General features: G+C 69.8%; 54 protein-coding genes and 2 pseudogenes (2 of these 56 cut by a window edge). 14 read left to right on the top strand and 42 right to left on the bottom strand.

Annotated elements, in window-relative coordinates; translation table 11 throughout:
* The 13 genes in view from ACWGDB_RS18885 to ACWGDB_RS18825 are tightly spaced (at most 15 nt apart) and all read right to left on the bottom strand, a layout consistent with a single transcriptional unit that may run on beyond the window.
* Positions 1-1,092 carry the 5' portion of an NADH-quinone oxidoreductase subunit M gene (locus ACWGDB_RS18885; RefSeq protein ID WP_453823452.1) on the bottom strand. 480 nt of this gene lie to the left of the window's left edge, so the window shows 1,092 of its 1,572 coding nt (coding positions 1-1,092); it begins with the start codon at positions 1,090-1,092; its stop codon lies off the left edge, out of view.
* Between the two features lie 5 nt (positions 1,093-1,097).
* Entirely contained in the window at positions 1,098-3,011 is a 1,914-nt protein-coding gene (nuoL, locus tag ACWGDB_RS18880; RefSeq protein ID WP_369272784.1) for an NADH-quinone oxidoreductase subunit L, read from the bottom strand.
* Between the two features lie 15 nt (positions 3,012-3,026).
* Complete coding sequence (gene nuoK, locus ACWGDB_RS18875; RefSeq protein ID WP_003998919.1) at positions 3,027-3,326, bottom strand: NADH-quinone oxidoreductase subunit NuoK; 300 nt, start codon at positions 3,324-3,326, stop codon at positions 3,027-3,029.
* Positions 3,323-4,165, bottom strand: coding sequence for an NADH-quinone oxidoreductase subunit J (locus ACWGDB_RS18870; protein WP_453823451.1), 843 nt, complete (start codon positions 4,163-4,165; stop codon positions 3,323-3,325). The genes nuoK and ACWGDB_RS18870 overlap by 4 nt, the downstream gene beginning before the upstream one ends.
* Positions 4,162-4,803 (bottom strand): NADH-quinone oxidoreductase subunit NuoI, encoded by a 642-nt coding sequence (gene nuoI / locus ACWGDB_RS18865; protein ID WP_370262708.1) that lies wholly within the window; start codon positions 4,801-4,803, stop codon positions 4,162-4,164. The genes ACWGDB_RS18870 and nuoI overlap by 4 nt, the downstream gene beginning before the upstream one ends.
* Entirely contained in the window at positions 4,796-6,160 is a 1,365-nt protein-coding gene (gene nuoH, locus ACWGDB_RS18860) for an NADH-quinone oxidoreductase subunit NuoH (protein ID WP_453823450.1), read from the bottom strand. The genes nuoI and nuoH overlap by 8 nt, the downstream gene beginning before the upstream one ends.
* On the bottom strand, positions 6,157-8,661 hold the full coding sequence (locus ACWGDB_RS18855; RefSeq protein ID WP_453823449.1) for an NADH-quinone oxidoreductase subunit G: 2,505 nt from the start codon (positions 8,659-8,661) through the stop codon (positions 6,157-6,159). The genes nuoH and ACWGDB_RS18855 overlap by 4 nt, the downstream gene beginning before the upstream one ends.
* Positions 8,658-10,007 (bottom strand): NADH-quinone oxidoreductase subunit NuoF, encoded by a 1,350-nt coding sequence (gene nuoF / locus ACWGDB_RS18850; protein ID WP_453823448.1) that lies wholly within the window; start codon positions 10,005-10,007, stop codon positions 8,658-8,660. Before nuoF ends, ACWGDB_RS18855 begins: the two co-directional genes overlap by 4 nt.
* The gene (gene nuoE, locus ACWGDB_RS18845; RefSeq protein WP_383610149.1) at positions 10,007-10,879 is read right to left on the bottom strand and encodes an NADH-quinone oxidoreductase subunit NuoE; all 873 of its coding nucleotides are present in this window, start codon (positions 10,877-10,879) and stop codon (positions 10,007-10,009) included. Before nuoE ends, nuoF begins: the two co-directional genes overlap by 1 nt.
* Positions 10,876-12,198, bottom strand: coding sequence for an NADH-quinone oxidoreductase subunit D (locus ACWGDB_RS18840; RefSeq protein WP_383610152.1), 1,323 nt, complete (start codon positions 12,196-12,198; stop codon positions 10,876-10,878). The genes nuoE and ACWGDB_RS18840 overlap by 4 nt, the downstream gene beginning before the upstream one ends.
* Positions 12,195-12,956 (bottom strand): NADH-quinone oxidoreductase subunit C, encoded by a 762-nt coding sequence (locus tag ACWGDB_RS18835; RefSeq protein WP_427840440.1) that lies wholly within the window; start codon positions 12,954-12,956, stop codon positions 12,195-12,197. Before ACWGDB_RS18835 ends, ACWGDB_RS18840 begins: the two co-directional genes overlap by 4 nt.
* Positions 12,953-13,507, bottom strand: coding sequence for a NuoB/complex I 20 kDa subunit family protein (locus ACWGDB_RS18830; protein ID WP_010041554.1), 555 nt, complete (start codon positions 13,505-13,507; stop codon positions 12,953-12,955). The genes ACWGDB_RS18835 and ACWGDB_RS18830 overlap by 4 nt, the downstream gene beginning before the upstream one ends.
* A gap of 15 nt (positions 13,508-13,522) precedes the next feature.
* Entirely contained in the window at positions 13,523-13,882 is a 360-nt protein-coding gene (locus ACWGDB_RS18825; RefSeq protein WP_030950624.1) for an NADH-quinone oxidoreductase subunit A, read from the bottom strand.
* Positions 13,883-14,595: 713 nt separating this feature from the next.
* On the opposite strand from ACWGDB_RS18825, the gene ACWGDB_RS18820 reads away from it, so the two are divergent.
* Positions 14,596-15,429, top strand: a complete 834-nt coding sequence (locus ACWGDB_RS18820) for a C40 family peptidase (protein WP_328880000.1) — start codon at positions 14,596-14,598, stop codon at positions 15,427-15,429.
* 77 nt (positions 15,430-15,506) lie between these two features.
* Here ACWGDB_RS18820 and ACWGDB_RS18815 read toward each other — a convergent pair whose 3' ends face one another.
* Positions 15,507-17,333, bottom strand: a complete 1,827-nt coding sequence (locus ACWGDB_RS18815; RefSeq protein ID WP_453823447.1) for a hydroxysqualene dehydroxylase — start codon at positions 17,331-17,333, stop codon at positions 15,507-15,509.
* Positions 17,334-17,449: 116 nt separating this feature from the next.
* Here ACWGDB_RS18815 and def point away from each other — a divergent pair, with 116 nt between their 5' ends.
* The gene (def, locus tag ACWGDB_RS18810; RefSeq protein ID WP_453823446.1) at positions 17,450-18,079 is read left to right on the top strand and encodes a peptide deformylase; all 630 of its coding nucleotides are present in this window, start codon (positions 17,450-17,452) and stop codon (positions 18,077-18,079) included.
* Between the two features lie 4 nt (positions 18,080-18,083).
* On the opposite strand, the gene ACWGDB_RS18805 is transcribed toward def, so the two are convergent.
* Positions 18,084-19,391: a geranylgeranyl reductase family protein gene (locus ACWGDB_RS18805; RefSeq protein WP_453823445.1), complete on the bottom strand. Its 1,308-nt coding sequence runs from the start codon at positions 19,389-19,391 to the stop codon at positions 18,084-18,086.
* 98 nt (positions 19,392-19,489) lie between these two features.
* Between ACWGDB_RS18805 and ACWGDB_RS18800 the strand changes: the two genes are divergently transcribed.
* Together ACWGDB_RS18800 and ACWGDB_RS18795 are read left to right on the top strand one after the other, a co-directional pair.
* Entirely contained in the window at positions 19,490-19,996 is a 507-nt protein-coding gene (locus tag ACWGDB_RS18800; protein ID WP_453823444.1) for a GNAT family N-acetyltransferase, read from the top strand.
* 185 nt (positions 19,997-20,181) lie between these two features.
* Positions 20,182-20,493 (top strand): PASTA domain-containing protein, encoded by a 312-nt coding sequence (locus ACWGDB_RS18795; RefSeq protein ID WP_365063776.1) that lies wholly within the window; start codon positions 20,182-20,184, stop codon positions 20,491-20,493.
* 24 nt (positions 20,494-20,517) lie between these two features.
* Here the strand turns inward: ACWGDB_RS18795 and ACWGDB_RS18790 are convergent, their stop codons facing one another.
* The 4 genes from ACWGDB_RS18790 to ACWGDB_RS18775 are packed head-to-tail and all read right to left on the bottom strand — an operon-like array spanning position 20,518 to position 25,148.
* The gene (locus tag ACWGDB_RS18790; protein ID WP_453823443.1) at positions 20,518-21,213 is read right to left on the bottom strand and encodes a demethylmenaquinone methyltransferase; all 696 of its coding nucleotides are present in this window, start codon (positions 21,211-21,213) and stop codon (positions 20,518-20,520) included.
* Between the two features lie 48 nt (positions 21,214-21,261).
* A complete protein-coding gene (locus tag ACWGDB_RS18785) occupies positions 21,262-22,383 on the bottom strand; it encodes an acyltransferase family protein (protein WP_453823442.1) in 1,122 nt (373 codons plus the stop codon).
* 1 nt (position 22,384) lies between these two features.
* Positions 22,385-24,703: a bifunctional polysaccharide deacetylase/glycosyltransferase family 2 protein gene (locus ACWGDB_RS18780; RefSeq protein ID WP_453823441.1), complete on the bottom strand. Its 2,319-nt coding sequence runs from the start codon at positions 24,701-24,703 to the stop codon at positions 22,385-22,387.
* A gap of 19 nt (positions 24,704-24,722) precedes the next feature.
* The gene (locus ACWGDB_RS18775; RefSeq protein WP_453823440.1) at positions 24,723-25,148 is read right to left on the bottom strand and encodes a hypothetical protein; all 426 of its coding nucleotides are present in this window, start codon (positions 25,146-25,148) and stop codon (positions 24,723-24,725) included.
* A 132-nt stretch (positions 25,149-25,280) separates the two neighbouring features.
* On the opposite strand from ACWGDB_RS18775, the gene ACWGDB_RS18770 reads away from it, so the two are divergent.
* The gene (locus ACWGDB_RS18770; RefSeq protein ID WP_453823439.1) at positions 25,281-26,330 is read left to right on the top strand and encodes a chitinase; all 1,050 of its coding nucleotides are present in this window, start codon (positions 25,281-25,283) and stop codon (positions 26,328-26,330) included.
* Here ACWGDB_RS18770 and ACWGDB_RS18765 read toward each other — a convergent pair whose 3' ends face one another.
* From ACWGDB_RS18765 to ACWGDB_RS18745, 5 genes are all read right to left on the bottom strand, one after another.
* Positions 26,331-26,777 carry an imidazolonepropionase-like domain-containing protein gene (locus ACWGDB_RS18765; protein WP_453823438.1) on the bottom strand — a complete coding sequence of 149 codons (447 nt, stop codon included), beginning with the start codon at positions 26,775-26,777 and terminating at the stop codon, positions 26,331-26,333.
* 17 nt (positions 26,778-26,794) lie between these two features.
* Positions 26,795-27,994 carry a cyclic dehypoxanthinyl futalosine synthase gene (mqnC, locus tag ACWGDB_RS18760; RefSeq protein WP_453823437.1) on the bottom strand — a complete coding sequence of 400 codons (1,200 nt, stop codon included), beginning with the start codon at positions 27,992-27,994 and terminating at the stop codon, positions 26,795-26,797.
* 102 nt (positions 27,995-28,096) lie between these two features.
* Positions 28,097-28,828, bottom strand: a complete 732-nt coding sequence (locus ACWGDB_RS18755) for a prepilin peptidase (protein ID WP_453823436.1) — start codon at positions 28,826-28,828, stop codon at positions 28,097-28,099.
* Positions 28,829-28,838: 10 nt separating this feature from the next.
* Positions 28,839-30,527, bottom strand: a complete 1,689-nt coding sequence (locus ACWGDB_RS18750) for a serine/threonine-protein kinase (RefSeq protein ID WP_453823435.1) — start codon at positions 30,525-30,527, stop codon at positions 28,839-28,841.
* A 77-nt stretch (positions 30,528-30,604) separates the two neighbouring features.
* A complete protein-coding gene (locus ACWGDB_RS18745) occupies positions 30,605-31,453 on the bottom strand; it encodes a menaquinone biosynthetic enzyme MqnA/MqnD family protein (RefSeq protein ID WP_453823434.1) in 849 nt (282 codons plus the stop codon).
* A gap of 322 nt (positions 31,454-31,775) precedes the next feature.
* On the opposite strand from ACWGDB_RS18745, the gene ACWGDB_RS18740 reads away from it, so the two are divergent.
* Entirely contained in the window at positions 31,776-31,979 is a 204-nt protein-coding gene (locus ACWGDB_RS18740) for a cold-shock protein (protein WP_003992177.1), read from the top strand.
* Positions 31,980-32,105: 126 nt separating this feature from the next.
* Here ACWGDB_RS18740 and ACWGDB_RS18735 read toward each other — a convergent pair whose 3' ends face one another.
* Positions 32,106-32,654, bottom strand: a complete 549-nt coding sequence (locus ACWGDB_RS18735) for a helix-turn-helix domain-containing protein (RefSeq protein WP_453823433.1) — start codon at positions 32,652-32,654, stop codon at positions 32,106-32,108.
* Between the two features lie 132 nt (positions 32,655-32,786).
* Here ACWGDB_RS18735 and ACWGDB_RS18730 point away from each other — a divergent pair, with 132 nt between their 5' ends.
* From ACWGDB_RS18730 to ACWGDB_RS18715, 4 genes are read left to right on the top strand one after another with little or no spacing between them, the layout of a single operon-like run.
* Positions 32,787-33,452 carry an AzlC family ABC transporter permease gene (locus ACWGDB_RS18730; RefSeq protein WP_453823432.1) on the top strand — a complete coding sequence of 222 codons (666 nt, stop codon included), beginning with the start codon at positions 32,787-32,789 and terminating at the stop codon, positions 33,450-33,452.
* Positions 33,449-33,772: an AzlD domain-containing protein gene (locus ACWGDB_RS18725; protein ID WP_383630810.1), complete on the top strand. Its 324-nt coding sequence runs from the start codon at positions 33,449-33,451 to the stop codon at positions 33,770-33,772. The genes ACWGDB_RS18730 and ACWGDB_RS18725 overlap by 4 nt, the downstream gene beginning before the upstream one ends.
* A gap of 25 nt (positions 33,773-33,797) precedes the next feature.
* A complete protein-coding gene (locus tag ACWGDB_RS18720; RefSeq protein WP_453823431.1) occupies positions 33,798-34,040 on the top strand; it encodes a hypothetical protein in 243 nt (80 codons plus the stop codon).
* A gap of 27 nt (positions 34,041-34,067) precedes the next feature.
* The gene (locus ACWGDB_RS18715; protein WP_453823430.1) at positions 34,068-34,718 is read left to right on the top strand and encodes a class I SAM-dependent DNA methyltransferase; all 651 of its coding nucleotides are present in this window, start codon (positions 34,068-34,070) and stop codon (positions 34,716-34,718) included.
* Here the strand turns inward: ACWGDB_RS18715 and kstD are convergent.
* Entirely contained in the window at positions 34,715-36,487 is a 1,773-nt protein-coding gene (gene kstD, locus ACWGDB_RS18710; RefSeq protein ID WP_453823429.1) for a 3-oxosteroid 1-dehydrogenase, read from the bottom strand. The two genes, ACWGDB_RS18715 and kstD, sit on opposite strands and share 4 nt — an antisense overlap.
* A gap of 281 nt (positions 36,488-36,768) precedes the next feature.
* Here kstD and ACWGDB_RS18705 point away from each other — a divergent pair, with 281 nt between their 5' ends.
* Positions 36,769-37,668, top strand: coding sequence for a LysR family transcriptional regulator (locus tag ACWGDB_RS18705; protein WP_453823428.1), 900 nt, complete (start codon positions 36,769-36,771; stop codon positions 37,666-37,668).
* A gap of 26 nt (positions 37,669-37,694) precedes the next feature.
* Here ACWGDB_RS18705 and ACWGDB_RS18700 read toward each other — a convergent pair whose 3' ends face one another.
* The 3 genes from ACWGDB_RS18700 to ACWGDB_RS18690 form a co-directional block, all read right to left on the bottom strand.
* Complete coding sequence (locus tag ACWGDB_RS18700; protein ID WP_453823427.1) at positions 37,695-38,810, bottom strand: sugar ABC transporter substrate-binding protein; 1,116 nt, start codon at positions 38,808-38,810, stop codon at positions 37,695-37,697.
* Positions 38,811-38,979: 169 nt separating this feature from the next.
* Positions 38,980-40,908 carry an AMP-dependent synthetase/ligase gene (locus ACWGDB_RS18695; RefSeq protein ID WP_453823426.1) on the bottom strand — a complete coding sequence of 643 codons (1,929 nt, stop codon included), beginning with the start codon at positions 40,906-40,908 and terminating at the stop codon, positions 38,980-38,982.
* 235 nt (positions 40,909-41,143) lie between these two features.
* Positions 41,144-42,430: an acetyl-CoA C-acetyltransferase gene (locus tag ACWGDB_RS18690; protein WP_453823425.1), complete on the bottom strand. Its 1,287-nt coding sequence runs from the start codon at positions 42,428-42,430 to the stop codon at positions 41,144-41,146.
* Positions 42,431-42,515: 85 nt separating this feature from the next.
* Here ACWGDB_RS18690 and ACWGDB_RS18685 point away from each other — a divergent pair, with 85 nt between their 5' ends.
* Together ACWGDB_RS18685 and ACWGDB_RS18680 are read left to right on the top strand one after the other, a co-directional pair.
* Positions 42,516-43,850, top strand: a complete 1,335-nt coding sequence (locus ACWGDB_RS18685; protein ID WP_453823424.1) for a 3-oxoacyl-ACP reductase — start codon at positions 42,516-42,518, stop codon at positions 43,848-43,850.
* On the top strand, positions 43,850-44,701 hold the full coding sequence (locus ACWGDB_RS18680) for a MaoC family dehydratase (protein WP_453823423.1): 852 nt from the start codon (positions 43,850-43,852) through the stop codon (positions 44,699-44,701). The genes ACWGDB_RS18685 and ACWGDB_RS18680 overlap by 1 nt, the downstream gene beginning before the upstream one ends.
* Here ACWGDB_RS18680 and ACWGDB_RS18675 read toward each other — a convergent pair.
* The 10 genes and pseudogenes from ACWGDB_RS18675 to ACWGDB_RS18630 form a co-directional block, all read right to left on the bottom strand.
* Positions 44,683-45,345 (bottom strand): TetR/AcrR family transcriptional regulator, encoded by a 663-nt coding sequence (locus ACWGDB_RS18675; protein WP_453823422.1) that lies wholly within the window; start codon positions 45,343-45,345, stop codon positions 44,683-44,685. The genes ACWGDB_RS18680 and ACWGDB_RS18675 overlap by 19 nt on opposite strands.
* A gap of 58 nt (positions 45,346-45,403) precedes the next feature.
* Positions 45,404-46,747, bottom strand: a complete 1,344-nt coding sequence (locus tag ACWGDB_RS18670) for an SPFH domain-containing protein (protein ID WP_453823421.1) — start codon at positions 46,745-46,747, stop codon at positions 45,404-45,406.
* Positions 46,744-48,408 (bottom strand): SPFH domain-containing protein, encoded by a 1,665-nt coding sequence (locus ACWGDB_RS18665; protein WP_453823420.1) that lies wholly within the window; start codon positions 48,406-48,408, stop codon positions 46,744-46,746. Before ACWGDB_RS18665 ends, ACWGDB_RS18670 begins: the two co-directional genes overlap by 4 nt.
* Positions 48,409-48,551: 143 nt before the next feature.
* Positions 48,552-48,854, bottom strand: a complete 303-nt coding sequence (locus tag ACWGDB_RS18660; RefSeq protein WP_453823419.1) for a DUF4229 domain-containing protein — start codon at positions 48,852-48,854, stop codon at positions 48,552-48,554.
* A gap of 88 nt (positions 48,855-48,942) precedes the next feature.
* Positions 48,943-49,467 carry an N-acetyltransferase family protein gene (locus ACWGDB_RS18655; protein ID WP_453823511.1) on the bottom strand — a complete coding sequence of 175 codons (525 nt, stop codon included), beginning with the start codon at positions 49,465-49,467 and terminating at the stop codon, positions 48,943-48,945.
* A gap of 40 nt (positions 49,468-49,507) precedes the next feature.
* A complete protein-coding gene (locus tag ACWGDB_RS18650; RefSeq protein ID WP_453823516.1) occupies positions 49,508-49,672 on the bottom strand; it encodes a hypothetical protein in 165 nt (54 codons plus the stop codon).
* Positions 49,666-49,911: pseudogene (locus ACWGDB_RS18645) on the bottom strand (uracil-DNA glycosylase family protein); the annotation flags it as partial. The pseudogene ACWGDB_RS18645 and the gene ACWGDB_RS18650, both read right to left, overlap by 7 nt.
* Positions 49,853-51,016, bottom strand: coding sequence for an aminofutalosine synthase MqnE (gene mqnE, locus ACWGDB_RS18640; protein WP_383610249.1), 1,164 nt, complete (start codon positions 51,014-51,016; stop codon positions 49,853-49,855). The pseudogene ACWGDB_RS18645 and the gene mqnE, both read right to left, overlap by 59 nt.
* A gap of 74 nt (positions 51,017-51,090) precedes the next feature.
* Complete coding sequence (locus ACWGDB_RS18635) at positions 51,091-51,552, bottom strand: Lrp/AsnC family transcriptional regulator (RefSeq protein WP_328880032.1); 462 nt, start codon at positions 51,550-51,552, stop codon at positions 51,091-51,093.
* Positions 51,553-51,620: 68 nt separating this feature from the next.
* Positions 51,621-52,304, bottom strand: a complete 684-nt coding sequence (locus ACWGDB_RS18630) for a UbiX family flavin prenyltransferase (RefSeq protein WP_383610252.1) — start codon at positions 52,302-52,304, stop codon at positions 51,621-51,623.
* A 108-nt stretch (positions 52,305-52,412) separates the two neighbouring features.
* On the opposite strand from ACWGDB_RS18630, the gene ACWGDB_RS18625 reads away from it, so the two are divergent.
* Positions 52,413-53,027 (top strand): rhomboid family intramembrane serine protease, encoded by a 615-nt coding sequence (locus ACWGDB_RS18625; protein WP_453823418.1) that lies wholly within the window; start codon positions 52,413-52,415, stop codon positions 53,025-53,027.
* A 228-nt stretch (positions 53,028-53,255) separates the two neighbouring features.
* Here ACWGDB_RS18625 and ACWGDB_RS18620 read toward each other — a convergent pair.
* The 3 genes and pseudogenes from ACWGDB_RS18620 to ACWGDB_RS18610 all read right to left on the bottom strand — a co-directional run.
* Positions 53,256-53,474 (bottom strand): annotated as a pseudogene (locus ACWGDB_RS18620) (Uma2 family endonuclease); the annotation flags it as partial.
* 146 nt (positions 53,475-53,620) lie between these two features.
* The gene (mqnP, locus tag ACWGDB_RS18615; RefSeq protein ID WP_453823417.1) at positions 53,621-54,523 is read right to left on the bottom strand and encodes a menaquinone biosynthesis prenyltransferase MqnP; all 903 of its coding nucleotides are present in this window, start codon (positions 54,521-54,523) and stop codon (positions 53,621-53,623) included.
* Positions 54,520-55,899 carry the 3' portion of a menaquinone biosynthesis decarboxylase gene (locus tag ACWGDB_RS18610; RefSeq protein WP_453823416.1) on the bottom strand. Its footprint extends 78 nt past the window's final position, so only the last 1,380 of its 1,458 coding nucleotides appear in the window; its start codon lies off the right edge, out of view; it ends in the stop codon at positions 54,520-54,522. The genes mqnP and ACWGDB_RS18610 overlap by 4 nt, the downstream gene beginning before the upstream one ends.

Here is a 55,899-nt window from a genome sequence, read left to right as displayed (position 1 = left end):
CGTCGAGATGCCGTGATTGACCATGTAGAGCGTCGCGCCGGACTGGCCCTGGCTGGTCATCGCGAAGATGCCCATGATGATGAAGCCGAAGTGGGAGATCGACGCGTACGCCACCAGGCGCTTGATGTCCCGCTGTCCGACCGCGAGCAGGGCGCCGTAGATGATGCTGATCAGCGCCAGTACGAGGATCGCGGGCGTCGCCCACTTGCTCGCCTCCGGGAACAGCTGGAGGCAGAAGCGGAGCATCGCGAAGGTGCCCACCTTGTCGACGACCGCGGTGATGAGGACGGCGACCGGTGCGGTGGCCTCCCCCATCGCGTTGGGCAGCCAGGTGTGCAGCGGCCACAGCGGCGCCTTCACCGCGAAGGCGAAGAAGAAGCCGAGGAACAGCCAGCGTTCGGTGTTCGTCGCCATGTCGAGCGTGCCGTTGGCGCGGGCCTCGGCGATCTCCTGAAGGCTGAAGTTCCCGGCGACCACATACAGGCCGATCACCGCGGCCAGCATGATCAGACCGCCGACCAGGTTGTAGAGCAGGAACTTCACTGCGGCGTACGACCGTTGCGTGGACGCCACCTTCTCGCCGTGCTCGTGGGCACGGTCCCCGAAGCCGCCGATGAGGAAGTACATCGGGATGAGCATGGCTTCGAAGAAGATGTAGAAGAGGAAGACGTCGGTGGCCTCGAAGGAGAGGATCACCATCGCCTCGACGGCCAGGATCAGGGCGAAGAAACCCTGCGTCGGCCGCCAGCGCCTGCTGCCGGTCTCCAGCGGGTCGGCGTCGTGCCAGCCCGCGAGGATGATGAACGGCATCAGCAACGCCGTCAGCGCGATCAGCGCCACCGCGATGCCGTCGACGCCGAGTTCGTAGCGGACCCCGAACTCCGCGATCCAGGCGTGGGATTCAGTGAGTTGGTAGCGGTCGCCGTTCGGGTCGAAGCGGACCAGGACGGTGATCGCGAGGGCGAGCGTGGCGAGCGAGAAGAGCAGCGCCAGCCACTTGGCGGCGGTGCGCCGGGCGGCCGGTACGGCGGCCGTGACGATCGCCCCGATCGCCGGGAGCGCCGCCGTAGCTGTCAGCAGAGGAAAGGACATCGGTATCAGACCGCCCTCATCAGCAGGGTCGCGGCGATGAGGACCGCCGCACCCCCGAACATCGAGACCGCGTACGACCGTGCGAAGCCGTTCTGGAGCTTGCGCATCCGTCCCGACAGACCGCCGACCGACGCCGCCGTGCCGTTGACGACGCCGTCGACCAGGGTGTGGTCGACGTACACCAGGGAGCGCGTGAGGTGTTCGCCGCCGCGCACGAGGACGACGTGGTTGAAGTCGTCCTGGAGCAGGTCGCGCCGGGCGGCCCGGGTGAGCAGCGACCCGCGCGGGGCGACGACCGGGACCGGCCGGCGGCCGTACTGGCCGTAGGCGATGGCGACGCCGATGACCATGCAGGCGACGGTCGCGCCGGTGACGACTCCCGCGCTGATCGGCGGGTGGCCGTGTTCGAACCCGGTGATGGGCTCCAGCCAGTGCACGAAGCGTTCGCCGATGCTGAAGAACCCACCTGCGGCGACCGACCCGACGGCCAGCACGATCATCGGGATCGTCATGACCTTGGGCGACTCGTGCGGGTGCGGCTCGTTGCCCTTCTCGTCGGGCTGCCAGCGCTTCTCGCCGAAGAACGTCATCAGCATCACGCGCGTCATGTAGTACGCCGTGATGGCCGCGCCCAGCAGCGCGCAGCCGCCGAGGATCCAGCCCTCGGTGCCGCCCTTGGCGAACGCCGCCTCGATGATCTTGTCCTTGGAGAAGAAGCCGGACAGGCCCGGGAAACCGATGATGGCGAGATATCCGAGGCCGAAGGTGACGAAAGTGACCGGCATGTACTTGCGCAGGGCGCCGTACTTGCGCATGTCGACCTCGTCGTTCATGCCGTGCATGACCGAACCGGCGCCGAGGAACAGCCCGGCCTTGAAGAAGCCGTGCGTCACCAGGTGCATGATCGCGAAGACGTAGCCGATGGGGCCGAGACCCGCGGCGAGGACCATGTAGCCGATCTGCGACATGGTCGAGCCGGCCAGCGCCTTCTTGATGTCGTCCTTCGCGCAACCGACGATCGCACCGAAGAGGAGCGTGACGGCACCGACGATGGTGACGACCAGCTGCGCGTCCGGCGCCGCGTTGAAGATCGCGCCGGAGCGGACGATCAGGTAGACGCCCGCGGTCACCATCGTCGCGGCGTGGATGAGGGCCGAGACCGGTGTCGGGCCCTCCATCGCGTCCCCGAGCCAGGACTGCAGCGGCACCTGGGCGGACTTGCCGCACGCGGCGAGCAGCAGCATCAGGCCGATGGCCGTGAGCCTGCCCTCGCTCGTGTCGGCGACGAGTCCGGCCTCCTCGTGGGAGCCGAGCACCGGCCCGAAGGCGAAGCTGCCGAACCAGAGGAACATCAGCATGATCGCGATCGACAGGCCCATGTCGCCGACGCGGTTGACCAGGAAGGCCTTCTTCGCGGCCGTGGCGGCGCTGGGCTTGTGCTGCCAGAAGCCGATCAGCAGGTAGGAGGCGAGACCGACGCCCTCCCAGCCGACGTACAGCAGCAGGTAGTTGTCGGCGAGGACGAGCAGCAGCATCGCCGCGAGGAACAGGTTCAGATAGCCGAAGAAGCGGCGGCGCCGCTCGTCGTGCTCCATGTACCCGACCGAGTACAGGTGGATCAGCGAGCCGACGCCGGTGATCAGCAGCACGAACGTGATCGACAGCTGATCGAGGCGGAAGGCGACGTCCGCCTGGAAGCCCTCGACCGGGATCCAGCTGTACAGGTGCTGGGTGAGGGTCCGGCTCTCGGCGTCCTTGCCCAGCAGGTCGGCGAAGAGGATCACGCCGAAGACGAAGGAGACGAAGGACAGGAGCGTGCCGATCCACTGGCCGACGGCGTCGAGACGCCGGCCGCCGCACAACAGGAGGGCCGCTCCGAGCAATGGCGCCGCGATCAGCAGCGCAATCAGGTTCTCCACGATTCTTCCGACCCCTTAGAGCTTCATCAGGCTGGCGTCGTCGACCGAGGCCGAGTGGCGGGAACGGAACAGCGACACGATGATCGCGAGCCCGACGACGACCTCCGCGGCGGCGACGACCATCGTGAAGAAGGCGATGATCTGGCCGTCGAGATTGCCGTGCATCCGTGAGAAGGCCACGAGCGTGAGGTTGCACGCGTTGAGCATGAGCTCGATGCACATGAAGACGACGATCGCGTTGCGCCTGATCAGCACGCCGGTGGCGCCGATCGTGAACAACAGGGCGGCGAGGTAGAGGTAGTTGACCGGGTTCACTTCGACGCCTCCTCGGGCCGCTTGAAGGTCGACGGCTCGATAGCGGTCCGCTCCAGCCGTTCCTCCGCGCGCTGTTCCAGGGCCCGCAGGTCGTTCAGCGCCTCGGTGGACACGTCACGGATCTGGCCGCGCTCGCGCAGCGTCTTGCTGACGGTGAGGTCGGACGGGGTGCCGTCGGGCAGGAGGCCCGCGATGTCGACCGCGTTGTGACGGGCGTACACGCCCGGGGCCGGCAGCGGCGGGACGTGCTTGCCTTCGCGGACGCGCTCCTCGGACATCTCGCGCTGGGTCTTGGCACGCTCGGTGCGCTCGCGGTGCGTGAGCACCATGGCGCCGATCGCGGCCGTGATCAGCAGGGCGCCGGTGATCTCGAAGGCGAAGACGTACTTGGTGAAGATGAGGGTGGCCAGGCCCTCCACGTTGCCGTTCGCGTTCGCCTGGGCGAGACCGTTGAACTCCGTGATCGAGGCGTTGCCGATACCACCGATCAGCAGGGTGCCGAAGCCCAGGCCACAGAGAAGGGCCAGCCAGCGCTGGCCCTTGATGGTCTCCTTCAGGGAGTCAGCGGCCGTGACGCCGACGAGCATCACCACGAACAGGAACAGCATCATGATCGCGCCGGTGTAGACGACGATCTGCACGATGCCCAGGAAGTAGGCGCCGTTGGCGAGGTAGAAGACCGCCAGGATGATCATGGTCCCGGCGAGACAGAGCGCGCTGTGCACGGCCTTCTTCATGAAGACGGTGCACAGGGCGCCGATCACGGCGACGGTGCCGAGGACCCAGAACTGGAAGGCCTCTCCGGTGGAGGTGGAGTAGGCGGCGAGTTGCCCGGTCATCGGCCGATCACCTTCCCGGACGCCGGTTCGTCCTCACCGAAGGTCGAGTCCGCCTCCTGCGGGACCTCGCCCTTGGAGAGCGCGACCTGCTGGGTCGTGCCCGGCGCGGCCTCCGTCACCAGACCCCGGTAGTAGTCCTGCTCGTCCGTGCCCGGGTAGATGGCATGGGGGCTGTCGACCATGCCGTCCTCGAGACCGGCGAGCAGCTGCTCCTTGGTGTAGATGAGGTTGGCGCGGCTGGAGTCCGCGAGCTCGAACTCGTTGGTCATCGTGAGCGCACGCGTGGGGCACGCCTCGATGCACAGGCCGCACAGGATGCAGCGGGCGTAGTTGATCTGGTACACGCGGCCGTACCGCTCGCCCGGCGAGTAGCGCTCCTCGTCGGTGTTGTCGGCGCCCTCCACATAGATGGCGTCGGCGGGGCAGGCCCAGGCGCACAGCTCGCAGCCGACGCACTTCTCCAGGCCGTCCGGATGGCGGTTGAGCTGGTGCCGTCCGTGGAAGCGCGGAGCGGTGGTCTTCTGCTGCTCCGGGTACTGCTCGGTCAGCCGCTTCTTGAACATGGCCTTGAAGGTCACGCCGAAGCCGGCCACGGGGTTCTGGAAACCGGGCTTGGTCTCCTTGGGCTCCTCAGCCATCGGACGCCTCCTTTCCATCCAGAGATCCGTCACTCTGAGTATCGAGCCCACCACTGACAATCAGCTCCCGCTCACGGCGCGGGCGACGTCGAGGCACTGGCGGAAGTTCCTGTCCGGGCAGTGGCGGCACGGGGAATCCGCCCGCCATCGCGTCGAAGCCGGCGGGTTCCTCCGCGGTCTGCTCGGCCGTCTTCGCCCGGTCGCGGAACATGTCCACGACGAAGGAGAGCAGGAGCAGCGCGAGGACGCCGCCGCCGACGTAGAGGGCGATGTCGGCGAAGTCGTAGTTCTCGTTGCGCAGGGTCCGCACGGTCGCGACGAGCATCAACCAGACCACGGAGACCGGGATGAGGACCTTCCAGCCGAGCTTCATCAGCTGGTCGTAGCGGACGCGGGGCAGCGTGCCGCGCAGCCAGATGAAGAAGAACAGCAGCAACTGGACCTTGATCACGAACCAGAGCAGCGGCCACCAGCCGTGGTTCGCGCCCTCCCAGAAGGTGCTGACCGGATACGGGGCCCGCCAGCCGCCCAGGAAGAGCGTCACGGACACCGCCGAGACCGTCACCATGTTCACGTACTCGGCGAGCATGAACATCGCGAACTTGATCGACGAGTACTCGGTGTTGAAGCCGCCGACCAGGTCGCCCTCGGACTCCGGCATGTCGAAGGGGGCGCGGTTGGTCTCGCCGACCATCGTCACGATGTAGATCAGGAAGGAGACCGGCAGCAGCACGATGTACCAGCGGTCCTGCTGCGCCTCGACGATCGCCGAGGTCGACATCGACCCGGAGTAGAGGAACACCGAGGCGAAGGCCGCGCCCATCGCGATCTCGTACGAGATCATCTGCGCGCAGGAACGCAGGCCACCCAGCAGCGGGTAGGTGGATCCGGAACTCCAACCCGCAAGGACGATGCCGTAGATGCCGACCGAGGCGACCGCGAGGATGTAGAGCATCGCGATCGGCAGGTCGGTGAGCTGCATCGTGGTGCGCTGGCCGAAGATCGAGATCTCGTTGCCGGCCGGGCCGAAGGGGATCACCGCGATCGCCATGAAGGCCGGGATGGCCGCGACGATCGGCGCGAGCACGTAGACGACCTTGTCCGCGCGTTTGACGATGACGTCTTCCTTGAGCATCAGCTTGATGCCGTCGGCGAGCGACTGGAGCATGCCCCAGGGGCCGTGCCGGTTGGGGCCGATGCGCAGCTGCATCCACGCGACGACCTTGCGCTCCCAGACGATGGAGAACAGCACGGTCACCATCAGGAAGGCGAAGCAGAACACCGCCTTGATGACGACCAGCCACCAGGGGTCGCGGCCGAACATCGACAGGTCTTCAGCGGCGAGGAAAGGGCTCATGCCTCCACCTCCTCGGGGGCCTCGGACGCGAGGGTCGCCGGGCCGATGCGGACGAGTGAGCCGGGCAGCGCCCCGGTGTCGGAGGCGACGCCGGCGCCCACGGAGTTCAGCGGGAGCCACACGACCCGGTCGGGCATCTCCGTGATCTGCAGGGGCAGTTCGGCGACTCCGGCGGGGCCGGTCACGGCGAGGACGTCGCCTTCCTTCACGCCGGCCTCGGCGGCCGTGGCGGCCGACACCCGCGCGTGGGCGGCGTGCCGGGTGCCGGCGAGCGCTTCGTCGCCCTGCTGGAGAAGACCCTGGTCGAGCAGCAGCCGGTGCCCGGCGAGGACCGCCTCACCGGCGGCCGGCCGCGGCAACTGGGCGGCGACCGTCAGGGGTTCGGTGGCCCTGGGTCCGTCCCAGGCGCCGAGCCGGTCGATCTCCGCGCGCGTGGTGCGCAGATCCGGCAGGCCCAGGTGTACGTCCATGGCGTCGGCCAGCATCTGCAGCACGCGCGCGTCGGTCGGGGCCAGGCGGCGGGTCATCTGGTCGGGCTTGAGCGCGGCCTCGAAGAAGCGCACCCTGCCCTCCCAGTTGAGGAAGGTGCCGGCCTTCTCGGCGACCGCCGCGACCGGCAGGACCACATCGGCGAGCTCGGTGACCTCGCCGGGCCGCAGCTCCAGCGACACCACGAAGCCGACCTCGCCGAGCGCCTCACGCGCGCGTGCCGGGTCGGGCAGGTCGGCGACCTCGACGCCCGCGACCAGCAGGGCCTGGAGTTCACCGGTCGCGGCGGCCTCGACGATCTGGCCGGTGTCGCGGCCGTAGCGATGCGGGAGTTCGGCGACTCCCCAGACGGCGGCGACCTCCTCACGCGCGCGCGGGTCGGTCGCGGGACGTCCGCCCGGCAGCAGCGACGGCAGCGCGCCCACCTCCACGGCAGCGCGCTCCCCCGCCCGGCGCGGGATCCACACCAGCTGGGCACCGGTCGCGGACGCGGCCCGTACGGCGGCGGTGAGTCCGCCCGCCACGCCGGCCAGCCGCTCGCCGACGACGATCACCGCTCCCTCGGTGCGCAGCGCCTCGGACGCCTTCGCTCCGGCCTCGTCCAGGCCGACCCCGCCGGCGAGCGCGTCCAGCCACTCGGTCTCGGTGCCGGGGGCGGCGGGCAGCAGGGTGCCGCCGGCCTTCTCCAGTCCGCGCGTGGCGTGCGTGGCGAGCGAGAAGACCTTCTGGCCGTGCTTGCGCCAGGCCTTGCGCAGCCGCAGGAAGATGCCGGGCGCCTCCTCCTCGGCCTCGAACCCGGCCAGCAGGACGGCCGGCGCCTTCTCCACGGCGGTGTAGGTGACACCCGTACCGTCGAGGTCGCGGCCGTGACCTGCGACCCGCGCGGCGAGGAAGTCGGCCTCCTCGCTGCTGTGCAAGCGCGCGCGGAAGTCGATGTCGTTGGTGTCGAGCGCCACGCGCGCGAACTTGCTGTACGCGTAGGCGTCCTCGACGGTGAGACGGCCGCCGGTCAGCACGCCGGTCCGGCCGCGTGAGGCGAGCAGCCCCTGGGCCGCGATCTGCAGCGCCTCCGGCCAGGAAGCCGGCTCGAGGTCACCCTCGGCGTTGCGCACCAGAGGCGTCTGGAGCCGGTCGCGCTGCTGCGCGTACCGGAACCCGAACCGCCCCTTGTCGCAGATCCACTCCTCGTTGACCTCGGGGTCGTTGGCGGCCAGCCGCCGCATGACCTTGCCGCGCCGGTGGTCGGTGCGGGTGGCGCAGCCACTGGAGCAGTGCTCGCAGACGCTCGGCGAGGACACCAGGTCGAAGGGGCGGGAGCGGAATCGGTACGCCGCCGAGGTCAGCGCGCCGACCGGGCAGATCTGAATGGTGTTGCCGGAGAAGTACGACTCGAAGGGGTCGCCCTCACCGGTGCCGACCTGCTGGAGCGCGCCCCGCTCGATCAGCTCGATCATCGGGTCGCCCGCGACCTGGTTGGAGAACCGGGTGCAGCGGGCGCACAGCACGCACCGCTCGCGGTCGAGCAGCACCTGCGTGGAGATCGGCACGGGCTTCTCGTACGTCCGCTTCCGGCCCTCGAAGCGGGACTCGGCGTGTCCGTGCGACATGGCCTGGTTCTGCAGCGGGCACTCGCCGCCCTTGTCGCAGACCGGGCAGTCCAGCGGGTGATTGATGAGCAGGAGCTCCATCACACCCTTCTGGGCCTTCTCGGCGGCCTGCGAGGTCAGGTGCGTCTTCACGACCATGCCGTCCGTGCACGTGATCGTGCAGGACGCCATCGGCTTGCGCTGGCCCTCGACCTCGACGATGCACTGGCGGCAGGCGCCGGCCGGGTCGAGCAGGGGATGGTCGCAGAAGCGGGGGATCTCGATGCCGAGCTGCTCGGCGGCCCGGATGACCAGGGTGCCCTTCGGCACGCTGATCTCGGCGCCGTCGATCGTCAGCGACACGAGATCTTCCGGCGGGACCGCCGCCTCTCCCCCTCCGGAGGGAGCGCTGGTGGTCACAGTCATGCGTTCACCTCCGTGCGGTGGTCGGCCCAGGCCGTCGACTTGGCCGGGTCGAAGGGGCAGCCGCGGCCCGTGATGTGCTGCTCGTACTCCTCACGGAAGTACTTCAGCGAGGAGAAGATCGGCGAGGCGGCACCGTCGCCGAGGGCGCAGAAGGACTTGCCGTTGATGTTGTCGGCGATGTCGTTCAGCTTGTCGAGGTCGGACATGACGCCCTTGCCGGCCTCGATGTCACGCAGCAACTGCACGAGCCAGTAGGTGCCTTCGCGGCAGGGCGTGCACTTGCCGCAGGACTCGTGGGCGTAGAACTCGGTCCAGCGGGTGACGGCGCGTACGACGCAGGTCGTCTCGTCGAAGCACTGAAGCGCCTTCGTGCCGAGCATGGAGCCCGCGGCGCCCACTCCCTCGTAGTCAAGGGGGACGTCGAGGTGCTCGTCGGTGAACATCGGCGTCGAGGAGCCGCCCGGGGTCCAGAACTTCAGGCGATGCCCGGGCCGCATCCCGCCGCTCATCTCCAGCAGCTGGCGGAGCGTGATGCCGAGCGGGGCCTCGTACTGGCCGGGATTGGTGACATGGCCGCTGAGCGAGTAGAGCGTGAAGCCCGGGGACTTCTCGCTGCCCATCGACCTGAACCAGTCCTTGCCCCGATGCACGATCGCGGGAACTGACGCAATCGACTCGACGTTATTCACAACAGTCGGGCAGGCGTAGAGACCTGCCACCGCAGGGAAGGGGGGACGGAGCCGCGGTTGACCACGGCGGCCTTCGAGCGAGTCGAGCAGTGCGGTCTCCTCACCGCAGATGTACGCGCCCGCGCCCGCGTGCACGGTGAGTTCGAGATCGAGGCCGCTGCCGAGGATGTTCTCTCCGAGGTAGCCGGCCGCGTAGGCCTCGCTCACGGCCGAGTGCAACCGCCGCAGCACAGGGACGACTTCACCGCGCAGATAGATGAAGGCATGCGACGACCTGATGGCATAACACGCGATGATCATGCCCTCGATGAGGCTATGCGGGTTCGCGAAGAGGAGCGGAATGTCCTTGCAGGTTCCGGGCTCCGATTCGTCGGCGTTGACAACTAGATAGTGCGGTTTTCCATCGCCCTGGGGGATGAACTGCCATTTCATTCCCGTCGGGAATCCCGCGCCGCCGCGCCCGCGCAGACCGGAGTCCTTGACGTACGCGATCAGGTCGTCCGGCGTCATGGCGAGCGCCTTGCGAAGACCCTCGTACCCTTCGTGCCTTCGGTAGACGTCCAGCGTCCAGGACCTGTCCTCGTCCCAGAAGGCCGACAGCACGGGTGCGAGCAGCTTCTCGGGGCTGTTTTCCTTCAGCTCGGGTGCCAATGTCATCACTCCCCCTCCTCGGCGACAGGCCCTGCCGGGTGGGCCGGGTCGGACGCGGACGAATCCTGCGGCGCGTCGTGCGAGCTGAGGTGTTCAGCCGGCGACGGTTCGTGCACTGCCCTGTCCTGCGGCCCCTCGTGCGGGCCGCCGTTCCGCGGATGGACCACGCGCGCGGGTGCGGCCTCTCCCCTGGCCAGGCGGAGGCCCACCAGCGACGCCGGTCCCGCACTGCCGCTCTCCTCGACGGCCCCGGGCCGCTCGTCGGGGAAGCCGGCCAGGATCCGCGCGGTCTCCTTGAAGGTGCACAGCCGAGCACCACGCGTGGGCTCGACGGGCCGTCCCGCCCGGAGGTCGTCGACCAGGCTCTTGGCGCTGGCGGGGTTCTGGTTGTCGAAGAACTCCCAGTTGACCATCACGACCGGCGCGAAGTCGCAGGCCGCGTTGCACTCGATGTGCTCCAGCGTGACCTTGCCGTCGTCGGTGGTCTCGCCGTTGCCGACGCCCAGGTGCTCCTGGAGCTCCTCGAAGATCGCGTCACCGCCCATCACCGCACACAAGGTGTTGGTGCACACGCCCACCTGGTAGTCGCCGGAGGGCTTGCGGCGGTACATCGTGTAGAAGGTGGCGACCGCGGTCACCTCGGCCGTGGTCAGGCCGAGCACGTCCGCACAGAACTGCATCCCGGTGCGGGTGACGTGGCCCTCCTCCGACTGCACGAGGTGCAGCAACGGCAGGAGGGCGGACCGGGAGTCCGGGTAGCGGGCGATGATCTCGCGCGCGTCGGTCTCGAGCCGGGCTCGAACGTCGTCCGGGTAGCCGGGCGCGGGCAGTTCGGGCATGCCCAGGCTGACGCCCCGCTCCGAAGAAGAGGTGGTCACCGGTCGACGCCTCCCATCACGGGGTCGATGGACGCGACAGCGACGATGACGTCGGCGACCTGGCCGCCCTCGCACATCGCCGCCATGGCCTGCAGGTTGGTGAAGGACGGGTCACGGAAGTGGACCCGGAAGGGGCGGGTGCCGCCGTCGGAGACGACATGCACCCCGAGCTCGCCCTTGGGCGACTCGACGGCCGCGTACGCCTGTCCCGGCGGGACGCGGAAGCCTTCGGTGACCAGCTTGAAGTGGTGGATCAGGGCCTCCATGGAGGTGCCCATGATCTTCTTGATGTGGTCGAGGGAGTTGCCGAGCCCGTCGGGTCCCAGGGCGAGCTGGGCGGGCCAGGCGATCTTCTTGTCGGCGACCATGACGGGGCCGGGCTGGAGCCGGTCCAGGCACTGCTCGACGATCCCGAGCGACTGGCGCATCTCTTCCAGGCGGATCAGGAAACGCCCGTAGGAGTCGCAGGTGTCGGCGGTCGGGATCTCGAAGTCGTACGTCTCGTAGTCGCAGTACGGCTGCGACTTGCGCAGGTCGTGCGGCAGGCCGGTGGAGCGCAGGATCGGGCCGGTGGCGCCGAGGGCCATGCAGCCGGCCAGGTCGAGATAGCCGATGTCCTGCATGCGGGCCTTGAAGATGGGGTTCCCGGTGGCGAGCTTGTCGTACTCCGGGAGGTTCTTCTTCATCTTCTTCACGAACTCGCGGATGTGGTCCACCGCGCCGGGCGGCAGGTCCTGGGCGAGTCCGCCGGGGCGGATGTACGCGTGGTTCATCCGCAGGCCCGTGATGAGCTCGTAGATGTCGAGAATCATTTCACGATCACGGAATCCGTAGATCATGATCGTGGTGGCGCCGAGCTCCATGCCTCCGGTGGCGATGCACACCAGGTGGGAGGAGAGCCGGTTCAGCTCCATCAGGAGCACCCGGATGATCTTGGCGCGTTCGGTGATCTGGTCCTCGATGCCGAGGAGCTTCTCGACGGCGAGACAGTAGGCCGTCTCGTTGAAGAAGGACGTCAGGTAGTCCATGCGCGTCACGAACGTGGTGCCCTGCGTCCAGGTCCGGTACTCGAGGTTCTTCTCGATGCCGGTGTGGAGATAGCCGATGCCGCAGCGGGCCTCGGTGACCGTCTCGCCGTCGATCTCCAGGATCAGGCGGAGCACCCCGTGGGTGGAGGGGTGCTGCGGGCCCATGTTGAGGACGATGCGCTCGTCGTCGGCGCGGGCCGCGGCCTGGACGACCTCGTCCCAGTCGCCACCGGTGACCGTATATACGGTGCCCTCGGTGGTCTCACGGGCGGATGCTGACTGCGTGCTCACGAGTACGACCTCCGCTGGTCCGGAGCCGGGATCTGGGCGCCCTTGTACTCGACGGGGATGCCGCCGAGGGGGTAGTCCTTGCGCTGCGGGTGGCCCTGCCAGTCGTCCGGCATCATGATCCGCGTCAGGGCGGGGTGACCGTCGAAGACGATCCCGAAGAAGTCGTACGTCTCGCGCTCGTGCCAGTCGTTCGTCGGATACACGGAGACGAGCGACGGGATGTGCGGGTCGCTGTCGGGGGCGCTGACTTCGAGGCGGATCAGCCGGTTGTGGGTGATCGAGCGCAGGTGGTAGACGGCGTGCAGCTCGCGGCCGGTGTCGCCGAGGTAGTGGACGCCGCTCACGCCGGTGCACAGTTCGAAGCGCAGGGCCGGGTCGTCGCGCAGGGTGCGGGCGACGCGGACCAGGTGCTCGCGTTCGATGTGGAAGGTGAGTTCGCCGCGGTCGACGATCGTCTTCTCGATGGCGTTGTCGGGGAGGAGTCCCTGTTCCTCCAGTGCGCCCTCGAGTTCGTCGGCGACCTCGTCGAACCAGCCTCCGTAGGGGCGGCTCGCCGGCCCCGGGAGCCGGACCGAGCGGACGAGACCGCCGTAGCCGGATGTGTCGCCGCCGCTGTTGGCGCCGAACATGCCGCGCTGGACGCGGATCTCCTCGCCGCCCTGGCCGCGCTGGCCGGGGAGGTTGGAGGCGGAGAGGTCCTTCTCGGGGTTGACCCCGTTCGACCCGTTCGCGCCGTTGGTGCCGTTCGCGTCGCTCACCGCAGCAGCCCCTTCATCTCGATCGTGGGCAGGGCCTTGAGCGCCGCCTCCTCCGCCTCGCGGGCCGCTTCCTCGGCGTTCACGCCGAGCTTGGAGGTCTGGATCTTCTGGTGGAGCTTGAGGATGGCGTCCATCAACATCTCGGGCCGCGGCGGGCAGCCGGGGAGATAGATGTCGACCGGGACGATGTGGTCGACGCCCTGGACGATCGCGTAGTTGTTGAACATGCCGCCCGAGGAGGCGCAGACCCCCATGGAGATCACCCACTTGGGGTTCGGCATCTGGTCATAGACCTGCCTGAGCACCGGCGCCATCTTCTGGCTGACCCGGCCGGCGACGATCATCAGGTCGGCCTGGCGCGGCGAGCCGCGGAAGACCTCCATGCCGAAGCGCGCCAGGTCGTAGCGGCCGGCGCCGGTGGTCATCATCTCGATGGCACAGCAGGCGAGGCCGAAGGTGGCCGGGAAGACGGACGATTTACGCACCCAGCCCGCGGCCTGCTCGACGGTGGTCAGCAGGAATCCGCTCGGCAGCTTTTCTTCGAGTCCCATGTCGTTAAAGGCCCCTCAGTCCCATTCCAGGCCGCCGCGCCGCCATACGTACGCGTACGCGACGAAGACGGTGAGCACGAAGAGCAGCATCTCCACGAGCCCGAAAATCCCCAGGGAGTCGAAGGTGACGGCCCAGGGGTAGAGGAAGACGATCTCGATATCGAAGATGATGAAGAGCATCGCCGTCAGGTAGTACTTGATCGGGAAGCGCCCGCCGCCGGCCGGCGTGGGGGTCGGCTCGATTCCGCACTCGTAGGCCTCGAGCTTGGCCCGGTTGTACCGCTTCGGACCGATCAGCGTGGCCATGACCACGGAGAAGATCGCAAAGCCTGCCCCGAGGGCTCCCAGTACGAGGATGGGCGCATAGGCGTTCACCGCTCCTCGCTCCTCTCAGTCGGCACTGACTGCTGGCGGTTGCACTGGGCTCACATCCGCCTCACCGGTCCCACAAGCCCCGCTCGTCCCGGCGAAGATCGAGAACATGTGAAGCAGGTCACAAGCCCAACTGCCTCGCATCCTATGCCTGCCGCTCTGTGATCTGCGACACGGGGTATTACACAAGCTTTGTGATCTCCACCACCTGACGAAGGATCATGAAGCCGGATGAGCGGTGATCTTCGCACGAGAAGCGTCCGAGTGATCACCAGAGGTGACATTTTCGCTCATCACCGCAGCTCGGAAGGGTCGTCTCAATATCAAGAGACTTCTCTTGCATGCAAATTGGTGATGGACGGGATGTCTTGATAGGGGAGCGCGTTCACACTTCAGAGGGAGCCGCGGAGGGGGATGTGGACGCGTGCACGCGTTCACGAGCGTCGGCGGGCGCGATCCGGGCACAGGACGCGCACGAGGCTGTGACCGTTGCGTGACCTCTGCCACATGATGAGAGAGCCCTGAGAACCGGGCTTGGCCACCGGTCTCAACAAGTGGTAAGCGATGGGCAATTCGGACTTAATGATGAAAGACCGTGATCACGGGCTGAGTGATACGCGTCCGCAATGTCCGTTACGGCGTCAATAAAGGGCGTCACGCCGGGAATTTGGGGCCGCCATTGAGTAACTGTGGCGCAGCACACGTTTCTTGTAGGTATGGAGGAGCCCCTGATACCGGTTGTTCTCATGTCCCACACCGCTCACATACGCAGCCACCGGAAGCCCCGCCGCAGCGCGACGACGACCATCGCAATGCGCGCCGGAGTTACCGGTGGCGTCCTCAGCATGGCAGCGGCTGGCGCTGCGGCTACGGCGAACGCCGCCGAGCCGGTGACGCAGACCATCGAACTGCCCGCCCTCACGGGCGACCTGGCGAACCAGCTCGCCCAGTCCGCGGACGCCACTCAGCTGGCGGCGGCGAACTACGAGCTCGACGCCGAGCGTGACGCGGCCGCGGCCGCGGCGGCCAAGGAAGCCAAGAAGGACCTCGCGGAGGCCAAGAAGAAGGCCGAGGCGAAGAAGAAGGCCGAGGAGGCCCGCCGGGCCGCCGCAGAGGCCGCCGCGTCGCGCAGCGCCGAGCGGACCACCCTGTCCGCCTCCGCTTCCACGAGCACCGACGTGTCCGCTCCCGCCAGCGGCAGCGTCGGGACGGTCGTCTCCTTCCTCAAGGCCCAGCTGGGCGACGCGTATGTCATGGGCGCCACCGGCCCCAGCGCGTGGGACTGCTCCAGCCTGGTCCAGGCCGCGTTCAAGCAGGTCGGCGTCGACCTGCCGCGGGTCTCGCAGGACCAGTCGATGGTCGGCACCGACGTGTCGCTGTCCAACCTGCAGGTCGGCGACATCCTGTACTGGGGCGGCAAGGGCTCCGCGTACCACGTGGGCGTCTACATCGGGGACGGCCAGTACCTGGATGCGGCCAACCCGTCCAAGGGCGTCGTCATCCAGGACCTGTCCGGGTACCCGGCGTCGGGTGCGGTGCGCGTCCTCTGAGTCGCGTCCGAGTCGCATCCGGCTCGCAGAGATCAACGTAAGGGCCGCAGCCGCTCGGGGGCAGCGGCCCTTGCGCCTCATCCGAGGTCGAAGGTGTTGGGCAGACCCAGCCTGTAGCGCACCTCGTCGACCCGTTTCAGCGGCTCCAGCTCCGGGGGCCGGTAGAGCCCCCAGGTCCGGCAGCGTTCGGCGTCCGAATCGTCCGCTTTCAGGAGGGCGTTGACGGCGAGGCGGGCCGATTCGTTGGCGCCCTCCATCGACGCCAGGTCGACGTCGGTGCGGACGTAGTCGCCCGCGAGGAAGAAGTTCGGGACCTTTGTGCGGGCCGTGGGGCGGTTGTAGAGGGTTCCCGTGGGGTGGATGAGGAGCTGTTCGCGGTTCTGCGGGTTCGGGCCGCCCAGGCCGGTCACCGCCGGGTCCATGAACCAGCCCAGGCGGTCCTCGTCCCGGAGCGTGGTCTTGCCCGCGTCGTTGAGGCCGTCCTTGAGCTGAGCCCAGAGTTCGGCGACGACCTCCTCCTTGGTGCACTCCTTGGCCGTCTTGCCGTACAGGATGCCCGGCTTGTCCCACTCCGAGATGATCGCGGAGAGGCAGTCGTGGGCGCGCCCGTCGCCGTAGTCGCGGGAGAAGTCCCGGCCGGCCCAGAACTGCGCCTGGCCGACGCCGGTGACGGCCCACGGTGAGTCGAGGCAGTTGATGTGGCCGTGCACGACGGGGGTGGGCGTGCGCAGGTAGAACATCACGCCGGTCATCCAGTCCGTCTGCAGCGCGTCGCACCGGGCGAGCTGGGGGTCGGCCGCGCGCAGGGCCGGGCCCCACGTCCCGCGGGCGTGCTCGACGGGCAGGGCGGAGATGTAGTGGTCGGCGGTGACGGTGCGTTCGTCGCCGCCATCGCGGGCCGAGACGCGGACGCCGGTCACCCGGCCGCCGTCGTAGTGGACCTCGCGCACCTGGGTGCCGAGGGCGAAGCCGACGCCCAGGGAGCGCAGGTGGGTCTCCCAGGGGTCGATCCAGGCCTCGCTGGTGGGTGCGTTGAGGACGCGGTCGATGTCGGCGTCGCCGTCCATGCCGCGGCCGAGCAGGCCCCACAGGAGCAGGGCCTCGATGATGACGCGGCCGACGGTTCGGGTGGACGCCACCTCCGCGCGCGTGGCGACGAGGTTGCGGGTCTGGCCGATGCCGAGGAGCGTCCGGTACTCCTCGCTCATCTCCTCGGCGCGGATGAAGTCCCACCACGCGACCTTCTCCCACACCTCCTCGCGGCGGGCGTCGCAACTGGTGAGGTGAACCAGAAGGCGGTCGGCGAAGTAGGCCACCTCGTGGGCGGGGAGGCGGGTGCCGAGGTCCAGGACCGACAGGAGCTGGTCGCGGATCCAGCCGAGGGTGAGGTCACCGGGGCGGGGCGGGGTGGTGCCGCGGCGAAGCGGGAAGTGCAGGTCGGGGCGGCCGTCGGCGCGGGCGAACAGGGCCTCGGTGCCGCTGACGAGGTTGTCGTGGACGCCGTGCGCGTTGCCGGGGACGGGGATGCGGCGCATGGTGTCCGGTAGGTTCCGGTAAAAGCCCGGGAAGAAGCGGAAACCGTGCTCGGCGGGGAGGTCCGCGCGGCCGCCGGTCGCCGTGCCCGGGACGGGCATCGAGCGGGCCTTGCCGCCGAGGGTGTCGTAGTACTCGTAGACGGTGACGGCGTAGCCGCGTTCGGCGAGTTCGTGGGCGGCGCTCAGGCCGGAGACTCCGCCGCCCAGGACGGCGACGCGTCCACCGGAAGCGGCGTTCGCGGTTCCGGCGGGCCATAAGGCGAGGGCGCCGGCCACTCCCCCGGCACCGGCCAGAAAGCGTCTGCGGGTGTGGCCGGATCGTGTGTGACCTGTCTGCTCCTGGGGCTCCTGCGTGTGTTCTGTTGTCATGAATCCCGGAGGGTAGGGAGGGTCCGCGGAGGCCGGAAGCCTGATTCCCGGCCGACCACAGCATTCTCACAACCCGTGACAGCACAAGGACAGAAGCCCGGAAAGGGAGAAAAGCGATGCCCAGCGTTTTTGTGCAAGGCAGGCCCGTCGACTCGTATCCGCCGCTCGCGCCCGAGGCCCGGCAGGGGGCGGTGCGCAGGATCACCGAGATGGGTGAGGAGGTGTTGCACAAGCCGTGCCGGGACGTGACCGAGTTCGGGCCGGATCTCGCCGCGCTCATCGACGACATGTTCCTGACGATGTACATCGCCGACGGGGCCGGCCTGGCGGCGAACCAAGTCGGTGTCGATCTGCGGCTGTTCGTGTACGACTGCCCGGACGACGACGGGGTCCGGCACGTCGGGCACATCGTCAACCCGGTGCTGGAACCGCTCGACGCGGCGCACAGGAGGCTCCTCGACGCCGGCGAGGGGTGTCTGTCGGTGCCGGGCGCGGTGATGGACGTACCGCGTCCGGACCGGGCCGTGGTGCGCGGCCTCGACAGGGACGGCGAGCCGGTCGCGATCGAGGGCACGGGCTACTTCGCCCGTTGCCTCGCGCACGAGACCGATCACTGCAACGGGCAGATCTATGTGGACCGGCTCTCCAAGCGGGAGCGGAACGAGGCGCTGCGGCAGGTGGCGGACCGGCGGGACGAGGTGTTCGCGCGCCGGGCCGCCAACATCGAGGCCCTCAGCAGGACCTAGGAGCTCAGGCCTTCGGTGCCACCTTGCTGAGGCCGTTGATGATGCGGTCCATCGCGTCGCCGCCGGTCGGGTCCGTGAGGTTCGCGAGCAGCTTCAGCGTGAACTTCATCAGCATGGGGTGCGTCAGGCCGCGCTGGGCCGCGATCTTCATGACCTTCGGATTGCCGATGAGCTTCACGAAGGCGCGGCCCAGTGTGTAGTAGCCGCCGTAGGTGTCCTTCAGGACACGCGGATAGCGCTGGAGGGCCATTTCACGCCCCGCGGGGGTCGAGCGGGCGTGGGCCTGGACGATGACGTCGGCGGCGATCTGGCCGGACTCCATGGCGTAGGCGATGCCCTCGCCGTTGAAGGGGTTCACCAGGCCGCCGGCGTCGCCGACCAGGAGCAGGCCCTTGGTGTAGTGCGGTTGGCGGTTGAAGGCCATCGGGAGGGCGGCGCCGCGGATGGGGCCGGTCATGTTGTCCGGGGTGTAGCCCCAGTCCTCCGGCATGGAGGCGCACCAGGCCTTCAGGACCTCGCGCCAGTCCAGTTCCTTGAAGGAGTCGGAGGTGTTGAGCACGCCCAGACCGACGTTCGACGTGCCGTCGCCCATGCCGAAGATCCAGCCGTAGCCGGGCAGGAGGCGGTCCTCGCCGGGGCCGCGGCGGTCCCACAGCTCCAGCCAGGACTCCAGGTAGTCGTCTTCGTGGCGGGGGCTTTCGAAGTACGTCCGTACGGCCACGCCCATCGGGCGGTCCTCGCGGCGGTGCAGGCCCATCGCCAGCGACAGGCGCGTGGAGTTGCCGTCGGCGGCGACGACCAGCGGCGCGTGGAAGGTGACTTCGCGCTTCTCCTCGCCGAGCTTGGCGTGGACGCCCGTGATGCGGCCGGTGCGGTCGTCGATGATCGGGGCGCCGACGTTGCAGCGCTCGTAGAGACGGGCGCCGGCCTTCTGGGCCTGGCGGGCGAGTTGCTCGTCGAAGTCGTCGCGCTTGCGGACGAGGCCGTAGTCGGGGAAGGAGGCGAGATCGGGCCAGTCCAGCTGGAGGCGCACGCCGCCGCCGATGATCCTCAGGCCCTTGTTGCGCAGCCAGCCCGCTTCCTCGGAGATGTCGATGCCCATGGCCACGAGCTGTTTGGTCGCGCGTGGGGTCAGGCCGTCACCGCAGACCTTCTCCCTCGGGAACTGGGTCTTCTCCAGCAGCAGGACGTCGAGGCCGGACTTGGCCAGGTGGTACGCCGTCGCAGAGCCGGCCGGCCCCGCGCCCACGACGATCACATCGGCGGTGTTCTCGGAGAAGGGCGAGGAGTGGGGCTCGGGCACGACGGTCACGGCGGGATCTCCCCAAGTTCGAAATCTGTGTGCCGACCGGCACTGGACATGGGCAGTCTATTCAGCAGCATTGATCACCCGGCTGAAGGGCTGCCTCCGTGAACCGAGCTCTCCCTGTCGCACAGCTCCGTGTCCCCACGGACGAGGACGCCGTCGCCTGGCACCGGATCTTCGCCCACCCGGATGTCATGGAGTTCCACGGGGGACGGGCCGCGGAGCTGTCCGTCTACGAGGAGCTCACCGCCCGCCAGCGCCGGCACGACGCCGAGCGCGGGTACTGCCTGTGGACCGTCCTCGACGAGAACGATCAGGTCATCGGCTTCACCGGCGCCCAGCCGTGGGAGCGGGAGTGGGGTCCCAGGGGCGAGATCGAGATCGGCTGGCGGCTCGGGCGGGAGCACTGGGGCAAGGGGTACGTCAGCGCGGCCGCGCAGCAGACGCTGGACCGGGTGCGGGCGGCCGGGGTGCCGGGCGTGGTGGCGATGGTCGACGCCCGCAACGAGCGGTCGATCGCGGTGACGCGGCGACTGGGGATGCGGCTCGCCGAGGTGTTCGCCACGCCGGACGCGCGGCAGAAGGGGCACTGCTACCGGCTCGATCTGTGACACCGGAACTTGTGCCACCGGAACTTGTGACACCGGAACTGCGTAGCCCGATTCCGGATCAATCACCCTGAGTAATTGACTGTTACAGAAAGGTACTTGGCGCTTCCGGACGGTACCCCGGGAGGGTTACCCTTCCAGTACCGCTGGGGGTGACATCTGTGCGCATAACACCCAAAACGCCCGAGGTGCGAGTACCGAAACTCGTCGGACTGATGGCCATGGACGCGCGCGAGGAAGCGAAGTCGCACGGCCTTCTCCTCAACGCACCGGACCGGCCGGACTTCCACCTGGTCGTCGTCGACTACGTCGTTCGCCAGTACCCCCAGCCCGGTGCCGAGGTGCCGCGGGAGTCGATGGTCTACGTCTGGTTCGACTTCGGCGAGGGTGAGGGCGGCGGAGGCGTACGCGAGCCACGCATCCCACGGCCGCCCGGTGGCGGCCTGCAGCGCGAGCTGGACGAGCCCGGGGATCCGTACCCCGTCGTCAGCTCTGCCTGAAGTCGTCAGCTCTGCCTGAAGTCGTCAGCTCTGCTTGAAGCCCCGGTGCAGGGTCACGATCCCGCCCGTCAGGTTCCGCCAGGCGACCTTCGACCAGCCGGCCTTGCGCAGCCGCTCGGCGAGGGCGGGCTGGTCGGGCCAGGCGCGGATGGACTCGGCGAGGTAGACGTAGGCGTCGGGGTTCGAGGACACCGTGCGCGCGACCGGGGGCAGGGCGCGCATCAGGTACTCGGTGTAGACGGTGCGCAGGGGCGCCCAGGTCGGGTGCGAGAACTCGCAGATCACGACCCTGCCTCCGGGCCGCGTCACCCGGTACATCTCGCGCAGGGCGGTGTCGAAGTCCTGGACGTTGCGCAGCCCGAAGGAGATCGTCACGGCGTCGAAGGTGTCGTCCTTGAACGGCAGCTTCGTCGCGTCGCCCGCCGTGAAGGGAAGCCAGGTGTGCTTGCGCTTGCCGACCTGGAGCATCCCGAGGGAGAAGTCGCAGGGGACGACGTACGCGCCGGTCTGCGCGAACGGCAGCGAGGAGGTGGCCGTACCGGCGGCCAGGTCCAGGATCTTCTGCGCCGGGCGGGCGTCGACGGCCTTGGCGACCTCCTTGCGCCATCTGCGGTCCTGGCCGAGCGACAGCACGTCGTTGGTCAGGTCGTACCGTTCCGCCACGTTGTCGAACATCGAAGCGACTTCGTGCGGCTGCTTGTCCAGGGATGCGCGGGTCACGGGCCCATTGTGGCAGTACGGCCGCACGCACTCCGTGGCAGTACCGCCTCAGGGGAGCAGCTTCGGCTTCTTCTTCCCGGCCACGTCCTCCACCCAGCCGCACAGCAGCACGAACACCGCGATCAGGATCCAGCCGATGCCGAACATGAACCACTGGCTCTCCAGCGGCAGGTACCTCTCGAACGCGGGCACGTTCCAGAACCGGTCGATCAGCGGGACGGCGAGGATCAGGGCGATCTCGTGCCAGAGATAGATCGTCACGGCACGGGCGTTGAAGACCGTGACGAGGCGGTCGAGGGGGCGGACGCGGGTCAGCCGGGCGAAGTCGATGCGGAAGTACTCCTTCGCGTACATCAGCAGCGTCACATAGCCCGCCGACCAGAACGCCTGGGCGAGCGGGATGTCGTCCAGGTCGTACGAGCCCGTCTCGGCCTGGTGCGTGAAGGCGTACCAGCCGCCGTACGCGATCGCCGCGAGCGAGAGGCCGGCGACGGCGAGCGGCTTGAGGCGGCGCAGGACGCCGTCGCGGTGCGCGAAGCCGAGGATCCAGCAGAAGAGGAACGTGGCGAGGTCGGTGAGGGCGCTGCCGAACCGGTTGTCCGGGGGCTCCCACAGGAAGTGGACGACGAGGATCGGTGCCAGGGACAGGAGCAGGACGAGCACCGGGGCCAGGCGGAAGACGCGCAGCAGGAGCGGCGAGAGCAGGACGAACCAGAGGTACGTCCGCAGGTACCAGAGGATCTCCCAGGCCTGCTCGGCCCACGCGTTGCCCGGCGGGTCGCCGAGCGGGACGATCCAGTAGACGATCTGCCAGCCCGGCATCCAGTCGTGGATCAGCATCGCCACGACCACGAAGACGCCCCAGAACCAGAAGGGCGGCAGGAGTCGCCGCATCCGGCCGCGGACCACCTTGAGCGCCGGGCGCTCCAGTGACTTCGCCATCAGGGTGCCGGCCAGGGCGAACATGACTCCCATCGAGGGGAAGACCATGCCCGCCCAGGCCCAGCCGAAGGTGTGATAGGTGACGACGCGGACGAGGGCGACGGCTCGGAGGGTGTCGAAGTAGCGGTCCCTGGCCGGGGGCTTGGGCCGCGGATCCGGGCCTGTGTCCCCGGCGTCCGTGGCAGCGGCAACCGGCGCGTCGAGCGCCCCTCTCCTGTGCGCCCCCACCTCAGCTCACCCCCGCCGGAGTTCCGACCTCGCCGGTGCGCTTCAGTTTCTGCCAGCGCAGGCGGCCGCCCGTCATGGCGGTGATGCAGGAGTGGATGAGGACCAGGTACATCATCTGCCGGTAGGCGAGTTGCTGGAGGGGCATCATCAGCAGGTAGCGGTACTTCTCGCGGTCCAGGCGGAAGGCGTACGCGGCGCAGACCAGCTGCACGGCGAGCACCGCCAGCCAGGCCAGCAGGGCCGCCTTGAAGTCGACGAAGATCATCGAGTAGACGGTGAAGACGTCGATGAGCGGCGCGAAGACCGGCGTGACGATCTGGAAGATGACCACAAGAGGCATGCCGACCCGGCCGAAGCGACCCGAAGGACCCTTGTCCGTCAGGGACTTGCGGTGCTTCCACAGCGCCTGCATGGTGCCGTAGGACCAGCGGTAGCGCTGCGACCACAGCTGCTTCAGGGAGCCCGGCGCCTCGGTCCACGCGCGTGCGTGCTCCTCGTAGACGACCCGTCGGCCCGCGCGGTGCATGGCGATGGTGATGTCCGTGTCCTCGGCGAGCGTGTCCTCGCTCATGCCGCCGACCTCCAGCACCGCCTCCCGCCGGAAGGCGCCGATCGCGCCGGGGATGGTGGGCATGCAGCGCAGCAGGTCGTACATACGGCGGTCGAGGTTGAAGCCCATCACGTACTCGATGTGCTGCCAGGCGCCGATGACGGTGTTGCGGTTGCCGACCTTGGCGTTGCCGGCGACCGCGCCGACCTCGGGGTCGGCGAAGGGCTGCACCAGCCGGCGTACGGTGTCCGGCTCGAAGACCGTGTCACCGTCCATCATCACGACGATGTCGTGACTGGCGCTGCGCACACCGTTGTTCAGCGCCGCCGGCTTGCCCGCGTTCTCCTGGCGGATGACGCGGACGTTGGTCATGCCGAGTTCGCGGGCCGCGTTCCGGGCGATCTCGGAGGTGCCGTCCGTCGAGCCGTCGTCCACCACGATGATCTCGATCGGATGGGTGCTCCTCGCCAGCGACCCCAGGGTGTTGGCGATGCACTCCTTCTCGTTGTACGCCGGGACGATCACGCTCACCGGCCGATGGACAGCAGGCCCCCAGCTGAACCGGCGTCTGTTGCGCTGCCGGTAGTGGCGGCGGGCGAGGATCAGCATCAAGCCGAACCGGCCCATGACGGCGACGCCGACGACGAGGAGGCCGACCGACAGCACCGGCACCGTCCATTCGGCGACGGCCACGGCCCCGATCAGGGCCTTGCCCTCGTACAGCGTCGTGCCGGTGGCCTCGCGGTGGGCGGCCTGGAGGCTCGAAGCCCCCGCACCGGCCTGCCCGTCCGGCCCCTGCAGGGCCGCCTGACCATCCATCTGCTGCCTACCGGTCTGAGCGCCACCCGCCTGGACACCACCGGCCGCCGCCTGCCGGCCGCTCGCCGACTCCTCCTCCTGAACGGCGCCGCTGATCGTCGTGAAGGTGTAGCCCTTCGCCTTCATCTTCTCGATGTACGTCGGCAGCGCCTTGATCGTCTGTGACCGCTCGCCGCCCGCGTCGTGGAACAGGACGGACGCGCCCTCCTCGTCGTCCGGCGTCGCCCACTTGATGATCTTCGAGACGCCGGGTCGCTTCCAGTCGTCGCTGTCGGTGTCGACGAAGACGCTGGTGTAGCCCTGCTCGCCGAGCTTCTTGTAGACGGGCCAGCTGTAGTTGTCGATGGCGTCCGTCTCCGAGGAGTACGGCGCCCGGAACAGCGTGGTCGTGATGCCGACCGCGCCCGCGAGGGCCAGCTGGGTCTGCTGCATCTCGCGGTTGACGCGGGCGTCGCTCTGGTAGGAGAGGTCGACGTGGGTGAAGGTGTGGATGCCCACCTCGTTGCCCTGCTCGACCATGTCCGCGACGATCCCCGGGTAGCGCGAGACCATTGAGCCGACCAGGAAGAACGTCGCGGGGATGTCGTACTTCTTCAGGATCGCCAGCACTTGGGGCGTCCAGGTGGGGTTCGGACCGTCGTCGAAGGTGAGCGCGATCGTCTTGTCCGGGACGGAGACGGTGGTGGCCTGACCGCCCCGGAAGGTGAGGATCGGCCCGCCGTCGAGGACCTTGTCGGGGACCTTGCTGGAGCTGGCCCCGGTGCGCACGCGCTGGTCGCCGCCGACCTCGGCGCGCAGATAGCCGTCGAGCAGCATGACGCTGGTCAGCGCGAGCAGGAGCAGTCCGGCGAGGATGACGCGCGGTTTCTGCAGCGCCGCGGCCCTGCCCGCGGCCCGCTGGATCCGGGTGGGGGCGCGGCGGCGGCCGCGTGAGGGAGTCGTCGTAGTCATGGGTGTGGGTGCGTTCCGGTCAGTCGGCGGCGGCCGGGGAGGCGGACACGGTCGGGGCGGCGCTGGGCGGTTCGCCGGTCGCGGTGCCCGTCGGGGGCGTACCGGAGGGCTTCGCGGGCGGGGTGCCGGTCCCGCCCTGCGGCTGGCCGCCGCCGGGACCGGAGTTCGGGGCACCGGCAGGGCCGCCGCCCCCGAAGGGCAGCAGCTGGGACGGCGTGAGTGAGGTGCCGACGTCCATGAAGGCCATGCCCAGGACGACCGCGTACCCGAGGCAGCCGACGCCGACCAGGAGGCCGAGGCGACGCAGCAGCCTGGAGCGACGTCCGGAGTTGTCAACGAACACGGGCCCGTCGGCGGACCCGTTGCCGCGTTTGCGGCGGCGACCGCGGGCGTCACCGCGCCGGGGGACGTCCGCGCGGTTTTCGATGGCAGGCTCGGAATGCATTCCCCGGAGATTACGGAGGCTTTATGTGCCGCAAACTCGCTCTCCATGTGAGGCACATATGAGAAACGCCGTGACCTGTACGTTCCCTGAGAGTTTTCGGCAACGGCCCCGCGGGGATGAGAGATTTCCAGCATGCAAACGTACTCAGGGAAAACGGCGGCCGGACTCACCTGCCTGCTCGCGCTGACCGCGGGGTGCTCCGCGGGCTCCGGCGGTACGGCGGACGCGGCGCCGCCGAACCCCCGGCGGGCCGGCACCTCGTCCTCCGCAACGGCCTCCCCCGCGGCCTCCGGAACGGCCGCCGCGAGCACGTCGTACGCCCCCTACGTGAGCGCCACCGAAGCCTCCGAGAACGACTCCGCCGGCTCCCCGGCGACGTACAACCTGGCTTTCGTCATCTCGGACGGCAGCAACTGCACCCCGAAATGGAACGGCACCACCGCCATTTCCGACTCGGCCGTCAAGTCCCGTATCTCGAAACTCAAACAGAACGGCGCCACCGTCCGGGTCTCCTTCGGCGGCGCCTCCGGCAAGGAAATGGCGGCGAGTTGCGACAGCGCGTCCGAGCTGGCGGCGGCGTACGGGAAGGCACTGGACGCGGCGGGTGCCACCCGGGCCGACTTCGACATCGAGGGCGACGAGCTGACCGACTCGGACTCGGTGGACCTTCGTTCGGAGGCGATCGCCCTGCTGCAGCAGGAGCGCGGCGACCTCCGCGTGTCCTTCACGCTGCCCGTGATGCCTTCCGGCCTCGACGACGACAGCGTGGCGCTGCTGGAGTCGGCCAACCAGCACGACGTACAGGTCTCCACCGTCAACCTCATGACGATGAACTACGGCGAGTCGTACACCGGCGACATGGGCGCCTACGCCCTCACCTCCGCCAAGGCCGCCCACACACAGCTCAAGGAGCTCTTCGGCACGTCCGACGCGACCGCCTGGCGGGCCATGGCGCTCACCTCGATGCTCGGCGTCAACGACGTCGACAACGAGATGTTCACGCTCGACGACGCGGCCCAGGTGCGGAAGTTCGCCGAGGAGAAGGGGATCGGGTGGGTGTCGATGTGGGCGACGTTCCGGGACCGGCAGTGTGCCGACGGGTCGGCCACGGATGACGCGCTGACGAACTGCAGCGGCGTCGACCAGGACGACGGGGCGTTCGCGGCGGCGTTCGCGGGCTGATCAGCGTCGTCGGTGCACCAGGCGCCCCGCGCAGACCGTCGCGATGCAGGCGCCGGTCTCGTCGAGTACGGCGAGGTCGGCGCGGCCGGTCTGCCTGATGGCGGTCGGCTGGACGCGCGGGAGGACCACGACGTCGTTCCGCTCGGCCGCGGCCCGCAGTTCGGGAGAGTCGACGTATTCCTCCAGGACCGCCACCGCGCCGAGTTTCAGCACCGCGTGGACACACTCACGTGGCGACGGGGCGTCCGGGAGCGGACCTTCGTGGATGCGCGCGGGGCCGAGGGTGCCGGGCCATTTGCGGACCCGGGCACCCGGGAACCTCCCGCGCAGTTCCTCGAACGTCCCCACAGCGCCGATCCGGTCCCGCCCCACCACGACGGCACCGCCCACGATCGGCTCCGAGTCCCAGCTGATCCGGACCTCGTCGGCTGTATGAATGGTCTCCAACTTGCCCTCGGATCAGCTCAGTTGGACGCGAGGATCTTCAGCTCGGGATGCGCCGTGCCGCCCGCGATCGCCGTGGACGAGATGTGCGAGGCAACCCGCTCGTCGACGGGGTCGTTCGCCGGGTCGTCGTGCACGACGAGGTGCTCGTACGTGGTCGCCCGCTGGGCCGGAACCCGCCCCGACTTGCGGATCAGGTCGATGATCTCCATCCGGTTGGAGCGGTGCTTGGCACCGGCGGAGGAGACGACGTTCTCCTCCAGCATGATCGAGCCCAGGTCGTCGGCGCCGTAGTGCAGCGACAGCTGGCCGACCTCCTTGCCGGTGGTCAGCCAGGAGCCCTGGATGTGGGCGATGTTGTCCATGAACAGCCGCCCGATGGCGATCATCCGCAGGTACTCGAAGATCGTGGCCTGCGTACGGCCCTTCAGGTGGTTGTTCTCGGGCTGGTAGGTGTACGGGATGAAGGCCCGGAAGCCGCCCGTGCGGTCCTGGACGTCACGGATCATCCGCAGGTGCTCGATGCGCTCGGCGTTCGTCTCGCCCGTGCCCATCAGCATGGTCGACGTGGACTCGACGCCCAGCCGGTGCGCGGCCTCCATGATCTCCAGCCAGCGCTCACCGCTCTCCTTCAGCGGGGCGATGGCCTTGCGCGGCCGCGCGGGCAGCAGCTCGGCACCGGCGCCGGCGAAGGAGTCGAGGCCGGCCTCGTGGATGCGGGTGATGGCCTCTTCGATGCTCACCTTGGAGATCCGGGCCATGTGCTCGACCTCGCTCGCCCCCAGGCTGTGGATGACGAGCTGCGGGAACTCCTTCTTGATGGCCGCGAAGTGCTTCTCGTAGTACTCCACGCCGTAGTCCGGGTGGTGACCGCCCTGGAACATGATCTGCGTACCGCCGAGTTCGACGGTCTCGGCGCAGCGCCGCAGAATGTCGTCGAGATCGCGGGTCCAGCCCTTGGCCTTGTCCTTGGGAGCCGCGTAGAAGGCGCAGAACTTGCACGCCGTGACGCACACGTTCGTGTAGTTGATGTTGCGCTCGATGATGTACGTCGCGATGTGCTCGGTCCCCGCGTACCTGCGGCGGCGTACGGCGTCGGCGGCGGCGCCCAGCGCGTGCAGCGGGGCGTCGCGGTAGAGGTCGAGCGCCTCCTCTGGGGTGATCCGCCCGCCCGCTGCGGCACGGTCGAGCACAGACTGGAGGTCGGCCTTCTCGGTCACCTGGGCGTCCCTTTCGTCAAGCAGTTGGGCGGACCGAACCAGCGTACGCCAGGCGTTTGGGGCGAAGGACGTCAGGCCGTCCCGGGCTCGACCGCGCCCTCGTCAGGCCGCGTACGCCCCGATCAGCAGTCCCACGAGCGCCCCGCCGAGCAGGAACGGCCCGAACGGGATCGCCGTCCTGCGCCCGGCCCGCCGCAGGACGACCAGCGCACCGCCGTACAGAGCACCGAACAGGAACCCGGCGAAGGTGCCGAGCATGACCGTCGGCCAGCCGTACCACCCCAGCACCGCCCCCACTCCGAGCGCGAGCTTCACATCGCCGAAGCCCATGCCACCGGGGTTGATGAGCCACAGCACGAAGTAGCCGGCGCCGAGCGCGAGGGCGGCCCACAGGGCGGTCGGCCAGTCGCCGGCGTGCTCGGGGACGAGGGCGACCAGGCCGAGCAGCAGCAGCGCGGCGGCCGCGAGCGGCAGGGTCAGGACGTCGGGCAGCCGCCGCACCCTCAGGTCGACGGCCGTGAGCAGCACGCCGACGGGCGCCAGCAGCAGCCAGACGCCCAGCTCGGGCCGGGTGTCGGTGGCGGCGGCGAGGGCGGCGCAGACGAGGGCGGTGACGGTGGCCATGAGGGCCGTACCGGGCCCGTACGACGGAGCGTCGGTGCACTCGCGGCACCGAGCCCACCCGATCCAGCCCCCGATCGGGTGCCCGCCCGGGCACCGCTCCCGCCACTCCTGCTCCTCCGTGACGGAGAAGCGGTGGGCGGGCCGGGGCAGCAGCGTGCCCGCCGCGGCACCCCAGAGTGCGGCCACGACGACCAGGACGAGCGTGCTCACCCCCACGTGTTCAGCCCTGCTCGACCTTCGACAGCCGCGCCTCGGGCTTGCCCTCCGCGTCGCTCTCCGAGCGGAACACCAGATCGTCGCCCGCCGGGGAGATCCGGACGGTGTGCGGTGCCGGGTTGCAGCCGCCGTGGTTGGTCTTCCTGCCCACGGACGTGACGACGAGCTCCTTCGCCGTCACCTTCTTCAGGGTCAGTACGTCGTTGCAGACGAGGCCGAGCAGGTCCGTCTGCCGGAGTGTGCCCAACTCCTCGCCCACGTCGGCCTTGTGCACGGTGAGCCGGTAGGTCCCCGACGGCAGGGCGCCGTCCAGGGCGGTGGCCTGGCCCTCCCAGGTGCCGAGATAGCGGGCGGGCACGGAGCCCTCGCCTTTGGTGGGGGCGCTCTTGCCCGGCGAGGCGGACGAGGCGGCGTCGGAACCCGCGTTGTAGTCCTGGTCGCCGCCCGGCAACAGGTCGAACACGACCACGGAGCCCACCGTCACCGCGGCCAACGCCCCCGCCACCGCGAGCGCGACGGTGCAGCTCAGCCTCCGGCCACGGCCGCCCTCCCCCGGCGCCGAGGCCGCCGCGACGGAGAGGGAGAGCTTGCCGGGGCGGCTGTCGGAGGCCGGGGTCGCGTCCTGCGGTGGGGCATCGCGAGGCTCGGGGACGGCGGCGGGCGGCATGGACACGCCCGCTCCCGCCGGCCCCGGCATGACCGGCGGCGGCCCGAACTCCCCCACCGTCGCCTGCCGGCTGAAGCCCACCGGCCCCGACGCGACGTCGTCTCCCGGCCGGCCGGTCTCTCCCGGCTCCCCCGCCTCCAGGTTCAGCAGCCGCACGGCACTCCGGCTGACCTGCTCGACCAGCCCGCCCGGCAGCCATCCGCCCGTCACCAGACGGGCCGCCCCGTCCGGAGCCAGTCGCCGGGCCACCTCACCCGGCGTGGGCCGGGCACCCGGCTCCTTCGCCAGACAGGCCTCCACCAGCTCCCGCACCTCGCCGTCCAGCGGGCCGAGTTCGGGCTCCTCGTGCACGACCTTGTAGAGCAGCGCCGCCGACGAGTCCCCGGCGAACGGGGGTGCCCCGGTCGCCGCGTACGCCACTACCGCGCCCAGCGAGAAGACGTCCGCCGCCCCCGTGGCGCCCTTGCCCACGATCTGTTCGGGCGACATGTATCCGGGGGAACCGATCGAGACGCCGGTGGACGTCAGCGACGCCGTGCCGTCCATGGCCCTCGCGATGCCGAAGTCGATCAGCAGGGGGCCGTCCAGTGTCAGCAGGACGTTCGACGGCTTCACGTCCCGGTGCACCAGCCCCAGTTCGTGCACGGCCGCCAACGCCTCGGCCAGCCCGGCCCCCAGCGCCCGTACCGAATGCGCGGGCAGCGCGCCCGAGTCCGCGACCGCGGCCGACAGCGACGGACCCGCCGCATAGGCCGTGGCCACCCACGGCACCGCCGCCTGCGGATCCGCGTCCAGCACGGGAGCCGTCCACGCACCGCCCACCCGCCGCGCCGCGTCCACCTCCCGGCGGAAGCGGGCACGGAACTCCTCGTCCAGCGCGAAGTGCGGATGCACGATCTTGACAGCGACCGTACGGCCGCCCGTGCTGCGGCCGAGATACACCCTCCCCATGCCACCGGAGCCGAGCCGGCCGAGCAGCCGGTACGGCCCGACGGCCGTGGGCTCGTCAACTCCGAGCGGCTGCATCGGCGTCCACCCCTCCCCCGTACGGCCCATTGCGCCCTTGGAACTTCCAGCAGATTAATGCGCGCGGACCCTGCCTCTTACGGCTGAAGCAGATCCACCTTCACATCCGCCGCGAAGCCCGTCGTCGGTCCCACCCGCCGTGCGAACTCCGCGACCGCCTCCAGCTGCGGGCCGCCGAATCGGAAGTCGAGGGTCGTGAAGTACCGCTCCAGGACCTGCTCGTCGAAGGCCTCCCAGCGGGCCGCCTGCTCGGCGACCTTGCCGACCTCGTCCAGGGAGAGGTTGCGGGAGGACAGGAATGCCTCGTGGACCTGGCGGGTGATGGCCGGCTCGCGCTCCAGATAGTCCCGGCGCGCCGCCCAGACCGCGAAGACGAAGGGCAGGCCGGTCCACTCCTTCCAGAGCGTGCCGAGGTCGTGCACCTCGAGGCCGTAGCGCGGGCCGTCGAGGAGGTTGGCCCGCAGCGCCGCGTCTCCGATGAGTACGGCCGCCTCCGCCTCCTGCATCATCAGGCTGAGGTCGGGCGGGCACGTGTAGTAGGCGGGCTGCACGCCGTAGCGCTCGGCGAGCAGCAGCTGGGCCAGCCGGACCGAGGTGCGCGATGTCGAGCCGAGGGCGACCCGGGCGCCGTCCAGCCGGTCCAGCGGGACCTGCGAGACGATCACGCAGGACATCACCGGGCCGTCGCAGCCGACCGCGATGTCGGGGAAGGCGACCAGGTCGTCGGCGTTGCGCAGGAACTCCACGAGGGTGATCGGCCCGATGTCGAGGTCGCCCCGCACCAGCTGCTCGCTGAGCTTCTCGGGAGTGTCCTTGGTCAGCTCGAAGTCGAGGAGCGTGCCCGTTCTCGCAAGCCCCCAGTACAGGGGCAGGCAGTTCAGGAACTGAATGTGGCCTACGCGCGGCCTGGTGCGAGAATTGTCCACATCGCGAGACTAGACCCCATGGGGTAGCGTGCACCCTTCAGGGTGGCGACTCCCCGATGACACTCAGATCACCGACGCCCCCGTCAACCCCGACACGTGAGTTCAAACGTCCGGGTGACGTGATCTTGACCTCTATTGCTTTCGGCTGCCTGCGTGCTAGGCTCGCCGCAAGTTGCAGTTTGGTTTCCCTTGCAGTACAGAGCCTGCGGAGCATGTGACCGCGGGCTCTCGTCGTTTTCAGACGTATGCAGTTGTGCGGCATTTTGTTTTCACACTTGCAGGGTTCTGGAGCAGGGCAACCCTTTGGGCCCAAGGAGGGCTTATGGCTACCGGAACCGTGAAGTGGTTCAACGCCGAAAAGGGCTTTGGCTTCATCGCCCAGGAAGGCGGCGGCCCCGACGTCTTCGTTCACTACTCCGCGATCAATGCGAGCGGCTTCCGTTCGCTGGAGGAGAACCAGCAGGTCTCCTTCGACGTGACCCAGGGCCCGAAGGGCCCGCAGGCGGAGAACGTCACCCCCGTCTGATCAGTTCGATCAGTCTGATCATTCGGTCTCGGAGCCTGGTGCTTTGATCCGGAACAGATAGCAGTACCCAAGGAGCCCCGTGCCGCAAGGCAGCGGGGCTCCTGCCTTTTCCGCCCCGGCCGGAGGCTAGATGTGCTGCATGACCAGCACGAACGTCGTCCCGGGGGCGAGCGCCTCGTACGAGTGGGGCACATCCCCGCGATAGGACATGTAGTCGCCGGGCTCCAGCTCGGCCTCGTCCCCCCGCGGCCCCGCCTTCACCCGCCCCGTGCTCACGATCAGGTGCTCCACCGACCCCGGAATGTGCGGCTCCGACTCCCGGGCCGGGCCGGGTTCCGCGCGCAGGTGATAGATGTCCCGGCGAGCGCCGGGCGGACTGGCGGAGAGCAGCGTCGCCACGTAGTCCGCCCGCTCGGAGGCGACCGTGGGCCCCTCCCCCGCCCGGATCACCTGGACCGCCGGCGACGGCGGCTCCACCAGCACGCTGAACGGCACACCGAGCGCGACCCCCAGCGCCCACAGCGTCTCCACGCTGGGATTCCCCCCACCGGTCTCCAGCTGGGAGAGCGTGGACTTCGCGATACCTGCCCGCTTGGCCAGCTCGGACAGGGACAGCCCGGCCCGGGTGCGCTCGCGCCGCAGCGAGGCGGCGATCCACGTCAGGGGCTCGCTCATCGGTTCACTTCCTGTCGTTCGCTGCACCGGTCCACTCGTTCGCCTTGACGAACGGTTGCCCGTTTGTTCATTCTGGAAAACATGCGTTCGCTACTCCGAACACCGATGATGTCACCTCTTCCGGCGCCCGTGATGACAGCCCTGGTGCGCGACAGCGCCCTCATCTGGCTGGCCGGCGGTGTCGTGGGCGTCTCCTTCGGCGCGATCTCGGTGGCCGGCGGGCTGCCGGTGTGGGTGCCGGTGGTGATGTCACTGGTCGTCTACGCGGGCTCGGCCCAGTTCAGCGCGGTCGGCGTGCTGCTGGCCGGGGGCGGGCCGTTCGCCGCGGCGGCCACCGGGCTGTTCCTCAACACCCGCACGGCCGCCTTCAGCCTGGCCGTGGCGGACGTCCTCGGCCGGGGCCGCCTCGCCCGCCTCCTCGGCGCCCACCTCGTCAGCGACGAGACGGTGGCCTTCACCCTCGCCCAGCCGGATCCCGTACGGCGCCGGGCGGCGTTCTGGGTGAACGGCCTCGGCCTGTTCGTCGCCTGGAACATCGGTGTCCTCGCCGGCGCGCTCGCCGGAACCGCACTGGGCGACACGGCGACATACGGCCTGGACGCCGCCTTCCCCGCCGTACTGGTCGCACTGGTCCTGCCCACCCTGCGCAAGGACTCCGCCGTACGCCGTGCCGCGCTCCTCGGCGCCGCCCTCGCCCTGGCCGCGGTACCGGTCGTCCCGGCGGGGGTGCCGGTGCTGCTGGCGCTGGCGGGACTCGTCGTGTACCGCTCATCCGGCAGGAAGGAAGGCGCGTCATGACCGGCACGACGGGAACGGTCGCCATGATCCTGGCACTGGCGGTGGGGACGTACGCCTTCCGGCTGGTCGGCCCGGCGCTGCACGGGCGGGTCGCGCTCCCCGCGCGGGTCCAGGAGCTGCTGGCCGCGGGTGCGATGGTGCTGCTCGTGGCGCTGCTGGCGACGGGGACGCTGACGGAGGGCGACGGCTTCGCGGGGTGGGCGCGACCGGCCGGGGTGCTGGTGGGCGGCGTGCTGGCGTGGCGGCGGGCGCCGTTCCCGGTGGTGGTGCTGGGGGCGGCGGTGGCCACCGCGGTGCTGCGGGCGGCGGGGGTGCCATGAGCAGGCGCCGTGGGAGAATCGCCGGGTGAACAACGGGGACGAGAACAACCACGGGGAAGACGGCGGTGCGGCCGCCGACAACAAACTGGCGATGGGCCTTTCGCTCGGCCTCTCGTTCGGCACGAGCATCGGCATCGTGCTCGGCCTGACCGTCTTCGACAACCTCGGGCTCGGGCTGGCCCTGGGGATGGGGTTGGGCATCTCCGTCGGCGCAGCGATCGGCGGTGGCCGGATGCGAACGGGGCAGGCGCAGGACGGAGCCGAGTAACAGTCGCGTTCGCTAGGGTCCCGGCCCATGACCGACTCCGACTTCCTGACGACCACGCGCACCTTCTACGACGCCATCGCCGAGGACTACGCGGACCTGTTCCGGGACGAGCTCGCGGGCAGACCCTTGGAGCGGGCGCTGCTGGGGGTGTTCGCCGAACTCGTCGAGGAGGACGGGCCGGTGGCCGATCTGGGCTGCGGGCCGGGCCGGACCACCGCCCGCCTCGCCTCACTGGGGCTGCCGGTGTTCGGGCTCGATCTGTCGGAGTCGATGCTGGCGATCGCGCGCCGCGAGAACCCGGGGCTGCGGTTCGAGCAGGGTTCGATGCTGGAGCTGGCGCTGCCGGACGGCGCTCTGGCCGGTGCGCTGTCCTTCTACTCCTCCATCCACACACCTGTGGACCGGCTCCCGGACCTCTTCGCCGAGTTCCACCGTGTGCTGGCGCCCGGCGCGCCCCTGCTCGTCGCGTTCCAGGCCGGTGACGAACACCGGCACCACGACCGGCCCTTCGGGCACCCTGTCTCGCTCACCTTCCAGCGTCGCCGCCCGGAGGACATGGCCGGCCTGCTGACGGCGGCCGGGTTCGCCCTCGTCTCCCGGACGGTCCGCGAAGCCGACCCGACGCTGGACGAGACGTCCCCGCAGGCGTTCCTGATCGCCCGCAAGCCCGGGCGCTAGAGGCTCCCGGCGATGTCCCGTGCCGCGATGTACCCGAACGTCATCGCCGGGCCGATCGTCGAGCCCGCGCCGGCGTAGCTGTGCCCCATGACGGCCGAGCTCGCGTTGCCGGCGGCGTACAGCCCCCGGATCACCGAGCCGTCCTCCCGCAGCACGCGGGCGCGGGTGTCGGTGAGGAGGCCGCCCTTGGTGCCGAGGTCGCCGGGGACGATGCGGAAGGCGTGGAACGGGGGCAGCCAGAGGGGCGCGAGGCAGGAGTTGGGCAGGACGGACGGGTCCGTGTAGTAGTGGTCGTAGGCGCTGGCGCCCCGCTTGAAGTCGGGGTCCCTGCCCTGCCTGGCCTGCGAGTTGAAGCGGTCGACCGTGGTCCGCAGGGCCGCCGCCGGGACGCCGATCGAGCGTGCGAGCGCGTCCAGGGTCCAGGCCTTGTGCGCGGCGCCCGAGCCGTACCAGTCGGCAGGCAGGGGCAGGGCCGGGAGGACGTCCTTGAAGAGGTACCGGTTCCGGTAGTTCTGGTCGACGATCAGCCAGGCCGGGATGGCCGGGCTCGTGTCGTGGACGTCGTACATCCTGTGGACGACGTCGCTGTAGGGGGCGGCCTCGTTGACGAAGCGGGCGCCGCCGGCGTTGATCAACAGGCCGCCGGGAAGGGTGCGCTCGGCAAGGCAGAAGTACGGCTGGCCGGGGAGCGGGATCGCCGGGCCCCACCAGGCGTCGTCCATGAGGCCGAGGGCGGCGCCGAGCCGGTGTCCGGCCCGGATGCCGTCGCCGGTGTTCTCCTTCGCGCCCACCGTCCAGTCCGTGCCGATGGGCTGCCGCTGGTAGTGCTCGCGCATCGCCGCGTTGTGCTCGAAACCGCCCGAGCCGACGATCACGCCACGGCGGGCCCGGACCAGGCCGGGGGCACCGTCCCGGGTGACGACCGCGCCGCTCACGGCGCCGTTCTCGACGTACAGGTCGGTGAGGGGGGTACCGAGCCAGACCGGGACCCCTGCCGACCGCAGTCCCAGGCGCAGGCCGGCCGCCAGCGACTGTCCCATGGTGAGCGGCTTCTCACCTCTCAGCGCCGCGGCCGTACCGCGCGCGAGACAGGCCGCGGCCACGGCCGCGCCCTTGACGTTCACCGCCGCCAGCGCCAGCCACTTGTAGTCGGCGCTGAAGACGACCATGCCGGGGGGCACGTCCATGTACGGCGGGTTCAGCCGCGCCAGCTCGGGGCCCAGGAGGTTGCCGTCGAGCTGGTCGGGCTCGATGGAGCGGCCGTTCGGGAGGCCGCCGGGCAGCTCGGGGTAGTAGTCGGCGTACCCCTCCATCCAGCGGAATCGCAGCGGACTGTTGGCCATGACGAAGGACAGCATCGCCGGGCCGTGTGCGAGAAAGGCCCGCTGCCGTTCGACGGGGACGTCCGGCCCGACGACGGCGGCCAGGTACTCGGCCGCCTTCGCCGACGTGTCCGGCACACCGGCCGCGAGGATCACCGAGTTGTTCGGAATCCAGATCCCGGCCCCGGACCGCGCGGCGGACCCTCCGAAAGTGGGCGCCTTCTCCACCACCACACAACTCAGCCCCTGCTTGGCGGCAGTCAGCGCGGCGGTCATGCCGGCGGCTCCGGAGCCGATGACGACGACGTCGTAGGTGCCCAGGAGGGGCAGGTCGGCGGCGTGAGCGGCGGGCTGGGCCACGGCGCCGGCCCCGAGGGCCGTGCCTGCGGCACCGGCGGCACCGGCGGCCAGTACGTGTCTTCGCGAAGGGTGCACGCTGCTGGTCATGGAAGCCGCTCCCGCCCTGGACGCCGCGTTTCTGAGGGTGTGTCAGAAATGCGAATGTGGCGCGGAAGCCCTGTGAAGTCAAGGGCGCTGCAGGAGCGTTGAAACGGCCGTACGGTCGCGCCTTGTGGGTCGGCACCCGCTCCCTCCCCCGCCATGGTCCGGACTCCGGCGAGGGTGTGGAGCGGGTTGCCGCCCGGGCCCTGCGAGGATCGTCGCCGATCGGGCAACACCCAGTCAATCCTTGGGATTTGTGGCTGCACCCAAGCATTAACTTAGAGGTCATGACCCTCGATGACCTGCGTGTGTTCGTGGCCGTATGCCGTGCCGGGAGTCTCAGCTCGGTGGCCCGGGAGCTGGGGTGCACCCAGTCGGCGGTGAGCCAGCATGTGAAGCGGCTGGAGCGGGAGACCGGGGTCGCGTTGCTGGAGCGGCAGCCCCGGGGGGTCGTGCCGACGCAGGCCGGCCGGGTGCTGGAGGCGGCCGCCGCCGAGGGGATATCGGGGCTGGACCTCGCCGTACGGCAACTACGCGATCTCGTCGACGGCGAGAGCGGGTACGTGCGGGTGGCGACAGGCGCGACGACCGTACGGCACTTCATGGCGGAGGCGGTTGTCGCGTACCGGCGGCGGCATCCTCGGGTCAACCTGGAGTTCCGCACGGTCAGTTCGGGCCGGGGCAGCTTCGACGCGCTGGCCGACGGCACACTCGACCTGGCCTGGATCACCCTCGGGCCGCAGGTGCGCGGGATCGAGCAGCGGCCGGTGGTGGAGCTGCCGTGGGTACTGGCGGTGCGGTCCGACGATCCGCTCGCGGCGCGGCCGTACGTCGATGTCGGCGCCGACCTGCGTGACGTACGACTGATCCGGCTGCCGCCCAACTCCGCCTCGGCGGCCCATCTGGACGCCGCCTGCGGCGAGCTGGGCGTCCGGTTCGCGCACGACACGAGCGTGGCCGACTGGGACACCGCGCTGCTGCTGGCCGAGCTCGGGGTCGGACGGGCGGTCCTGCCCGCGCTGCCGGGGCTGTCGGTCCCCGGCGAGGGTGAGCTGCGCCTGATTCCGCTCCCCGGCCTGCGTCCCCTGCCCGTGGGCTGGGCCGTGCGCCGCTGGGACTCGCTCAGCCCGCCGGCCCGGGCCTTCGCGGATCTGGTGGAGTCCCACCGCCGGGCCGCCCGGGCCTGACGGGCACTGCGGAGGCGCCTCGACGCCTACTCCAGGCCGATGGCCGCGCAGTCCGCCTTGTACTCGGCGGTGCAGATGTCCTTGACGGTGTAGACGCCGTCCTGGATCACCGTCTCCTCGATGTTGTTCTTCGTCAGGGGGACCACCGAGACCAGCTGGGACGGGATGCCGTCCTGGGTCGGGCTGTCGACCGAGTCCTGGGTCAGGGCGTCGAACTGGATCGCGCGCCCCTGGGCCTTGTACACGGCCATCTTCGCGGCGTTGGTCGCCTCCAGCAGGAACGACTTGTACACCGACATGAACTGCTCGCCCGCCACGATCCGCTGCACCGCGTCCAGGTTGGCGTCCTGCCCGGTGACCGGCGGGATCTTGCTCGCGCCGGACTCCTTCAGCGCGTCGATGACGGCGCCCGCCATGCCGTCGTTCGCCGAGTAGACGGCGGCGATGTTGTCCAGCCCGACGGCGGAGATCGCCTTCTCCATGTTCGCCTTGGCCGTCTCGGGCGCCCACTTGTCGGTGTCGTACCGCTTGACGATGTTCACCTCGCCCTCGAGCTCGTCGAGCGCGCCCTTCTTGAACCGGGCGGTGTTCGGGTCGGCGGGGTCGCCGTTCATCATGACGACCTTGCTGGTCGCGGCCTTCGCGCCGAGTTCCTCGACGAGGGCGCGGCCCTGCACCTCGCCGACGAGCTCGTTGTCGTGGGATACGTACGCGTCGATCGGCCCCTCGGCGAGCCGGTCGTAGGCGATGACGGGGATGCCGGCGTCCTTCGCCTTCCGCACGTCCGGCGCGATGCCCTTGGCGTCCAGCGCGTCCACGAGGATCACGTCCACGGCGTCGGCGATCATCTGCCGGAATTGCTGACTCTGCTTGTCCGTGCTCGACTCGGCGTTGGCGTAGACGACCTTGCCCTTGTCGCGGGTGAGGGCGGCGACTTCCTTCTTGATGAGGGGGTAGTCGAATTTCTCGAAACGGGCCGTGGCCTTGTCGGGCAGCAGGAGCCCCACCGTGACGTCGTCACCCTTTTCGGGCGACTCGGAGCTGTCACCGCCCCCGATGCCGTCGACCACACCGCACGCGGCGAGCGAGAGCGCCGAGGCGGACGCGGCGAGGGCTATGGAGAAGCGGCGTACAGCGGGCATGTGGGGGGTACGAGCAATCACTACTGGTGCCTTCCGAGCGGATGAGCGGCTTTGCTACCCGGTGGCGGTAGCCAACGTGGCCATGGCATGTCACGTCAAGCAATTGTCGTAACGAGACGGCAACCGTTTGTCGTGATGTCGGGTCCTGGAGGGTTGCCCCGACCCGCGGCTAATTCGTGTACAGCTCCTCGACCTCCGTCGCGAAGTCCCGCATGACAGCCTCCCGCCGCAGCTTCATGGACGGCGTGAGGTGGCCGTCCAGCTCCGTGAAGTCCGTCGGCAGGATCGTGAAGCGGCGGATGGACTCCGGGCGCGAGACCAGCTTGTTGGCCTCGTCGATCGCGCGCTGCAGGATCGCCCTCAGCTCGGCGTCGTCGACGACGAGTTCCGCGGGGACGGGGTGCTTGCCGTTCATGCGGCGCCAGTGGCTCACGCCGTCCATGTCCAGGGTGATCAGGGCGGACACGAAAGGCCGCCGGTCGCCCACGACCATGCACTGGGAGATCAGGGGGTGGGAGCGCAGCCAGTTCTCCAGGGGCGCCGGGGCCACACTCTTGCCGCCCGCCGTGATCAGGAGTTCCTTCTTGCGGCCGGTGATCGTCAGATAGCCCTCGTCGTCCAGGGCGCCGATGTCCCCGGTCGGCAGCCAGCCGTCGGCGGCAGCCGGGACGACGCCGCCCGCGGAGGGGTCCCAGTAGCCGCGCAGCACCTGGTCGCCGGAGATGAGGATCTCGCCGTCCGAGGCGATCCGGATGCGGGTGCCGGGCAGGGGCCAGCCCACCGTTCCCAGGCGGGGCTTGGAGGGCGGGGTCACCGTCGCGGCGCCCGTCACCTCCGTCAGGCCGTAGCCCTCGTAGATCTCGATGCCGGCGCCGGAGTAGAACGCGGCCAGGCGGCGGCCGAGCGGTGAGCCGCCGCAGATCGCGTACCGCACCCGGCCGCCCATCGCGTTGCGGATACGGCGGTAGACCAGGGGGTCGTAGAAGGCGCGGGCCGTCTTGAGCGTGGTGCCCGGGCCACCGCCCGTCCCCGAGGCCTTGGCCTCCATCGCCTCGCCGTAGCGCTCGGCCACCGACGCCGCGCGGTCGAAGGAGGACGCCCGGCCGCCCGTCTCGGCCTTGGCGCGGGCGGAGTTGAAGATCTTCTCCAGCATGTAGGGGATCGTCAGCAGGCACGTGGGGCGGAAGGCCGCCAGGTCCGGCAGCAGGTCCTCCGCCTTCAGGCTCGGCGCGTGGCCGAGGCGCACCCGGGCCCGGACGCAGGCCACCGCGACCATACGGCCGAACACGTGCGACATGGGGAGGAAGAGCAGCACCGACGCCTCTTCGCTCGTGCGCGCCTTGAAGATCGGGTAGAGCAGCTCGATCGCGTTGTCCACCTCGGCGAAGAAGTTGCCGTGCGTCAGCGCGCAGCCCTTGGGGCGGCCCGTCGTGCCCGAGGTGTAGATGAGCGTCGCCAGCGTGTCCGGCACCAGCATGCCCCGCCGTACGCCCACTTCGCCGTCCGGCTGCTGCGCGCCCAGCTCGGCCAGCCGCTCCACATGGCCCTTCTCCATCACCCACATGCGGTGCAGGTCGGGCACCCGGTCCAGTTCGGGGCCGAGGGCGGCCGCCTGCGCGGCGGTCTCGGTGACCAGGGCCACCGCACCGGAGTCCTGGAGGATCCAGCGGGTCTGGAAGACGGACGAGGTGGGGTAGACGGGGACCGTGACGAGGCCGGCCGCCCATGCGCCGAAGTCGAGGAGCGTCCACTCGTACGTCGTGCGCGCCATGATCGCGATCCGGTCGCCCGGCTCGAGTCCCTCGGCGATCAGCCCCTTCGCCACCGCCTGCACCTGCTCGGCGAACTGCGCCGCCGTCACGTCCGTCCACCGCCCGTCCTCGCCCCTGCGGCTGAGGACGACCGCGTCCGGCGCCGCGGCCGCGTTGTCGAAGGGCAGGTCCCCGAGCGACCCATGGGTCACCGGCGGCGCGAACGGCGGTATGTACGCCTCCCGCACGGCACCGTCCAGTCGTCGCGTCTCGGGCTGCACCAGGGTCGGGCCCGGGGCGTCGTCGAAGGCGGCCGAGGCGGCGAAGGAGGGAAGCGGGGTGGACACGGGCGGCTCCTGCGGCGGGCGTGCAGCGACGAAACTGCTTGCTGCATGACGTACGTGCCTCGCGCACCGTGGCGTTCACCTGCCGAGGCCTGCGGAAACGGGTTACCGCTGGTTAGGCAGGCGATCGTACGGCGCGGGCGTGTGGGGGTTGTGCGGGTTCGGGGGTGGTCCGGAGCCGGGTATGTGCAACGTCGGGGGTTATGTGAGGGGCACTCAGCTTCGTCTCACCGTCCCCTTACCTTCGCTCCAGAACGGCCGTCACCCCCTGCCCGCCCGCCGCACACACGGAGATCAGCCCGCGCCCCGCACCGCCCTTGTGCGCCAGCGACTTGGCCAGCGTCGCCACGATCCGCGCCCCGGTCGCCGCGAAGGGGTGGCCGGTGGCCAGGGAGGACCCGGTCACGTTCAGCCGGGCTCGGTCCACGGGGGCGAGTCCCCGCTTCTCCCACGCCGCCAGCGTCGCCAGCACCTGGGACGCGAAGGCCTCATGGATCTCGACGAGGTCGAAGTCGGGGAGGGCCAGTCCGGCCCGCTCAAGCATCCGCGGGACGGCGTACGCCGGTGCCATCAGCAGCCCGTCCTCGCCACCCACGGCATCGCCCCGTACGAAGTCCACGGCCGCCGTCTCGTAAGCGGTGAGGTACGCCAGCGGCTCCAGCCCCCTGCGCTCGGCCCACTCCTCGCTCGCCAGCAGCACGACCGCCGCCCCGTCCGTCAGCGGCGTCGAATTGCCCGCCGTCATCGTCGGGTCGGGCCGGTCGAGGCCGAACACCGGCTTGAGCGCGGCCAGTTTCTCCGGCGTCGAGCCGGGGCGCAGGTTCTGGTCCCGGTCCAGGCCCCGGAAGGGCACGACCAGATCCTCGAAGAAGCCCCGCTCGTAGGCTGCCGCCAGCCGCTGGTGACTGGTCGCAGCCAACTCGTCCTGAGCCTCACGGGAGACGCCCCAGGCGCGTGCCGTGACGGCGGCGTGCTCACCCATGGACAGCTTCGTGCGGGGCTCGGCATTGCGGGGGATGTCGGGGACGAGGTGCGAGGGCCGTACGCCGGACAGTGCCCTGACCCGGCCGCCGAGCGACTTGGCCCGCCGCGCCTGAAGCAGGATGCGGCGCAGCTCGTCGTTGACACCTAGGGGCGCGTCGCTCGCCGTGTCCGCGCCCCCGGCGATCGCCGACTCGGTCTGGCCGAGCGCGATCTTGTTGGCGGCGGCGATGACGGCCTGGAGACCGGTGCCGCAGGCCTGCTGGATGTCATAGCCGGGCGTGCGCGCGTCCAGCTTCGAGCCGAGGACGGTCTCGCGGGCGAGGTTGAAGTCCCGGCTGTGCTTGAGGACGGCCCCCGCCACGAGCTCGCCGACCGCGCCCGGATCCCCCAGCGCGTACCGCTCGACCAGGCCGTCGACCACGGCCGTGAGCATGTCCTGGTTGGATGCGGTGGCGTACGGACCGTCGGAGCGGGCGAACGGAATACGAGTGCCGCCGATGATCGCCACACGCCGGACCGCCGGCGCCAACAGGGAGTTCATCTCCACCCACTCCTCATGTCCACCATGGACTTACCTCGGGTAACCTTACTCCGGAGTCAGCACCGGAGCGCACTGGGAGTGGGACATGGCCGACCGCTATCTGAGCTTCACCGGCACGGCACCCGGCCGCTTCCTCACCCGCCGGCTCGGACTGCCGCAGCCCGCCCCGCTGCAACGCTGGTCACCGGAGCGGCCCTCGCTGAAGGGCGACCGGCTGCTCCTGACGGCCGGCAAGTCGGACCTCGGCCTCACCGATGCCGGTGCCCGTGCCGCTCTGGGCCTCGACCTGACGACCGCCCCCTCCGGGAAGCCCGCCGCCGTCGTCCTGGACGCCACGGGCGTGCGGGACGTCGAGACGCTCTCCGAGGTGCACGCGGCCCTGCACCCCGTCGTGCGGTCGGTCGCCGAGAGCGGCCGGATCGTGGTGCTCGGCGCGCCCCTCGACCCCGCCGACCACCACCAGGCCGCCGTCCAGCAGGCCCTGGAGGGCTTCACGCGCTCACTCGGCAAGGAGATCGGGCGGGGCAGGACGGTGAATCTCGTACGGCTGACGGACGCGTACGCCGCCGAGTCGACCCTGCGCTTCCTCCTCTCCCCCAAGTCGGCGTACCTCAGCGGCCAGGTCATCGAGGTGGGTTCGGCTCCGGCGGACGTCACCGCACCCCACGACCCGCCCCACGACACCGACCGCCCCCTCGCCGGCCGCACCGCGCTGGTCACCGGCGGCGCGCGCGGCATCGGCGAGGCGGTCGCCGAGACGCTGGCCAGGGACGGCGCCCGGATCGTCGTACTCGACGTGCCGCAGGCCGAACAGGACGCCCGGCGCGTGGCCGACCGGCTCGGCGGCACCGCGCTCGCGCTCGACATCACCTCCCCCGACGCGGGCGCACGCATCGCCGCCGCGCTGCCCGACGGCCTGGACGTCCTGGTGCACAACGCCGGGATCACACGCGACCGGCGACTGGTCAACATGCCCGCCGAGCGCTGGAGTTCGGTACTCGACGTCAATCTCGCGAGTGTCCTGCGCACCACGGACGCGCTGCTGGAGAGCGGAACGCTGAAACGAGGCGGGCGGATCGTGGCGACGGCGTCGATCGCGGGGCTGGCGGGGAACGCCGGGCAGACCAACTACGGCGCGAGCAAGGCGGGCATCGTCGGACTGGTGCGAGCCCTCGCGCCACGTGCGGCGGCCGAGTACGGGGTGACGGTCAACGCGGTCGCGCCCGGGTTCGTCGAGACGAGGATGACGGCCGCGGTTCCCCTGTTCATCCGGGAGGCGGGGCGCCGGATGAACTCCCTCGCGCAGGGCGGACTGCCGATCGATGTCGCCGAGACGACGGCCTGGCTCGCGGATCCGGGATCCGGAGGCGTCAACGGCCAGGTCGTCCGGGTATGCGGCCAGAGCCTGCTGGGGGCGTGATGTCCCTCGTCCTCACCGCTCCTCCTTCACTTCCGCCCCTGCTCGCCCGGGGCGCCCTGCTGTCACCCTTCAAACGCCCGGGCCCGCAGGCGGAGTTCCCGCGCACGAGGCTCGTTCTGCCGGACCTCCGCGTCGACCTCGCCCGGCTGGCCGCCTACGAGAGGGTGTGCGGGTTCCCCACCGGGGACGACGCCCTGCCGGTGACGTATCCGCATGTGCTCGGCTTCCCGCTGGCGATGCGGCTGATGAGCGGCCGGGACTTCCCGCTGCCGCTGCTCGGTCTCGTCCACACGTCGATCAGCGTCACCCGGCACCGGGCCCTCACGGCCACGGGTGCGTACGAACTCTCCGTGCACATCGACGGGTTGACGCCCCACCGGCGCGGCACGGAAGCCGCCGTGATCACCGAGATGCGGGCCGGCGACGAGGTCGTGTGGGAGTCGCGGAGCACGTATCTGGCCAGGCACCGCACCGACGACCCGGCGGCCGCACCGCACGGGGAGGACGGGCCGGAGCACAAGCCGCTGCCCGCCGTCGCCGACTGGCGGCTCGCCGCCGACGTCGGTCGCCGCTACGGGGCCGCCTCCGGCGACCGCAACCCCATCCACCTCCACCCGCTCACCGCCCGCCTGTTCGGCTTCCCGCGGGCCATCGCGCACGGCATGTGGACGGTGGCCCGCTGCCTCGCCGCGCACGGCGCACCGGAGGCGGTGCGGGTGCGGGCCGGCTTCCGGGCGCCGGTGCTGCTGCCGGGGACGGTGACGTACGCCGCGGAGGGCGGGCGGTTCGAGCTGCGGGGCGACAAGGACCGCGTCCACCTGGCCGGGGAGGTCTACCCGATCGCCTCGTGAGGGGTGTCCGGCGGTGACCAGGGCCGGCCGTCCATGAGGTTGCCGAGGCCGGCCCACGCGAAGTTCATCAGAGTGGCCGCGGCCTCCCGTGCCGTCACGGTCGGCGTGGCGTTGGCCCAGTCGGCGAGGGACTCGGCGGCGCCGACCAGGGCCTCGGCGAGACCGGCGACCTCGCTCTCGGGGAGGTCGGGGTCGCGGTGGGCCTCGCGTGCGGCCGCGAGGATCAGCTGCGTCACGAACTCGACGATCTCCGCGCGCATCGCGGCGACCTCGGAGGCGAACGGCTCGCCATGGGTGCGGGCCTGGAGGTGCAGGACGGACCAGGCGTCCGGGTAGTGCGAGGTGTGCGCGAAGAACGCCCGCAGCCCGTCCCAGAGCTGGCGGTCGGCGGGCAGCTCGGTCCGCACGCCGGAGCGCACTGCTACGACGAGCGCGGCGGCCTCGCGCCGTATGCAGGCGGTGAAAAGGTCTTCCTTGGAGTTCAGATACAGATACACCAACGGCTTCGAGACACCCGCCAGTTCGGCTATCTCGTCCATCGACGCGGCCATGTATCCGCGCCTGCCGAAGGTCCGCACGGCGGCGTCCAGCATCTGCTGCTCACGGACGGCCCGCGGCATCCGTTTGGTCTTCAGGGCACCCATGGCCGTTAGCGTACGGGCCGGGAGGGAGATCCCACCCGGCCCACCGTGAACGCCTGCCCTACTTGTCGTCGCTCAGCTCGTCGGCGAACCGTGCCACCCGGTCCGTCAGCAACTGCCCGTCGACGGGCGGCAGGGCCGTCAGCCGGGGCAGCAACTGCGCGGTGAGCAGGGTGGACAGGGCCGAGGTGTCGGCGCCGGTGCCGTCGGTCCGTACGACCACCGGCTGCGGTGCCCGTCCGGCGAGCTTCGCACCCACCTCCAGGCGGCGCCGGGCCAGTTCGTACTGGAGGACCGCGCGGTTGTCGCGGTAGGCCTTGGCCAGAGCGCGCTGCGCGCGTGCCTCGTTCTCGGCGGCGATGAGGCCGCTGCGGCCCCGCGTCTCGATCTCGAACCGCACCCGCTGGGCGTTGGTCTCCTGCTCCTCCAGCAGTTGGGCGACCTCTTCACGGGCCCGGTTCAGCGCGGCCTTGACCTCGACGATCCGGGCGTCGCGCACCTTCTTGGCCCGCTCGATGTCCATGCCCAGCTGGTCGATGCGGCGCTTGCGGATCAGCCCCCACTCCTGGTCGTACGCCGTGCGCTCCTTGGCGACCCGCTCCCGGGTGGCCAGGTGCTGCTGGTACTGCGCCGGCAACTGCACGTCCGGGATGTTGGAGCCGGTGATGCGCACGCCGTAGCCGGACAGCTGGCGGTTGAGCAGCTCCTGCATGTCGGCCACGTCGGAGCCGCGCAGGTCGTACGCCCGCTCGGTGCGCATCTTGCGGGCCCGCTGCCGGATGGCGTCCTGTACGGCGCTGGAGAGCACCAGGTCGAAGTTGCCCGCGCCGATGGTGCGGACGAACAGCACGGCGTCCGTGATGCGGAACTTCAGGAAGAACTCGATGGAGCGCAGCGGCACGTTCTCCTGCGTCGGGCAGGCCATGACCGGAGCGGAGTACGGGATCTCGGTGGCGGTGTCGACGACGAAGTCGACCCGGGACCACGGGTGCCACAGGTAGTGGCGGCCGGCGTCCAGGGTGCGGATGACGGCGCCGTAGCGGGTCAGCACGCCGTTGGTGCCCTGTTCGATCTCGACGATCGAGGAGCGCCACCACCACAGCGCGCCGATCAGCAGCAGGACGACACCGCCGACGTAGCAGAGGGTGGCGAGGGTGCCGTACGCGAGGTCCCCGGCGGCCGACTCGGTGTCCGCCTCCTGCAGGGACAGCATCACGCCCATGAACAGGGCGTAGACGCCGAGCCACAGCGGCAGCATCCACCACAGGCGACGCCGGTGGCGCGGGATGATGACCGGGATCAGGGTGTCGGCCTCGCCGCCGCGCAGCAGCCGCGCGATGTCGCTCCAGGGGGCGACCTTCTCGGAGATGACCGACCGGCGGTGGGAGGAACGGGCGGTGCTCACTGGTCGGCCCCCTCGGAGACGTCAGAGCTGATGGAGCTGTCGGAGCTCTCGGAACTGTCGGTCGATGCGGGCTGTTCGGGCACCTGCGGCACCGTCGGCCGCTCGGCCGCCAGCAGCGCGCCGATCTCCGTCTCGCGCGCGGCGATCCGCTCGGACACCTCGGGGAGACGCGACCGTACGGCTGCCATGTCCTCGTCGGTGAACAGTTCCGTGCCACGCTCGCCGACCAACTCGCGGGCCAGCTCCAGGAAGTCGATGCCGGCGACGCCGTCCGTCGCGCCACCGATGCGCACCAGCCGGGGCAGGTGGTCGGCGACCTGTTCCAGGGTGTCCAGCACCTGCTGCTGGTAGCGGTACTCCAGGATCTCCGGCGCCTCCGCCGCGGTCACCGCGCGGATGTCGAGGGCCTGTGCCTCCAGCAGGGCCGCGTTGGCCTTCGCCTCGGACTCGGCCTGGACGTAACGCTGCCGGGCGAGCGCCTCGGCGCGGTTGGTCTCGCGTTCCACGGCGGTGTCCATCTGCGCCTGGTACTGGGCGATGTCGGCCTGGATCGCGGAGAGGGTCTCGTGGCTGGAGGCGAGTTCGCGGGTGAGGTCGCCCTCGTCCTGCTCCTTGCGGAGCTGGAGCGCGTACTCGTGCGTGTACGCCTCCTTCGCCACCCGCACCATCTCGGGCGCCGCCAGGTCCATGCGGTAGCGCTGGTCGGACGGTTCGGCGTGGGTGATGTTGGCGTTGGTCAGCTCGACGGCCGGGCGGAACTGCTGGTTGAGCAGGTCCAGCAGGCGGCCGGTGTCCTCGCCGACCATGTCGTAGATCCCGGCGGCTTCCTGTTCGTAGACGAGGGTGCGGATCGTCTCGCTCACCGCGTTGCTCAGCTTCTCCTCGAACCCGCGCACCGCGCCCAGCGTGTAGACGAACTCGGTCGGGTCGCTGATCCGGAACTGGATGAACAGGTCGATCGACGCCTTCACGCCGCCCTTGGTCGGTGCCTCGCGCACCGGGGCGTTGAAGGGGTACTCGATCGTGGTGTTGACGATGTACGACACCCGCTTCCACGGGCTCAGCAGCACGATCCGGCCCGGGCCGACGACCCTCTCCAGCTTGCCGAACCGGGTGATCATCGCCTGGCAGCCGTCCGGCACCATGACCATGCCCTGGCGCCACCACACGAAGGCGACGGCGCACAGCGAGATGACCCAGTAGTGGACGCCGAACAGCGGGTTGGTCAGGACGTCGGCGCCTGACGCGCCAACGATCCCCGCACCCACCGCGCCCAGCACGATCAGCGTCAGCACGGGCAGCATGGAGACGATCGAGCGGCCCTTGGGGATCACCATCGGGCAGATGGCGTGCACCATCCCGGTGCCCTCTCGCACCTGCTCGCTGCGGCCGAGCGCCTCCCCGGCCTCGTCCAGCGGCACCGTCTTCTGCCGCATCACGGTGGCGGTGGAGCCGCCCTGTTCCCGGGCGGCCGGAAAGTCGGCCGGGTCGATGCCCTGGCCCTGGGCGTCGTACTCGTCGCCGCCGTCTCCCCGTGTCCCCCGACCGCCGATCTGCCGGCGCAGTTCGTCCTGCGCGGCCGTCCTCGGATCGGTTCCGGAGACGACGGCGTCGGCAACGCGTCGTGCGCTCTTCTTTGCCTGCGCGCGCGCTCGTGCCACGGTTCCCCCTTACGTTCACGAATGCCGGTGCGAACAGCCGTTCCACCGACGTGGATCCGGCCATCCCACACCATGGATCCGGACAAGCGTAAGGGCGGGGCCCGTGCAGTTACCGAGTGGTATCGCTGCCGGGACGCGGCAAGCTAGGAGGTCTGGCCCTGCGTCCGAGCCGTCTCGTCGACCACGTCGTCCTCCTGGCTGCGGTTCGCCTGCAGGTTGGCCTTCACACGGTCGACCTTCTGCACGATCTGCACGGAGGCGCGGTCGCGCTCCTTGCGCAGGACGACGAAGCTGATGGGCGCCGAGAGCAGCAGCGCGAGCAGGACGACCCACATGCCGTTGGAGTCGCCGAGGCCACGCGGGGCGAGGCCGGAGTAGACGAGGCCCCAGACGACCACGAGGCAGCCCACGAAGATTCCGAGGCGCATCAGTGTGTAGCGGAGCATCTCAATCCACTCTTCCGATTCCAAAAAGGGCCACTGTCCAGTGAAGCACGCGGGGCGGCCGATCTTGCAGGGGGGTCGGCGGGGTGGGTCAGTCGAGCGGCAGCAGCATGATCACGTCTTCGCGGTCGTCGCCCGGTGCGACCCGGATGGCGTCGGGGATCCGCCCGACCTCCTTGTAGCCGCAGGAGCCGTAGAAGTTTTCCAGGCCGAGCCCGCCGCGGCAGGTGAGGCGGATCGCCTCGATGCCGTCGAAGGTGCGGGCGGCCCGCTCGGCGGCGGTCAGCAGTTCGCGGCCGTAGCCCTTGCCCTGGTGGCGGGGGTGCACCATCACCGTGTAGAGCCACGTCCAGTGGGCCATCAGCCGGTGCGTGTTGAAGGTGAAGAAGGCGGTCGCGGACACCTCGCCCGCCTCGTCCTGCCCGACCAGCAGCCGACTGCGCCCTTCCGCCATCCCCACGAAGTGCCGCACCAGTTCCGGGCGGATAGTTTCCCGGGTCACCGGCGGCACGAAGCCCACGGCTCCGCCCGCGTTGGAGACGTCGGTCCACAGGTCGAGGACGCCGTCGCGGAGGTCGGGAGTGACGGCCGGGTCGAGCGTGAAGGTAAGGGACACGGCGCAATCGTAGCCATTACACGGAGCGCGGCGAAAGCCATCACGACAACGCCCGCGCCGCCACCTCCAGGTCCGACACCAGTCCCGCGTACGCCGCCACCCGGTCCGCGTCGTCCTGGGCCCGCAGCACCGACGACGGATGCACCGTCGCCACCAGCTTCTGAGGCCGGCCGTGGATCTCGCGCTCCAGCAGCGTTCCGCGCATCTCTTGAAGTGCTTAACGGCGTTGGTGACGTACGCGTCCGCCGGATCCAGGCCGGCTTCCTCCAGCGCCCTGTCGAGGAGACGCCCGGCGGGACCTACGAAGGGCCTGCCCTGCCGGTCCTCCTGGCAGGGCGGGCAGGCCGCCGCGGTCGGACGAGTACCACGGCCCCGCCCCCCGGAATCACACCCGCATCGGCTGGGGGGACTCGCGGCGCGCCGGGTCCGGGCCGTCGTACTCACGGATGATCTCGTAGCGGGTGTTGCGCTCCACCGGGCGGAAGCCCGCGTCCCGGATGAGGTCCAGCAGGTCCTCGCGGGTCAGCTTGTTCGGCGTGCCGAAGTTGTCCGCGTCGTGGGTGATCTTGTACTCGACGACCGAGCCGTCCATGTCGTCGGCGCCGTGCTGGAGGGCCAGCTGGGCGGTCTGGACGCCGTGCATGACCCAGAAGACCTTGACGTGCGGGACGTTGTCGAACAGCAGCCGGGACACCGCGAAGGTCTTCAGGGCCTCCGCGCCGGTCGCCATCTGGGTCCTGGCCTGGAGGCGGTTGCGTACCTTGCCGTCCTTCATGTCGACGAAGTCGTGCTGGTAGCGCAGGGGGATGAAGACCTGGAAGCCGCCCGTCTCGTCCTGCAGCTCACGCAGGCGCAGGACGTGGTCCACCCGGTGCCGCGGCTCCTCGATGTGGCCGTACAGCATGGTGCTCGGGGTCTTCAGACCCTTCTCGTGCGCCAGGCGGTGGATCCGGGACCAGTCCTCCCAGTGGGTGCGGTGGTCCACGATGTGCTGCCGCACCTCCCAGTCGAAGATCTCGGCGCCGCCGCCGGTCAGCGACTCCAGGCCCGCGTCGATCAGTTCGTCAAGGATTTCCGAGGCCGACAGTCCGGAGATCGTCTCGAAGTGGTGGATCTCCGTGGCCGTGAAGGCCTTCAGGGAGACGTTCGGGAGGGCGGCCTTCAGCTCGCGCAGGGAGCGCGGGTAGTAGCGCCACGGGAGGTTCGGGTGCAGGCCGTTGACGATGTGCAGCTCGGTGAGGTTGTCCGACTCCATCGCCTTGGCGAGCTTGACGGCCTCCTCGATGCGCATCGTGTACGCATCCTTCTCCCCCGGCTTGCGCTGGAAGGAGCAGTACGCGCAGGAGGCCGTGCAGACGTTGGTCATGTTGAGGTGGCGGTTGACGTTGAAGTGGACGACGTCGCCGTTCTTGCGCGTGCGCACCTCGTGCGCGAGGCCACCGAGCCACGCCAGGTCGTCCGACTCGTACAGCGCGATGCCGTCCTCGCGGGACAGCCGCTCACCGGAGCGGACCTTCTCCTCCAGCTCGCGCTTGAGCCCGACGTCCATGCGTGCACCTCTCTCGGAAAGACTCCGTAAACCGTACTCCCCGCCCCTTCGGGCGGGGTGACCGCCATCAGGCGCTACGCGTCCTCTTCGTCGGGCAGCTGTCCGACCCGGTTCTCCCACTTGGTGGAGAGCACGATCGTCGTACGGGTCCGGGAGACGCCCTTGGTGCCGCTGAGCCGGCGGATGATCTTCTCCAGGCCGTCCACGTCGGCCGCGCGGACCTTGAGCATGTACGAGTCGTCGCCCGCGATGAACCAGCAGTCCTCGATCTCGCCCAGGTCCCGCAGACGGCTCGCGACGTCCTCGTGGTCGGTGGCGTCGGACAGCGAGATGCCGATCAGCGCGGTGACGCCGAGGCCGAGTGAGGCGGCGTCGACGGTGGCGCGGTAGCCGGTGATGACGCCGGCCGCCTCCAGCCGGTTGATGCGGTCGGTGACGCTGGGTCCCGACAGGCCGACGAGGCGTCCCAGCTCCGCGTAGGAAGCCCGGCCGTTCTCCCTCAGGGCCTGGATGAGCTGCCTGTCCACCGCGTCCATGCGATCGAAGCCTTCCGGTGAAGAGTTCCCGAAGTGATGAGAGTTACTGCGACTTGCTCAGATGGCGTTCATGTCGTGCGGGTTCCGCCGCCGAGTTCGCCCTTCCAGCGGCGGTAGAGCCGGTGCTCGACGCCCGCCGCGTCGAGCACGCGTCCGGCGACGAAGTCCACCAGGTCCTGGATGTGGGTGGCCCCCGCGTAGAAGGCGGGCGAGGCGGGCACGACGGTGGCGCCCGCGTCGTCCAGGGTCACCAGGTGCCTCAGCGTCTGGCCGTTCAGCGGGGTCTCCCTGACGGCCACGACCAGCTTGCGCCCCTCCTTGAGGGCCACGCTCGCCGCGCGTTGGAGCAGGTCCTTCGACAGGCCCAGCGCGACGCCGGCGACGCAGGCGGTGGAGGCGGGCACGATCAGCATGCCCTTCGTGGGGTACGACCCCGAGGACGGGCCCGCGGCGAGGTCCCCGGCGTTCCAGTACCGGACACCCGCGATGTCCGGCTCGAAGGTCCCGGGCTTGCCGTCGGCGCCCCGCGCGAGCCACTCGCGCAGGTCGTCCTGCCAGTGGGCGTCGCGGAAGGAGATCCCGGTCTCGTCGAGGAGCGTGAGCCGGGACGCCCTGCTGACGACCAGGTCGACGCTCTCCCCCGCGGCGAGGAGCGCGCGCAGCACCGCGGCGGCGTATGGGGTGCCGGAAGCGCCGGACACCCCTACGATCCAAGGCGTACGCGGCGTCTCTCCTGGCTTGACTGGGTTCACGACACCGAGCCTATCCGGCCTTACGGGGTGGGAACCGACCAAGGGGGGCCGGGCGTTCCCCAGGGGGACGAGTTGGGCGGTGGGGTGGCCATGGCGGGTACGTCGGGTATGGCAGGCACGTGGGGTGCGGAGCGCCGCGAGTGGTCGCGGGGTGACCGCGCGCGGACCGCGGCCAAGCTGATGCTGGTCTGGGTGGCGCTGCTTTGGCTCCTGGAAGTGGCCGACGTGCTCAGCGGGCACGCTCTGGACGGCTTCGGCATCGTCCCGCGCACCCCGTCCGAGCTGGTGGACGTCGTCCCGGCCGCCTTCATCCACTTCGGCTTCGCCCATGTCGCCGCGAACAGCGTGCCGTTGCTGGTCCTCGGCTTCCTGGCCGCCCTCGGCGGCATACGCCGTTTCGCCGCCGTCTGCGCCCTGATCATCGTCGCCGACGGCCTCGGCGTCTGGCTGATATCCCCGTCCGGGACCAACACCGCGGGCGCCTCCGGCCTGATCTTCGGCCTGTTCGGCTACCTGCTGGTCACCGGCTTCGTGGAGCGCCGCCCGCTCGGCATCCTGGCCGGGCTGCTGGTCGCCGCGATCTGGGGCACGTCAATGCTGGCGGGCCTCGCCCCGACCCAGTCCGGCGTCAGCTGGCAGGGGCATCTGGTGGGGCTGGTGGCGGGGGTGGCGGCGGCGTTCGTGCTGCGGTGCCGGGCCGGTCCCAGCGACGTTCAGGCCTGAGGGCGCGCCTTCGGGTCGACCGGTAGTCGAGCGGTGGGGATCGTCAGCTTGCCGAGCGGGGAGTCGACGGTCAGGTCGGGGCCGTAGGGGATGGTGTCGCGGCCTCGGTAGCCGTCGGGGCCGGGGTTCCAGAGCGTGACGCAGTGGCCCTGCAGCGGGTCGAAGATCAGGAGATGCGTACCAGCGGGGCTTTGTCGTGTAGTCCCGGCGAATGCTGCCCTGGGATACGACTTCAACGACCAACTCGATGAGATCGGGTGGGTAGGAGCCCTCATTCTTTGCCACCTCGACGGCAGGGATGATCGCCACGTCGGGGCAGAACTCGTTGTCCTCATCGAATGGGAAGGCGACATGGCTGGTGAAGCCCCACTCATCGCCTACCTGCTCCCTGAGGGCATTCCACACGAGCCGAATAGTCTCGGCGTGGTGCGGCTTGACCGGACTCATCATGATGTTGCCCTCGACGATCTCCACGCGATAGCCGGGGAACATGTCCTCGAACCGGCTGAGTTGCGAGTGCAGGCGGTCCAGGTCTGAGACGGTCACGGCGGCCTCCCTGGGGGTCCTGCCCTCGATGGTAGGCCGCACGGTAGCTACACGGTCAGACCCCGAACCAACAGATCCAGCAGCGCACACGCGAACAGGGCGATCCCGATGAACCCGTTGACGCTGAAGAACGCCCTGTTCAGGCGGGACAGGTCGTGCGGGCGGACGATCGAGTGCTCGTAGACGAACGCGCCGGCGACGATCAGCAGGCCCAGCCAGAAGAAGGTGCCCGCGTCCGTGGCGAGGGCGTACCAGACGAACAGCGCCGTCGTGACCGTGTGGCAGGCCCGGGCGCCCCAGATCGCCGCCGGGATGCCGAAGCGGGCCGGAACCGACATGACGCCGATCTCGCGGTCGGTGTCGACGTCCTGGCAGGCGTAGATCAGGTCGAAGCCGCCGATCCAGATGCCCACCGCGAGGCCGAGGATCACCGCGTCCCAGGACCAGGTGCCGGTGACCGCCAGCCAGCCGCCGACCGGGCCCATCGCCTGGGCGAGTCCCAGGATGGCCTGGGGGAAGTTCGTGAAGCGTTTGCCGTAGGGGTAGACCACCATCGGGATCACCGCGATGGGGGCGAGGGCCAGGCACAGCGGGTTCAGCAGCGCCGCCGAGCCCAGGAAGATCACCAGGGCGATCAGGGCGCCGGTCCAGGCGTGCCGGACCGACATCGCGCCCGTCACCAGCTCGCGGTGGGCGGTGCGCGGATTACGGGCGTCGATCTCGCGGTCGATGATCCGGTTCACGGCCATCGCGAAGGTCCGCAGACCCACCATGCAGACCGTCACCAGGAGCAGCCGCCCCCAGTGGATGTTCCTGTCCCACTGGAACATCGCGGTGAGCGCGGCGATGTACGCGAACGGCAGCGCGAACACCGAGTGCTCGATCATGACGAGGCGGAGGAACGCCTTCGTGCGTCCTGGCTGCGGAATCGCGGCGGAGGCGCTGCTCACAGGCCGTACTCCTTCCAGCGGCGGTCGACCTTCGCCGCCGTTTCCGGGTCGGACTCGACCATGTCGGGCCAGCCGCCGTCACGGGTGTAGCCCTCCTCGGGCCACTTCTTCGTCGCGTCGATGCCTGCCTTGCCGCCCCAGAACTGCTGGTAGGAGGCATGGTCGAGATGGTCGACGGGGCCTTCGACGACCGTGAGGTCACGGGCGTAGTCGGTGTTGCCGAGTGCCCGCCAGGCGACCTCGTGCAGGTCGTGGACGTCGCAGTCGGAGTCGACGACCACGATCAGCTTGGTCAGGGACATCATGTGCGCGCCCCAGATCGCGTGCATCGTCTTCTGGGCGTGCTTCGGGTACTTCTTGTCGATCGAGACGATCGCGCAGTTGTGGAATCCGCCGGCCTCGGGCAGGTGGTAGTCCACGATGTCCGGGATGATGATCTTCAGCAGGGGGAGGAAGAAGCGTTCCGTCGCACGGCCCAGGGGTCCGTCCTCCGTCGGAGGGCGGCCTACGACGATCGACTGCAGCAACGGCCGCTTCCGCATCGTCACGCAGTCGATCTTCAGCGCCGGGAACGGCTCCTGCGGCGTGTAGAAACCGGTGTGGTCGCCGAACGGCCCCTCCGGCAGCATCTCGCCGGGCTCCAGCCACCCTTCCAGCACGACCTCGGCCTGCGCGGGCACCTGCAACGGCACCGTCTTGCAGTCCACCATCTCGATCCGCTTGCCGGAGACGAACCCGGCGAACAGGTACTCGTCGATGTCACCGGGGAGCGGGGCGGTGGAGGCGTACGTCACGGCGGGCGGGCACCCGAAGGCGATGGCGACCGGCAGCCGCTCGCCCCGCCGCGCCGCGACCTGGTAGTGGTTCCGGCTGTCCTTGTGGATCTGCCAGTGCATGCCGATGGTGCGCTTGTCGTGGCGCTGGAGGCGGTACAGCCCCAGATTCCGTACGCCCGACTCCGGGTCCTTGGTGTGTGTGAGCCCGAGGTTGAAGAACGAGCCGCCGTCCTTGGGCCAGGTGAACAGCGCCGGCAGCCGGTCGAGGTCGACCTCGTCGCCCTGCAGCACGACCTCCTGTACGGGCGCGCCCGACGACTTCACCTTCTTCGGCGGCACGTGCGTCATGGCGCCGAGCTTCCCGAAGGCCTCGCGGACCCCGATGAAGCCGTGCGGCAGCTCGGGCTTGAGCAGCCCGCCGATCTTGTCGGAGATCTCGCCGTACGACTTCAGGCCCAGGGCCTTGAGCAGCCGCCGGTCGGTCCCGAAGACGTTCATCGCGAGGGGCATCGAGGAGCCCTTCACGTTCTCGAAGAGCAGCGCGGGACCGCCGGACTTCTGTACGCGGTCGACGATCTCCCCGACCTCGAGATACGGATC

The organism is Streptomyces sp. NPDC055013, assembly GCF_053608645.1.
The sequence above is the reverse complement of the archived record's forward strand: the minus strand, read 5'-3'. Positions and strand labels throughout refer to the sequence as shown.

Excerpts from the sequence above, each read along its gene's own strand:
- ACWGDB_RS18870 (WP_453823451.1), bottom strand. The coding sequence starts at position 4,165 with ATGACCGGGCAACTCGCCGCCTACTCCACCTCCACCGGAGAGGCCTTC.
- nuoI (WP_370262708.1), bottom strand. The coding sequence starts at position 4,803 with ATGGCTGAGGAGCCCAAGGAGACCAAGCCCGGTTTCCAGAACCCCGTG.
- nuoH (WP_453823450.1), bottom strand. The coding sequence starts at position 6,160 with ATGAGCCCTTTCCTCGCCGCTGAAGACCTGTCGATGTTCGGCCGCGAC.
- ACWGDB_RS18855 (WP_453823449.1), bottom strand. The coding sequence starts at position 8,661 with ATGACTGTGACCACCAGCGCTCCCTCCGGAGGGGGAGAGGCGGCGGTC.
- nuoF (WP_453823448.1), bottom strand. The coding sequence starts at position 10,007 with ATGACATTGGCACCCGAGCTGAAGGAAAACAGCCCCGAGAAGCTGCTC.
- ACWGDB_RS18830 (WP_010041554.1), bottom strand. The coding sequence starts at position 13,507 with ATGGGACTCGAAGAAAAGCTGCCGAGCGGATTCCTGCTGACCACCGTC.
- ACWGDB_RS18820 (WP_328880000.1), top strand. The coding sequence starts at position 14,596 with ATGGAGGAGCCCCTGATACCGGTTGTTCTCATGTCCCACACCGCTCAC.
- ACWGDB_RS18815 (WP_453823447.1), bottom strand. The coding sequence starts at position 17,333 with ATGACAACAGAACACACGCAGGAGCCCCAGGAGCAGACAGGTCACACA.
- def (WP_453823446.1), top strand. The coding sequence starts at position 17,450 with ATGCCCAGCGTTTTTGTGCAAGGCAGGCCCGTCGACTCGTATCCGCCG.
- ACWGDB_RS18780 (WP_453823441.1), bottom strand. The coding sequence starts at position 24,703 with ATGACTACGACGACTCCCTCACGCGGCCGCCGCCGCGCCCCCACCCGG.
- ACWGDB_RS18775 (WP_453823440.1), bottom strand. The coding sequence starts at position 25,148 with ATGCATTCCGAGCCTGCCATCGAAAACCGCGCGGACGTCCCCCGGCGC.
- ACWGDB_RS18770 (WP_453823439.1), top strand. The coding sequence starts at position 25,281 with ATGCAAACGTACTCAGGGAAAACGGCGGCCGGACTCACCTGCCTGCTC.
- ACWGDB_RS18750 (WP_453823435.1), bottom strand. The coding sequence starts at position 30,527 with ATGCAGCCGCTCGGAGTTGACGAGCCCACGGCCGTCGGGCCGTACCGG.
- ACWGDB_RS18740 (WP_003992177.1), top strand. The coding sequence starts at position 31,776 with ATGGCTACCGGAACCGTGAAGTGGTTCAACGCCGAAAAGGGCTTTGGC.
- ACWGDB_RS18735 (WP_453823433.1), bottom strand. The coding sequence starts at position 32,654 with ATGAGCGAGCCCCTGACGTGGATCGCCGCCTCGCTGCGGCGCGAGCGC.
- ACWGDB_RS18730 (WP_453823432.1), top strand. The coding sequence starts at position 32,787 with ATGACAGCCCTGGTGCGCGACAGCGCCCTCATCTGGCTGGCCGGCGGT.
- ACWGDB_RS18725 (WP_383630810.1), top strand. The coding sequence starts at position 33,449 with ATGACCGGCACGACGGGAACGGTCGCCATGATCCTGGCACTGGCGGTG.
- ACWGDB_RS18715 (WP_453823430.1), top strand. The coding sequence starts at position 34,068 with ATGACCGACTCCGACTTCCTGACGACCACGCGCACCTTCTACGACGCC.
- kstD (WP_453823429.1), bottom strand. The coding sequence starts at position 36,487 with ATGACCAGCAGCGTGCACCCTTCGCGAAGACACGTACTGGCCGCCGGT.
- ACWGDB_RS18705 (WP_453823428.1), top strand. The coding sequence starts at position 36,769 with ATGACCCTCGATGACCTGCGTGTGTTCGTGGCCGTATGCCGTGCCGGG.
- ACWGDB_RS18700 (WP_453823427.1), bottom strand. The coding sequence starts at position 38,810 with ATGCCCGCTGTACGCCGCTTCTCCATAGCCCTCGCCGCGTCCGCCTCG.
- ACWGDB_RS18690 (WP_453823425.1), bottom strand. The coding sequence starts at position 42,430 with ATGAACTCCCTGTTGGCGCCGGCGGTCCGGCGTGTGGCGATCATCGGC.
- ACWGDB_RS18685 (WP_453823424.1), top strand. The coding sequence starts at position 42,516 with ATGGCCGACCGCTATCTGAGCTTCACCGGCACGGCACCCGGCCGCTTC.
- ACWGDB_RS18680 (WP_453823423.1), top strand. The coding sequence starts at position 43,850 with ATGTCCCTCGTCCTCACCGCTCCTCCTTCACTTCCGCCCCTGCTCGCC.
- ACWGDB_RS18675 (WP_453823422.1), bottom strand. The coding sequence starts at position 45,345 with ATGGGTGCCCTGAAGACCAAACGGATGCCGCGGGCCGTCCGTGAGCAG.
- ACWGDB_RS18660 (WP_453823419.1), bottom strand. The coding sequence starts at position 48,854 with ATGCTCCGCTACACACTGATGCGCCTCGGAATCTTCGTGGGCTGCCTC.
- ACWGDB_RS18650 (WP_453823516.1), bottom strand. The coding sequence starts at position 49,672 with ATGCGCGGAACGCTGCTGGAGCGCGAGATCCACGGCCGGCCTCAGAAG.
- mqnE (WP_383610249.1), bottom strand. The coding sequence starts at position 51,016 with ATGGACGTCGGGCTCAAGCGCGAGCTGGAGGAGAAGGTCCGCTCCGGT.
- ACWGDB_RS18635 (WP_328880032.1), bottom strand. The coding sequence starts at position 51,552 with ATGGACGCGGTGGACAGGCAGCTCATCCAGGCCCTGAGGGAGAACGGC.
- ACWGDB_RS18625 (WP_453823418.1), top strand. The coding sequence starts at position 52,413 with ATGGCAGGCACGTGGGGTGCGGAGCGCCGCGAGTGGTCGCGGGGTGAC.